General features: G+C 62.8%; 44 protein-coding genes and 1 tRNA gene. 27 read left to right on the top strand and 18 right to left on the bottom strand.

Going from position 1 to position 47,048, the window contains the following annotated elements:
• Window positions 1-346 (bottom strand): inorganic diphosphatase (locus tag AC5E6W_RS10530; RefSeq protein WP_491752250.1); only part of this gene is annotated, 346 nt, incomplete at its 3' end.
• A gap of 235 nt (window positions 347-581) precedes the next feature.
• Here AC5E6W_RS10530 and AC5E6W_RS10525 point away from each other — a divergent pair.
• Both AC5E6W_RS10525 and hemE read left to right on the top strand, forming a co-directional pair.
• Entirely contained in the window at window positions 582-1,232 is a 651-nt protein-coding gene (locus tag AC5E6W_RS10525) for an outer membrane beta-barrel protein (protein WP_491752249.1), read from the top strand.
• 93 nt (window positions 1,233-1,325) lie between these two features.
• Entirely contained in the window at window positions 1,326-2,432 is a 1,107-nt protein-coding gene (gene hemE, locus AC5E6W_RS10520; protein WP_491752248.1) for a uroporphyrinogen decarboxylase, read from the top strand.
• A 134-nt stretch (window positions 2,433-2,566) separates the two neighbouring features.
• Here the strand turns inward: hemE and AC5E6W_RS10515 are convergent, their stop codons facing one another.
• Entirely contained in the window at window positions 2,567-2,941 is a 375-nt protein-coding gene (locus tag AC5E6W_RS10515; RefSeq protein ID WP_491752247.1) for a cupin domain-containing protein, read from the bottom strand.
• Window positions 2,942-3,040: 99 nt separating this feature from the next.
• Here AC5E6W_RS10515 and AC5E6W_RS10510 point away from each other — a divergent pair, with 99 nt between their 5' ends.
• The 6 genes from AC5E6W_RS10510 to mqnC all read left to right on the top strand — a co-directional run bounded on the left by AC5E6W_RS10510 (window position 3,041) and on the right by mqnC (window position 9,008).
• On the top strand, window positions 3,041-3,610 hold the full coding sequence (locus tag AC5E6W_RS10510) for an RNA polymerase sigma factor (protein ID WP_491752246.1): 570 nt from the start codon (window positions 3,041-3,043) through the stop codon (window positions 3,608-3,610).
• The gene (locus AC5E6W_RS10505; RefSeq protein WP_491752245.1) at window positions 3,607-4,320 is read left to right on the top strand and encodes a hypothetical protein; all 714 of its coding nucleotides are present in this window, start codon (window positions 3,607-3,609) and stop codon (window positions 4,318-4,320) included. The genes AC5E6W_RS10510 and AC5E6W_RS10505 overlap by 4 nt, the downstream gene beginning before the upstream one ends.
• On the top strand, window positions 4,317-5,120 hold the full coding sequence (locus AC5E6W_RS10500; RefSeq protein ID WP_491752244.1) for a secretin N-terminal domain-containing protein: 804 nt from the start codon (window positions 4,317-4,319) through the stop codon (window positions 5,118-5,120). The genes AC5E6W_RS10505 and AC5E6W_RS10500 overlap by 4 nt, the downstream gene beginning before the upstream one ends.
• A gap of 178 nt (window positions 5,121-5,298) precedes the next feature.
• Window positions 5,299-6,327, top strand: a complete 1,029-nt coding sequence (locus tag AC5E6W_RS10495; protein ID WP_491752243.1) for a ferrochelatase — start codon at window positions 5,299-5,301, stop codon at window positions 6,325-6,327.
• Between the two features lie 116 nt (window positions 6,328-6,443).
• Complete coding sequence (gene hemG / locus AC5E6W_RS10490; protein WP_491752242.1) at window positions 6,444-7,952, top strand: protoporphyrinogen oxidase; 1,509 nt, start codon at window positions 6,444-6,446, stop codon at window positions 7,950-7,952.
• 9 nt (window positions 7,953-7,961) lie between these two features.
• Window positions 7,962-9,008 (top strand): cyclic dehypoxanthinyl futalosine synthase, encoded by a 1,047-nt coding sequence (gene mqnC / locus AC5E6W_RS10485; protein ID WP_491752241.1) that lies wholly within the window; start codon window positions 7,962-7,964, stop codon window positions 9,006-9,008.
• Here mqnC and AC5E6W_RS10480 read toward each other — a convergent pair.
• From AC5E6W_RS10480 to AC5E6W_RS10470, 3 genes are all read right to left on the bottom strand, one after another.
• A complete protein-coding gene (locus AC5E6W_RS10480; RefSeq protein WP_491752240.1) occupies window positions 9,005-9,298 on the bottom strand; it encodes a hypothetical protein in 294 nt (97 codons plus the stop codon). The genes mqnC and AC5E6W_RS10480 overlap by 4 nt on opposite strands.
• 142 nt (window positions 9,299-9,440) lie before the next feature.
• Window positions 9,441-9,737 (bottom strand): hypothetical protein, encoded by a 297-nt coding sequence (locus AC5E6W_RS10475; protein WP_491752239.1) that lies wholly within the window; start codon window positions 9,735-9,737, stop codon window positions 9,441-9,443.
• Window positions 9,724-10,026 carry a BrnT family toxin gene (locus tag AC5E6W_RS10470; RefSeq protein WP_491752238.1) on the bottom strand — a complete coding sequence of 101 codons (303 nt, stop codon included), beginning with the start codon at window positions 10,024-10,026 and terminating at the stop codon, window positions 9,724-9,726. Before AC5E6W_RS10470 ends, AC5E6W_RS10475 begins: the two co-directional genes overlap by 14 nt.
• Before the next feature lie 343 nt (window positions 10,027-10,369).
• Here AC5E6W_RS10470 and AC5E6W_RS10465 point away from each other — a divergent pair, with 343 nt between their 5' ends.
• Together AC5E6W_RS10465 and AC5E6W_RS10460 are read left to right on the top strand one after the other, a co-directional pair.
• The gene (locus tag AC5E6W_RS10465; RefSeq protein ID WP_491752237.1) at window positions 10,370-11,452 is read left to right on the top strand and encodes a PAS domain S-box protein; all 1,083 of its coding nucleotides are present in this window, start codon (window positions 10,370-10,372) and stop codon (window positions 11,450-11,452) included.
• Window positions 11,453-11,789: 337 nt separating this feature from the next.
• Complete coding sequence (locus tag AC5E6W_RS10460) at window positions 11,790-15,053, top strand: TonB-dependent receptor (RefSeq protein WP_491752236.1); 3,264 nt, start codon at window positions 11,790-11,792, stop codon at window positions 15,051-15,053.
• 97 nt (window positions 15,054-15,150) lie between these two features.
• On the opposite strand, the gene AC5E6W_RS10455 is transcribed toward AC5E6W_RS10460, so the two are convergent.
• Window positions 15,151-16,896 (bottom strand): DUF885 domain-containing protein, encoded by a 1,746-nt coding sequence (locus AC5E6W_RS10455; RefSeq protein ID WP_491752235.1) that lies wholly within the window; start codon window positions 16,894-16,896, stop codon window positions 15,151-15,153.
• A 317-nt stretch (window positions 16,897-17,213) separates the two neighbouring features.
• Between AC5E6W_RS10455 and AC5E6W_RS10450 the strand changes: the two genes are divergently transcribed.
• A complete protein-coding gene (locus AC5E6W_RS10450) occupies window positions 17,214-18,731 on the top strand; it encodes a cellulose synthase family protein (protein ID WP_491752252.1) in 1,518 nt (505 codons plus the stop codon).
• 2 nt (window positions 18,732-18,733) lie between these two features.
• On the top strand, window positions 18,734-19,231 hold the full coding sequence (locus AC5E6W_RS10445) for a DUF7684 family protein (protein ID WP_491752234.1): 498 nt from the start codon (window positions 18,734-18,736) through the stop codon (window positions 19,229-19,231).
• A 74-nt stretch (window positions 19,232-19,305) separates the two neighbouring features.
• Here AC5E6W_RS10445 and AC5E6W_RS10440 read toward each other — a convergent pair whose 3' ends face one another.
• Window positions 19,306-20,352 carry a hypothetical protein gene (locus AC5E6W_RS10440; RefSeq protein ID WP_491752233.1) on the bottom strand — a complete coding sequence of 349 codons (1,047 nt, stop codon included), beginning with the start codon at window positions 20,350-20,352 and terminating at the stop codon, window positions 19,306-19,308.
• Window positions 20,353-20,603: 251 nt separating this feature from the next.
• Between AC5E6W_RS10440 and AC5E6W_RS10435 the strand changes: the two genes are divergently transcribed.
• Entirely contained in the window at window positions 20,604-21,401 is a 798-nt protein-coding gene (locus AC5E6W_RS10435; protein ID WP_491752232.1) for a YggS family pyridoxal phosphate-dependent enzyme, read from the top strand.
• A 121-nt stretch (window positions 21,402-21,522) separates the two neighbouring features.
• On the opposite strand, the gene AC5E6W_RS10430 is transcribed toward AC5E6W_RS10435, so the two are convergent.
• Window positions 21,523-23,214, bottom strand: a complete 1,692-nt coding sequence (locus tag AC5E6W_RS10430; protein WP_491752231.1) for a lipase maturation factor family protein — start codon at window positions 23,212-23,214, stop codon at window positions 21,523-21,525.
• A 125-nt stretch (window positions 23,215-23,339) separates the two neighbouring features.
• On the opposite strand from AC5E6W_RS10430, the gene AC5E6W_RS10425 reads away from it, so the two are divergent.
• Both AC5E6W_RS10425 and AC5E6W_RS10420 read left to right on the top strand, forming a co-directional pair.
• Complete coding sequence (locus AC5E6W_RS10425) at window positions 23,340-24,530, top strand: diflavin oxidoreductase (RefSeq protein WP_491752230.1); 1,191 nt, start codon at window positions 23,340-23,342, stop codon at window positions 24,528-24,530.
• 113 nt (window positions 24,531-24,643) lie between these two features.
• On the top strand, window positions 24,644-24,979 hold the full coding sequence (locus AC5E6W_RS10420) for an ASCH domain-containing protein (protein WP_491752229.1): 336 nt from the start codon (window positions 24,644-24,646) through the stop codon (window positions 24,977-24,979).
• A 75-nt stretch (window positions 24,980-25,054) separates the two neighbouring features.
• On the opposite strand, the gene AC5E6W_RS10415 is transcribed toward AC5E6W_RS10420, so the two are convergent.
• Window positions 25,055-25,492, bottom strand: coding sequence for a DUF6526 family protein (locus AC5E6W_RS10415; protein ID WP_491752228.1), 438 nt, complete (start codon window positions 25,490-25,492; stop codon window positions 25,055-25,057).
• A gap of 97 nt (window positions 25,493-25,589) precedes the next feature.
• Between AC5E6W_RS10415 and AC5E6W_RS10410 the strand changes: the two genes are divergently transcribed.
• The gene (locus tag AC5E6W_RS10410) at window positions 25,590-26,450 is read left to right on the top strand and encodes a deoxyribonuclease IV (RefSeq protein WP_491752227.1); all 861 of its coding nucleotides are present in this window, start codon (window positions 25,590-25,592) and stop codon (window positions 26,448-26,450) included.
• A 175-nt stretch (window positions 26,451-26,625) separates the two neighbouring features.
• Here AC5E6W_RS10410 and AC5E6W_RS10405 read toward each other — a convergent pair whose 3' ends face one another.
• Window positions 26,626-27,570, bottom strand: a complete 945-nt coding sequence (locus AC5E6W_RS10405; RefSeq protein ID WP_491752226.1) for an ornithine cyclodeaminase family protein — start codon at window positions 27,568-27,570, stop codon at window positions 26,626-26,628.
• A gap of 304 nt (window positions 27,571-27,874) precedes the next feature.
• Between AC5E6W_RS10405 and AC5E6W_RS10400 the strand changes: the two genes are divergently transcribed.
• From AC5E6W_RS10400 to AC5E6W_RS10390, 3 genes are all read left to right on the top strand, one after another.
• Entirely contained in the window at window positions 27,875-28,264 is a 390-nt protein-coding gene (locus AC5E6W_RS10400; protein WP_491752225.1) for a VOC family protein, read from the top strand.
• A gap of 195 nt (window positions 28,265-28,459) precedes the next feature.
• Window positions 28,460-29,251 (top strand): hypothetical protein, encoded by a 792-nt coding sequence (locus tag AC5E6W_RS10395; protein WP_491752224.1) that lies wholly within the window; start codon window positions 28,460-28,462, stop codon window positions 29,249-29,251.
• Between the two features lie 78 nt (window positions 29,252-29,329).
• On the top strand, window positions 29,330-30,145 hold the full coding sequence (locus AC5E6W_RS10390) for a histidine kinase dimerization/phospho-acceptor domain-containing protein (RefSeq protein ID WP_491752223.1): 816 nt from the start codon (window positions 29,330-29,332) through the stop codon (window positions 30,143-30,145).
• 12 nt (window positions 30,146-30,157) lie between these two features.
• Here AC5E6W_RS10390 and AC5E6W_RS10385 read toward each other — a convergent pair whose 3' ends face one another.
• Complete coding sequence (locus AC5E6W_RS10385; RefSeq protein WP_491752222.1) at window positions 30,158-31,897, bottom strand: FAD-dependent oxidoreductase; 1,740 nt, start codon at window positions 31,895-31,897, stop codon at window positions 30,158-30,160.
• Between the two features lie 129 nt (window positions 31,898-32,026).
• Between AC5E6W_RS10385 and leuS the strand changes: the two genes are divergently transcribed.
• From leuS to AC5E6W_RS10370, 3 genes are all read left to right on the top strand, one after another.
• On the top strand, window positions 32,027-34,759 hold the full coding sequence (gene leuS, locus AC5E6W_RS10380) for a leucine--tRNA ligase (RefSeq protein WP_491752221.1): 2,733 nt from the start codon (window positions 32,027-32,029) through the stop codon (window positions 34,757-34,759).
• A gap of 266 nt (window positions 34,760-35,025) precedes the next feature.
• On the top strand, window positions 35,026-35,967 hold the full coding sequence (locus AC5E6W_RS10375; protein WP_491752220.1) for a hypothetical protein: 942 nt from the start codon (window positions 35,026-35,028) through the stop codon (window positions 35,965-35,967).
• Between the two features lie 39 nt (window positions 35,968-36,006).
• Complete coding sequence (locus tag AC5E6W_RS10370; RefSeq protein WP_491752219.1) at window positions 36,007-36,177, top strand: hypothetical protein; 171 nt, start codon at window positions 36,007-36,009, stop codon at window positions 36,175-36,177.
• A gap of 27 nt (window positions 36,178-36,204) precedes the next feature.
• Here the strand turns inward: AC5E6W_RS10370 and AC5E6W_RS10365 are convergent, their stop codons facing one another.
• Window positions 36,205-36,864: a hypothetical protein gene (locus tag AC5E6W_RS10365; protein ID WP_491752218.1), complete on the bottom strand. Its 660-nt coding sequence runs from the start codon at window positions 36,862-36,864 to the stop codon at window positions 36,205-36,207.
• 308 nt (window positions 36,865-37,172) lie between these two features.
• On the opposite strand from AC5E6W_RS10365, the gene guaA reads away from it, so the two are divergent.
• On the top strand, window positions 37,173-38,753 hold the full coding sequence (gene guaA, locus AC5E6W_RS10360) for a glutamine-hydrolyzing GMP synthase (protein WP_491752217.1): 1,581 nt from the start codon (window positions 37,173-37,175) through the stop codon (window positions 38,751-38,753).
• A 13-nt stretch (window positions 38,754-38,766) separates the two neighbouring features.
• Here guaA and AC5E6W_RS10355 read toward each other — a convergent pair whose 3' ends face one another.
• Window positions 38,767-40,104, bottom strand: coding sequence for a POTRA domain-containing protein (locus AC5E6W_RS10355; RefSeq protein WP_491752216.1), 1,338 nt, complete (start codon window positions 40,102-40,104; stop codon window positions 38,767-38,769).
• 136 nt (window positions 40,105-40,240) lie between these two features.
• Between AC5E6W_RS10355 and AC5E6W_RS10350 the strand changes: the two genes are divergently transcribed.
• On the top strand, window positions 40,241-41,488 hold the full coding sequence (locus tag AC5E6W_RS10350) for a glycoside hydrolase family 28 protein (RefSeq protein WP_491752215.1): 1,248 nt from the start codon (window positions 40,241-40,243) through the stop codon (window positions 41,486-41,488).
• A 117-nt stretch (window positions 41,489-41,605) separates the two neighbouring features.
• On the top strand, window positions 41,606-41,818 hold the full coding sequence (locus AC5E6W_RS10345) for a hypothetical protein (RefSeq protein WP_491752214.1): 213 nt from the start codon (window positions 41,606-41,608) through the stop codon (window positions 41,816-41,818).
• Between the two features lie 52 nt (window positions 41,819-41,870).
• Here AC5E6W_RS10345 and AC5E6W_RS10340 read toward each other — a convergent pair whose 3' ends face one another.
• The 3 genes from AC5E6W_RS10340 to AC5E6W_RS10330 form a co-directional block, all read right to left on the bottom strand.
• On the bottom strand, window positions 41,871-42,650 hold the full coding sequence (locus AC5E6W_RS10340) for a DUF3106 domain-containing protein (RefSeq protein ID WP_491752213.1): 780 nt from the start codon (window positions 42,648-42,650) through the stop codon (window positions 41,871-41,873).
• 346 nt (window positions 42,651-42,996) lie between these two features.
• On the bottom strand, window positions 42,997-43,530 hold the full coding sequence (locus AC5E6W_RS10335; RefSeq protein ID WP_491752212.1) for a hypothetical protein: 534 nt from the start codon (window positions 43,528-43,530) through the stop codon (window positions 42,997-42,999).
• A 117-nt stretch (window positions 43,531-43,647) separates the two neighbouring features.
• Entirely contained in the window at window positions 43,648-44,445 is a 798-nt protein-coding gene (locus AC5E6W_RS10330; protein ID WP_491752211.1) for an RNA polymerase sigma factor, read from the bottom strand.
• A gap of 249 nt (window positions 44,446-44,694) precedes the next feature.
• Between AC5E6W_RS10330 and AC5E6W_RS10325 the strand changes: the two genes are divergently transcribed.
• Window positions 44,695-44,769: transfer RNA gene (locus AC5E6W_RS10325), tRNA-Val, on the top strand.
• A 94-nt stretch (window positions 44,770-44,863) separates the two neighbouring features.
• Here AC5E6W_RS10325 and AC5E6W_RS10320 read toward each other — a convergent pair.
• Entirely contained in the window at window positions 44,864-46,036 is a 1,173-nt protein-coding gene (locus AC5E6W_RS10320) for a tyrosine-type recombinase/integrase (RefSeq protein WP_491752210.1), read from the bottom strand.
• Window positions 46,033-46,386, bottom strand: a complete 354-nt coding sequence (locus AC5E6W_RS10315) for a helix-turn-helix domain-containing protein (RefSeq protein ID WP_491752251.1) — start codon at window positions 46,384-46,386, stop codon at window positions 46,033-46,035. The genes AC5E6W_RS10320 and AC5E6W_RS10315 overlap by 4 nt, the downstream gene beginning before the upstream one ends.
• Window positions 46,387-46,713: 327 nt before the next feature.
• Here AC5E6W_RS10315 and AC5E6W_RS10310 point away from each other — a divergent pair, with 327 nt between their 5' ends.
• On the top strand, window positions 46,714-46,986 hold the full coding sequence (locus AC5E6W_RS10310; protein WP_491752209.1) for a LysR family transcriptional regulator: 273 nt from the start codon (window positions 46,714-46,716) through the stop codon (window positions 46,984-46,986).
• Window positions 46,987-47,048: the final 62 nt, after the last annotated feature.

The following is a 47,048-nucleotide window of genomic DNA, read 5'->3' as shown; positions in this document are numbered from 1 at the left end:
AGCGCGGGTTTCCTTCGCCTACGCAGAGAATCTTTTCATCGCCCTGGCCCTGATCGATCATATCCAGCACGCCGATGGGGCGGACTTCCTGGATGCAGCCGGGGAAGCTGGGCGTATCGACCAGCACCAGCACATCCAGCGGATCGCCGTCGTGACCCAACGTGCTCGGGATGAAGCCGTAATCCCCGGGGTAGTGCACCGGCGAAAACAGGTTGCGATCCAGGCGGAAGACGTGCAGTTCCTTGTCGTATTCGTACTTGCTGATGCCCTCGAGGGGGATCTCGATCACCGCGTTGACGAGGTTAGGCGCCTTCGCGCCAATGGGAAGTTCCAGATAGTTCGGCATAGATTTTGGGTCGTCTCTTGTGGGACTGGGGATCGGAGGGCTCTTCGGCCGCCTGCTTTCAGTACGTTGCAGGGACGCGAAAAGGCCAACTCTTGGAGTGTATCGTCTTCGGCCCACGCAGGCTAACTCCGCGCCCCTGCGGGACATCCATCAAGAGGCGGGATCACCGCGACCGGATGGGGCACGGCACAGTGCAGTGCGTTCGGTCATATCCCCGCGCCCGAGGGAAGCAAGCATGAGCAACGCTATGTTACAGATACGACATAAATTACGTGCCAAACTGTACACCTGCGGAACGGCTTCGGCCGCCGCTCTTGCCGCCGCTCTTCTGGCGGCGGCCACCTTTGCGCCTGCAGCTGGCGCTCAGGCAGTCAACACCGCCTCCAAGACAATGGACATCTCGATCTTCGGCGGCTATGACTACCTGAAACCCGACTACGGCCCGTCCCACAACAACGGCGTCACCGTGGGAGCCAACTTCACCCGTTACTTCCGCTTCCCCATCAAGCCCAGCCTCGAGACGCGCTTCTCCTTTAACAACGGATCGACAGTCAACGAGAACACCTACCTCGCCGGCGTACGTGGACAGATGGAGTTCGGACGCTTCCATCCCTATGCCGACTTTCTCCTCGGCGATGGAACCATCCACTACAACTTCGTAGTCAATCTCGGAAACCCCACCGCCTACCGCAACGACAACAGCCTGGTGAAGTCGCCTGGCGTCGGTATCGACGTCGACCTCCTCCGCAACTTCCAGGTCAAGGCCGACTACCAGTACCAGTTCTGGTATCTCGGCAAGAACGACTCCCTCAGCCCGAGTGCAATTACCGTGGGCGTCGCCTATCGCATCCCCTTCAAGCCCCGCTACGAGCACGCCGTGCACTAGAACGGGACATCCCATCTCGTCCAGAGGCGTGAGGTTCGTCACTCGCACCCCGAGGTGGCGATGCTAGGCTTTGGTGCAGGAGTAGACCGCCTCTTGTCCGAAACCGCCACTAGCATCGTCACCCCCGCCCCCATTGCCTCCGGCTCCAGCCGATTCGTGCGCGCCTGCCTTCGCCAGCCCGTCGACCGCACGCCCGTGTGGTTCCTCCGCCAGGCCGGCCGCTACATGCCGGAGTACATGGCTGTGCGTAAAAATCACTCGCTGCTCGAGATCTGCCGCACGCCGCAGGTCGCCGCCGAGGTGACCATCACTGCCGCCGAGCGACTCGGCGTTGACGCCGCCATCATCTTCGCCGACCTCCTGCTGCCCTTCACGCCCATGGGTCTCGACTTCGAGTTCGTCAACGGCGAAGGCCCCGTGGTGCACCAGCCCGTCCGCTCCCTCGCGCACGTCGAGGCCCTCCGCACCGACCGCGCCGAAGAGCTCAGCTACGTCGCCAGCGCCATTGAGATCGTCGCCAAGCACTTCGCCCCGCCACGCGCGGACGGCGACACACTCGGCATCATCGGCTTCTGTGGCGCGCCCTTCACCCTCGCCAGCTACATGATCGAGGGCGGAAGCTCGCGCAACTACATCGACACCAAGAAGCTGATGTACGCCAGCTCGCTCCCCGGCTCGCCCGACGCCAAAGCCTGGCCATTGCTGATGGAGAAGCTCATCAGCGTGCTCACCGAGTATGCCCAGCAGCAGGTCAACGCCGGCGCCGACGTCATCCAGGTCTTCGACAGCTGGGCTGGCGCGCTCTCCGTCTCCGACTATCGCGACTACTGCCTCGCACCCACCACCGAGCTCATCAAACGCATCCGCGCCATGGGCGTCCCCGTCATCTACTTCGGCGTCGACACCGCCTCGCTGCTGCCCACCTTCAGCGAGACCGGGGCCGACGTCCTCGGCCTCGACTGGCGCGTGCCACTGGACGAAGGCTGGAAGCTCGCCGGCTCAGGCGTAGCCGTCCAGGGCAATCTCGACCCCATCACGCTCTTCGCGCCGGAGCCCGTGCTCGAAGCCCGCGTGAAGGAGATCCTCGCTCTCGCGAACCAGCGCCCAGGACACATCTTCAACCTCGGCCACGGCATCGTCCCCGGAACCCCCGTGGACAACGTGATCAAGGTCGTGGAGCTTATCAAGCAGCACGGCTAGTGTTCTTCTGCGAAACCGCGCGATGAGGGAGCACAACGACGGGTATCCCGTAGCCGTCCTTCCTCATCGCTCAAACCTGAAGACCTCATAGCTCTACAGATCATTGCCGTTATCAAAGCCACGGTCGCACCGGGCTACACCCACACATCATTCGCAGCCGTGCGCTCCAGCGTCTCGCCGTCGCCCGTGTTCACCACACCACGCGGCTCGATGAGCATCACCCGCGCCTCCACCGCGGCAAACGGTTTATGCTCTACGCCCCGCGGGACGACGTACATCTCTCCCGGCCCCAGCGTCACCGCGCCGTCGCGGAAGTCGATCCTCAGCTCGCCCTCGACGACGAGAAACGCCTCGTCCGTCTCCGCATGCGAGTGCCACACGAAGTCTCCCTCCAGCCGCACCAGCTTGAACTGGTAGTCGTTCATCTCCGCGATCACTCGCGGGCTCCACAGTTCGGGAATCTTCGCAAACTTCTCTTCCAGGCGAATAGGCTCGTAAGGCTTGCTCATGAGCCGCACTCTACCATCCCGAGACGCGTTCGCCCTCGCCGCGCTGCTCTGCGAAAAATTTCCCGAGCGCTTTCTGCACTCGCCCGTCTGTGGGATTAGATGAGCACTGCACTGGAGGGCCTGGGGATGGCGCTGCCGCGCGCGACGGCAGCGGGCGGGTCCGCGCACGCCGAAACCGATCTCGCTCCCCTGGTGCAGGCGCATGCCGCCACACTCTTCGGCGTCGCCTACTCCATCGTGCGCAACCCCGCCGAGGCTGAAGACGTCGTGCAGGACACCTTCGTGCGCGTGCTCGAACATCGCAAGCGCCTGCCCGAAGTCCGCGACCTCCGCGTCTGGCTCATCCGCATCGCGTGGAACCTCGCGCTCGACCGGCGCAGACGTCCTGCGCAGGAGACCGCGGACGATGTCCTGCTTGCTCGCCTGGTAGCGCACGAGCAACCCGCTGACGCCGCGCTCGCAGACACGCGCCGCCTGCGAGCCGTCCTCGCCGCCATGGACGGCTTGCCGAAGTTGGAACGCCAGGCGCTCCTGCTCGCCGGCGTCGAAGAATTCTCGACCGCGGAGATCGCGGCCGTGCTGGAACGAAGTGATTCCGCAGTGCGAGCGCTGCTCTTCCGCGCCCGCACCCGGCTCAAAGAACGGCTGAAGAAAGGAGGCTACGCATGAACGCAGAGAATCTCAACGACCACTTCCATCTCGACCGCCAGCTCGACCACGACGTGGACCGCGTGCTGCGCGGATTCGCGCAAGCCACGCCGCCCGCCCACATGGAGCAGCGCGTCCTCGCCCACATCGAACGGCGCGAGCAGCAGCCCACCGCTACGCATCCCTCGTGCTCTTCCCTGCTGGCGCTGCGTCCGCGATGGGCCTTCGCCACTGCCACGCTCGCGCTCGGCCTCACCACCATCGCGCTCATCACGCATAGCCATCACGCTCCCCACACCATCGCGAGCAACACTCCCACCGCGCCTCATGCTCCTGTGATCGCAGACAGCTCCGCAATCTCCACCATACCTCGCTCCATCGGATCGTCACCTAGGCGCGCGATCCAGCAACACCCGCCCAGGAGCACAACACTCGTTCCAGCAGGAAACAAACCCGAGCCACTCGACGCCGCCACCTGCCACTGCGATCCCATCGCCCTCGCCGAAGCCAGCGCGCCCAGCCACCCCGCGCCGCCCATCCCCATCACTGGAGAAGAGCGGCGCATCCTGCGCCTCATGCGCGCCGGCCAGTATGAACAGCTCGCCCAACTCGACCCCAGAAACCTTGAGCGCGAGATGGCCCGCGAGCGCGACGACTTCAACGCCTACTTCCAACCATCCGAACCTCTGCCACAGCCCGACCCGCCTCAAGAAGGAACCCCACAGCCATGACTCGACTCCCTCTCTCCCGCACGGCGACGATCGCCGCGCGCAGCCTCCTCGCGCTCGCCTTCGCCACCACGCTCGCCTCCGCAGCCCTGGCCCAGGGCGACGACAAACCCGCCGACAAGAAGCCGGAGGCGGCCCATCGTCCCAGCTGCAGCCTGACCAACGAATGCACGATGCGCACCTTCCAGCTGGCCAACATCGCGCAGCAGAACGATGCCAACGAGATCCTCGTCGCCTTGCGCAACATGCTCGATCCCTACGTGAAGATCTATCTCGTCGCCTCGGAAAACGCGATCGTGATCGATGCTGCGCCCGATCAGCTCGCGCTCGCCGAGCGCCTCATCCACGAGCTCGACAAGCCCAAAAAGACCTACAAGCTCACCTACACCGTCACCGACGTCGACAACGGCAGGACCGTCGGCACGCAGCACTACTCCATGATCATCGTCGGCGGCCAGCACACCACGCTCAAGCAGGGCTCCAAGATCCCCGTCGCCACCGGCTCCTACTCCACCGACCACAATGCGTCGCAGACCCAGTTCACCTATCTCGACGTGGGAATGAACTTCGACGCCTCGCTGATCGAGATGGGCGATGGCGGCCTGCTGAAGAGCAAGGTGGAAGAGTCGAACCTGGGTGAGCCCAGCACCATCGCCGGCGTCACCGAACCCGTCGTCCGCCAGACCGTGCTCGAAGGCACCGCCAGTCTCACGCTGAACAAGCCGCAGACCCTGGGCTCGGTCGACATCACCGGCACCACGCACCGGCTCGACATCGTCGTGACCATGCAGATCGCCCCCTAAACCACCGAGAGAGCGCTCGGGGCTGAATCCAGACCTCAGCGAAATCGAATTCCTCCCGGGGCGCGGCTCTCCTCAACCGCGCCCCGTTTTCTTGTGGTCATCGTTTGAGCCGCACTTGTCCACCCTGTGCGGTTCATCACGGCACCGGAACCGCCGCTTCGATACCATGGTTCCAGCGATGTCCAGCACCGACCAACCCGCCATCCTCCTCCTCGCGCACGGCACCCCCGATGTCCTCAGCGAGATGTCCGCTTACCTCGCCAACGTCACCGGTGGCCGCCCCATGCCGCAGCACGTCGTCGAAGAGCTGCAGCATCGCTACGCCGAGATTGGCCTCCGCGACGAGCCGCTCCCCGAGGGCCCGCCACTCACTCGCTGGACTCTCATGCAGGGCCGCCTGCTCAGCGAGCTGCTAGGCCGCAAAGTCTACGTCGGCATGCGCAACTGGAAGCCCTACATCGCCGACGCAGTCGCCGAGATGAAGGCCGATGGCGTCCAGCACGCGAAGGTGCTGTGCCTCGCTCCGCAGAAGTCCCGCACCTCCACCGGCCTCTACAAGCGTGCGCTCGACAAGGCCGACGAAGGCGCCTTCACCTACGACTTCATTCCCGGCTGGGCGCACGAGCCGCTGCTCTCCAAGGCGTTCGCCGAGCGCATGCGCGTGGCTCTCGACGCCGCCCGCGCCAAGGATCCCAACGCGATCGTGCTCTTCACCGCGCACTCGGTACCATGCCGTACCATCCGCCCCGCCAACCACGAAGAAGCCGCGATCGGCTCCGCCCACGCTCCCGGAGCCCCCGTCCCCGCCGACGGCCTCCAGAACTACGGCACCCACGACGAAGGCGATCCCTACCCCGTCGAGTGCAAGCAGACCGCGCGCGAGATCGCCGCGGAGCTCGGCCTCCGCGATGACGAGTGGGTCTTCAGCTTCCAGAGCCAGGGCATCGCAGGCGCTCCATGGCTCGGCCCCAGCGTGGAGGACACACTCACCGCGCTAGCCCAGCAAGGCATCAAGTCCGTAGTGATGCAACCCGTCGGCTTCCTCTGCGACCACGTCGAGATCCTCTACGACATCGACGTCGCCTTCAGCACCTTCGCGAAGCCGTTAGGCATCGAAGTCACCCGCGCCCAGAGCCTCAACGACTCGCCAACACTGATCCAGGCGATCGCCAAGGTGATTCATGGGGAGGAAGCTGTTAGCTCTTAGCTTCTAGCCTCTAGCTCTTCGTTCTTCTTTCTTCGTTGATGGTCGCTTCTAAGCGGAATTGTCATCCTGAGCGCAGAGAAGCTCCTCGCATCTCGCATCTCGTATCTACTCTTCTTATGAAACGAATCGCCATCCTCGGCGGAGGGATCTCCGGCCTCACCGCGGCGTATGAACTCGAGAAGCGACGCCGCGCCGGCGAGGCGCTGGACTGGCACCTCTACGAAGCCAGCGACCGCCTCGGCGGCATCCTAGAAACCGCACGCATCGGCGCGCCCGAAGGCGACTACCTTCTCGAAGGCGGCCCCGACGGCTGGGTGAGCGAGAAGCCGTGGCTGCGTGAGCTAGCCATCGAGCTGGGCCTCGAGAGCGAACTCATCTACTCCAACGACGAGACCCGCAAGACCTGGATCCTCGTCAACGGTGTCCTGCAAGCCATCCCCGACGGCATGCGCATGATGGTTCCCACCGACCTCAACGCACTCGAAGACTCACCCCTGTTCTCCGAGAGCGCCAAGCGTGCCTATGCCCGCGAAATCCTCCTTGCGGAAGATCTAAAGCGCGACGCTCCCGATGCGGACGAATCCGTGGCCAGCTTCACGACGCGCCACTTCGGCGAAGAAGTCACCCGCACCCTCGCAGCCCCTCTGCTCTCCGGAGTCTTCGGCGGCGACGTTACGAAGCTCAGCGTCCGCGCCGTGATGCCGCAGTTCGTCGCCATGGAACGCGAGTACGGCTCGCTGATCGTCGCGCTGCAGCAAAAGACCGCACAGCGCGGCGACCGCAAGCAGCAACCCATCTTCACCTCGCTAAAGCGAGGCATGGGCTCTCTCGTTGACGCGCTCATCGACCGGATTCCGCAAGACCGCATTCACCTGCAGCACCGTTCCGTCGGCCTCTTCCGTGTCGACGACGCGGGCGGCAGCGAGTGGAGCATCGACTTCACCGTCGGCAAAAAACGCCAAACGATCGAGACCTTCTCCGAGCTCATCGTTGCCACGTCACTTGATGCCGCCCGTGCTCTGCTGGCGCCCATCGATGCCATCGACATGACTCATGTCCCTGTCGGTGGCTTTCTCTCCCTCACCCCCATCGACGCCAGCTCTGCCATCCTCGCCGCCTTCGCCTGGCCCGCCAATCTCGCGCAGCAGTTCACCATCCCCGAAGGCTTCGGCTTCCTGGTCCCAACAGCGTCCGACGCGTCGCCCTCTGGACCCTTGACCCTGGACCCTGGACCCTGTCTCCTCGCTTGCACCTTCGTCGATCAGAAATTCCCCCATCGCGCTCCCGCGGGTGCCCGCGTGATCCGCGCCTTCTTCGGCGGCTCCTCCGCCGACGCGCTCACGAACGCTTCCGACGACCAGATCGCCGCCGCTGCGCTGCGACAGCTCCGCACCATCCTGCAGCTCGAGAGTCCCATCCCCACCCCGGCGCACACCGCCGTCCGCCGCTGGCCCCGTTCCCTGCCGCAGTACGAGGTCGGTCACCTCGACCGCATGAGCCAGCTCGACGAGCTTGTCGCCCGCATCCCCGGCCTCCACCTGCTCGGCAACAGCTACCGCGGCGTCGGCATGCCCGACCTCGTCCACGAAGCTCGGCAGACCGCGGACGCCATCGCCCGGGCGTAAAATGTCCTCATGGGCATCACACGCCAGCAGGCTCTTGATTGTTTCGCGTCCGACGATCTGATCGGCATCGGCATGGAAGCCGATGCCCTTCGCCGCAAGCTGCACCCTGAGGGTGTCGTCAGCTACATCATCGACCGCAACATCAACTACACCAACTTCTGCACCGAGTACTGCACGTTTTGTGCTTTTTATCGTCCACTGAAGGGGAAACTCGCCGCCGAAGGCTACATCCTCGACTTCGACACCATCTACGACAAGATCCGCGAGACGGTGGAGATGGGTGGCACCGGAGTGCTCATGCAGGGCGGCATCCATCCCGACCTCAAGATCGACTGGTTCGAGAGCCTCTTCACCGGCATCAAGCAGCGCTATCCGCAGATCTGGCTGCACTGCCTTTCGGCCTCGGAGATCCTGGCCATTGCCGAGTACTCCGAGCTCGATCTGCGCACCACCATCGCCCGCCTGCGCGACGCCGGTCTCGACTCCATTCCCGGCGGCGGAGCCGAGATCCTCGATGACGAAGTGCGCGCCCGCATCGCCCGCCTCAAGTGCCGGACGGAAGACTGGCTCAGCGTCCATCGCACCGCCCACGCTCTCGGCATGCGCACCACCGCGACGATGATGTTCGGCGTCGGCGAGACCATGGAGCACCGCGTCAACCACTTCGAGGTCGTCCGCCAGCTGCAGGAAGAGACCGGCGGCTTCACCGCCTTCATCCCTTGGAGCTTCCAGCCACACAACACCGCGCTCGGCGGCCGCGGCTGGGATGAGGCCACCTCGGTCGAGTACCTCAAGACCCTCGCCATCAGCCGCATGTACCTCGACAACATCGAGAACGTGCAGGCCAGCTGGGTGACCCAGGGCCTCAAGGTCCTGCAGATGGGCCTTCGCTTCGGTGGCAACGATGTCGGCAGCGTCATGCTCGAGGAAAACGTCGTGAAGGCCGCAGGCACGTCCAACTGCACGACGGAGGAAGAGCTCCGTCGCATCATCCGCGACGCCGGCTTCAAGCCGGTGCAGCGAGATACGCTCTATACGACGATGTTCCTGAATTAGTGGTCGATCTTGTTCACGTAACTCAGCCACGCCTCACTCAGCGGCTCATTCAGAAACTCCTCCCATTGGTCGTCTGACATCGAAGATCCTACATATTCAAAAGGTACCCAAAAGCGTTGATACTTCTCGTTCGTTCCAACGAGCACTGCTCCGTTGTCCATTTGCACGCAGCTCGATAGCCCATCAGGAGCCAGTGGTTTAGGCGATGCGCGAAAGCCCTTCGGCAAGGTACCCAACATTCGGGTATTGATCACGTGAGCAGCGCGAATTGCGTTTGTGTCATCGGTCATAAAGCCTCCCTAAAAGCGAACAGCCCACGGATTTCCCGTGGGCTGAGTTCGGCAGCCCAGTTTCCTGGAGCCGATCTCATCTGCCTTGCTTGCAAAATAATCGAAGATCCCTAAGTCCGCCACACAAAAATCGTGCTGCAGTTCAAGCCCGCTTCAAACCGGCCTCTTTAATCGCAGCAGCAATATCTTCATCCTTCACGCCCCGCTTGCGCAGGCTCTCGGTGAGAACTGCGACGTTCGCTCCCTCAAGCTTCTCGAGGTCCTTGCGCAGCCCCAGGCTGATGTAAGCCTTGATCAAACTCTGATAGCCGGAGAAGCCCAGCATCGGTGCGATCTCTTTGAGTTCCTCGATGACACGTTCGGGGATGCGCAGGCTGATGGACGTCATCACCCGCGGTGTCTCCATCCTCTCGAACATCCGTTCCTTAGCCGTCTTCATAGAGTTCCTCCTCTTTCCGGGTCGCTCTGCGTGCCGAGATGATCCGAATCACCTCTTGCCCCTGCACGAGGTGGACAACGTAAACGATCTTCCCCTCGTCCGTGATACCGATCAAAGCACTGCGAGGTTCATCGTCGGCAGTTGCATCCACATACACGGAGGCTTCGTCGAAGAAGGCCTCGCAAACCTCCTCGAAACTGACGCCATGTTTGGAGCGATTCTCGATCGCCTTCGCTGCGTTCCAGAGGAATGTTTGGCTCCGATGGCGGTAAAGAACATCCACGCCCATTGTATATACTTTCGATATACACGGGAGCAAGTAGATTGGGCGACATCGTGCATCCGCGATGCCGGCTTCAAGCCCGTCCAGCGCGACACCCTGTACACCACGACGTTCCTGAACTAGGCTCTCTGCAGTCCGCATTCTGGAAAACTCGTCCCAAATAGGCTAAAACCACGCCATTGTGGTAGCGGCTCTTCCCCAAAAGGTGCATGACGCCAAGGCCTTACGTCCTTCCCTAATAGATTTCTATCGTGTTCGATGGAAGTGGAGCGACTCCACTCCTCAACCGATGCAGGACCCAACCAAACCTTCTGGCAAAACGCTGCCTCGCACATTCGCGAGCTCGTCCTTGTCGTCGCTCACATCCAAGGGTGTGGTCCCGGTATCGCTCACGCTTCCCCGGCCGAACAGCGAGACCTACAGCTCGCTCCTCGAGGCCATCGTCCGGTCCACCGACGATGCCATCATCACGAAGAACCTCTCCAGCATCGTCACCAGCTGGAACCCTGCCGCGACCAGCATCTTCGGCTGGGAAGCGCACGAGATGATCGGCCACTCCCTGCTGCGGCTCATCCCACCCCGCCTGCACCATGAGGAGATGGAGGTCATCCGCCGCCTCCGCAGCGGTGAGCGTATCGCTCACTACGAGACCGTACGAACCACCCGCGAGGGCCGCGAGATTGAGGTCTCGCTCACCATCTCGCCTCTCACCAACTCCCGCGGCGAGATCATCGGCGCCACCAAGGTCGCCCGCAACATCAGCGACACTCGTGCCGCCGAACGCGCCCGCCTGCAGCTCGCCGCCATCGTCGAGTGCTCCGTCGACGCCATCATCGCCTATGACCTCGACGGCCGCATCACCAGCTGGAACGCCGCCGCCGAACGCCTGCTTGGCTACTCTGCGAAACAGGTACTCGGCGAGCCCATGACGATCCTGGTCCCTGATAGCCTCCGCGAAGAAGAAGACCGCATCGCCGAACAGCTCCTCGCCGGACAGTCCGTGGAGGCCTTCGACGCCCTGCGCCGGCATCGCGATGGCAGCGCCGTGGAGGTATCCGTCTCGGTCTCGCCACTGCTGGACAGCGACGGCAACGTCATCGGTGCGTCCCAGTTTCTCCACGACATCTCCCAGCGCAAAGATCTCGAACGTTCCCTGATGCAGGCCGAAAAGCTGGCCTCCGCCACGCGCATGGCTGCCGAGTTGGCCCATCACGTCAGAAACCCGCTCGAGGCGCTCACCAACCTTCTGTACCTCGCGAAGGAAGAGTCGAACAATCCGGCACAGGTACGAGCCATGCTCGAAATCGCCGAAGACGAGCTCGAACGCGTAGCCCAGTTCACGCAACGCTCGCTGAACGCCAGCCGCCGCAGCGCAGAGGATGCCGAGTACAACTTCGCTCATCTCAGCGAGACGCTGAGCGCGGCAGACTAAGCTTCTCTTTTTACTCTCCCCATTCGTCCCACAACACCTGAACGGCCCCGTGATATATGTCGGGGTCTTTTTGCATGCCCTGATATACCACTTACTCCGGGATAACTATTTTCGTTTTTCCCTATTGCCAAACGAGGGCCGCGACATATAATCGCTGAAATTTTCCAAAATGTAACGCGGCCGCGTTCCCAACCCTACAGAGTCACGAGACGAGTTTTACCTCTAGCAGGACTGGCAGTAATGTGCGGCCCATCCGTGGCCAGCACACGGCAGTGATCTCTTGCACCTGCGCTTTTGCGCGGGCAAGTAACTTCTCGACTTAAAATTCGGAGGCCTCATGGAGACACCCCTTATGCGCCGAAGCTGGCTTCTGGCGCTCGCAGTGTTCCTTACCTTGATTCCAGCGGCAGTGGCCCAAACCTATCGTGGCAGTATCAATGGAACGGTCGTTGACCATACCGGCGGGATCATCGTCAAAGCAACCGTCGTCGCCACCAATGTAGGGACCGGCGTCGCCACCACCAGCGTCACGTCCTCCGGTGGGGACTTCCTCTTCAGCGATCTTCCGCTCGGCTCATACTCCGTCACCGTCACGGCATCCGGCTTCTCCACTGCCAAGATTGACGGCATCCCGGTCTCGGCCGGCGTGGTCTATACGCTGCCTGTAACGCTCTCCGTCTCGAGCACTGCGCAGACCATCGAGGTCGACGCTGCAGCCCTCGTGCTTGATACCACCACGAGCACGCAAACTACCGTACTCGACTCCAAGACCGTCGCGGACATTCCCCTCAATGGGCGCGACTTCACGCAGCTCATCTCGCTCACGCCGGGCTATGCCGGCTACTCCGGAGGCGGTTACGGCTCGCTCAACGGAACCCGCGCCAACCAGATGAACTGGCAGATCGACGGCGTGGATAACAACGATCTGTGGCATAACATCCCCGCCGTCAACCAGGGTGGCGTCAGCGGTATCGCCGGCATCGTCCTTCCCATCGACGCCGTCGACCAGTTCTCCGCCCAAACCCAGTCCGGCCCCGAAGGCGGCCGCAATCCTGGCGGCACCGTCAACCTCACCCTCAAATCCGGAACCAACCAGCTCCACGGCACTATCTATTACTTCAACCGCAACGAGGCTTACGGCGCCAAAAGTCCTTTCTCCCCCACCAAGCAGAAGGTCCGCAACTACAACACCGGTTTCTCCGTCGGCGGTCCATTGCTCAAGGACAAGCTGTTTGGTTTCCTCACCTTCGAGCATCAGCGCTTCGTCATTGGTGAATCCGGCACCGCCACCGAACCCTCCGTCGGCTGGCAGACCAAAGCCAAGGCTCTTCTCGCCCAATACAACGTCCCCGTCGACCCCGTGATGCAGGGCGTCCTGAACACCCTCTGGGGAAGCAGCGTTCTCGCCCAGGACACCGTCGGAACCGTCAATAACTTCCACTCCAACGACCCCGAATACGGCTACAGCTGGAACGGCCTCGGCAAGGTGGACTATCACCTCTCCTCCAAGGACAACCTCAGCGCGCGGTGGTTCGTCGGCCAGGGCAACCAAGTCGCTCCCGTGGGCTCGCAGCTGCTGTCCTTCTACGAGGTCGCTCCTCTCCACGTGCAGAACATCGCCCTCGTCTACAACCGCGTCATCTCGAACTCGATCTCCAACGAGCTCCTCGCTGGCGTCAACTACTTCAATCAATTCTTCGGCGATTTCAATACCAACTACAACGTGCAGAGCCTCGGCTTCGTTACCGGCGCGCCGTATACGAACGCTCCCAACATCGTCATTGGCAATGCCAACGCCACCGGTGGCGGCACCAGCTCCGCCAGCGGCGCCTTCGATCCGGTCGGTCTTACCCCTCCCGAGGGCCGCAGCGATATGACCGGGCACCTCACCGATCAGCTCTCCTGGGTCAAGGGCAAGCATCAGATGCGCTTCGGCGGAGAGTACCGCAACGCCCGTCTCGACGAGTTCTACAAGCGGCATGCCGTCGGCGCGTTTACCTTTGATGGAACCCGCGTTGGTGCAGAAATCCAGGCCAAAAATCCGAGCTACAACCCCGATTCCTACATCGCTCCCCTCGCGGACTTCCTCTCCGGCCAGGTCTCCGCGGCTTCCATCGCCATCGGTAATCCGGAGCGATTCGTTTACGTCAACACCTGGTTCCTCAACGCCGGAGACACCTGGCAGATCACGCCGAAGATCAGCTTCAACTACGGCATCCGCTACGACTACGAAGGTCCCTTCCACAATGGCAGCCAGAACATGTCGGTCTTCCGGCCCGCTCTGACCGCCACCAATGGCCTCGCCTTCCAGGGTCAGCAGATCGCCAACATCTACCCCCGTTACTTCAAGAACTTCAGCCCGCGTGTCGGCTTCACGTATTCGCCGGATACCAAGACCGTCTTCCGCGCCGGCTACGGCTTCTATGCTGACACTCCGAACCTCAACCCCTTCCTCGACAATCGACCCGGCAACCAGGCGCCCAACGGCGTCGAAGGCAATCCCGGAGGTCCCAACCCTGTCTATACCGTCGGCGCTACCCCCCAGGCTCAGACGGAGATCCTTGCCAACACTCCTATCTTCCCTTCTGCTCTCAACGGTTCGCCCTGCGCCGCAACCTCACCCTGCGGCGTCTTCTCCATAGACCCGAACTTCCGCCCGTCCTATAACGAAAACTTCAACGTCAACGTGGAGCGCACTCTGACCACCAACGTGATCGCCCAGCTCGGCTACGTCGGCTCACAAGCTCGCCACCAGCTCAGTCTGATCGACATCAACCAGGCCAAGCCGGGCGTCTATGCCACCGATACCCAGCGCCAGACCACGCGTCCCTACTTCAGCCAGTATCCGCAGTATGGAAACATCAACCAGGTCGAAAGCATCGGAACCTCGAACTACAACTCCCTGCAGGCCACGCTGCGCATCAGCAACTGGCACCGTCTCTCTTCCTCGACAACCTACACCTGGTCGCACGCTCTCGATGAGGTCACCGCCTATCGCGGCGCCCTCCCGCAGAACAACCTGAACTTCAAGGGCGACTATGGTAACTCGGACTTCGACACCCGCAATACTTTCGTCAGCTTCGTCAGCTACTCCATCCCGGGGACTGCCCACTTCCGAGCACTCACCAACGGCTGGCAGCTCAACAGCCTGTTGACCTTCCACGGCGGCCAGCCCTTCACTGTCCACGCCTCAGGCGACATCAGTGGAACGAATGAAGGTAACGACCGCGCTGTCCAGATCGGACCCGCACACGTCGGTTACCAGGGCCAGAGCACCACCGCAAACTGGATCGATCTAACCGCCTTCGCCAACCCTGCCCCCGGCACCTTCGGGACAACACGCCGCAACGCCTTCTATGCTCCTGGCTACAGCGACGTGGACTTCTCGGTCTTCAAGGACACGAAGCTCGGGGAACGCGTAACCCTGCAGCTTCGCGCCGAGATGTTCAACCTCTTCAACCGCGTCAATTATGCTCCTCCGTCACCTTCCGTCGGTGGCAGCTCGACGCTCTACGACACCATCGGCGACTACAACGGCGCTCCAGGCATCGGCGCAGGCGAAGCCTTCAACACCCAGCTCGTCGCGAAGATCATCTTCTAACCGGCCCCAACCCTTCAACAGAAAGGCCCGGTCCGCATCTGCGGATCGGGCCTTTCTCCATGCTGCTAACTACACCACACGAGTTACCGCGACGAACTTACTTCGCCGCCTTCTGCACCTTGATCCACGCTGTCACCCGCTCCTGCAGCAGGTCCAGCGGCAGCGCTCCGCCGCCCAGGATCTCATCATGGAATGCCTTGAGCGAGAACTTCGGCCCTAATTCCTGCTGCGCCTGCGTGCGCAGCTTCAGGATCGTCAGCTGCCCCATCTTGTACGCCAGCGCCTGCGCCGGCCACGAGATATAGCGGTCCGTCTCCTGCTGCGCCTGCACATCGTTCACATCGTTCTGGTGCATGTAATCGATGACCTGCTGACGCGTCCAGCCCTTGTCATGGATGCCCGTATCGACCACCAGCCGCACCGCGCGAAACAGCTCCGAGTTCAGCCGCCCATAGTCGCTCACCGGGTCCTGGTAGAAGCCGACTTCCTTGCCCAGCTCCTCCGCATACAGCGCCCAGCCCTCGGTGTAGGCCGAGCCACCGGCCCGCTGCCGAAACTTCGGAATGCCCGTCAGGTTCTGCGCCACAGAAATCTGCAGATGATGCCCCGGAACGCCCTCGTGATACGCCACCGCCTCATCATCCACCAGCGACCGATGCGTGGGATCAGCCACCGCCACCGACACGCGCCCCGGCCGGCGTCCATCCGGCGTGCCGCCCGAGTAGTGCGTCGCCTGCCCAGCGTTGTAGTCCGGAATCGCCTCCACCGTCACCGGCTGCTTGGGCAGCAGACCGAACAGCTCCGGCAGCTTCGGCTGCATCTGGTCGATGTACTTCTTGAAGTCGGCGACGATCTGCTCCTCGCTCTTCGGCTGCCACTTCGGGTCCTTGTTGATCGCCTCGCGCCATTCGTTCAGCGTCTTATAGCCCTGCTGGTGCGCCAGCTTCTCCATCTCGGCCGTGATGCGCGCAACTTCCTTCAGCCCCAGCGCATGAATCTCCGACGGAGTCATATCGGTGGTGGTCATCACCTTCACCGCCAGTGCGTAGCGCGCCTTGCCCTGCGGCAGGCTCTCGATCGAGAGCTGCATGCGCCCCTTCGGAGCGTAATCCTCGCGCAGGAAGCTCGCGAACTTGAGGTAAGCCGGCATCACCTCGTGCTGCACCGCGTCGTCGATCTCCGCAGTCAGCCGCTGCTTGTCCGCATCCGAGAAGCTCGTCGGAAACTTCTTCTCCGGCAGCAGGAATGGATCGGCCTTAATCACGCCTTCCGCCTGCAGCGGGAACTTCTCCGCGATGAACTTCACCGGCACCAGCCCATCCTTCTCACCCGCCTCCAGGATCTCCGTCGTCTGGTCCAGCGCCCGCGGAATCTGCCTCAGCCGCGAGATGTAATCTTCGTAGTGCTTCACCGTGTCCAGTGGCACCATCTGCGGCAGCTCCGCCAGCGAGGTATGCACGCCGCCCTGCATGTTCAAAGGCATCTCGTACTCTTTGAGCGCGAAGGTCTCATCCGCCCGCTCCAGCCCACGCTCGAAGAGCTTGTGATTGAGCAGGTCGTCGTCGCCCATGCCCTCGGTGGAGATCGCCCGGATGCGCACCAGGTACTCGTCGCTCTCCTTATGCTCCGCAACGATATGCGCCAGCGAGAAATCCCCCAGCTGGTCGTTCTGGCTGTAATCGCCCAGGCTCGTCGCCATCATCGGGTTGCTCTTCAGCCGGTTCTTGTACGCCTCATCGAAGAGCGCGTTCTGCGCCTTCACCCGCTCAGCCACCGGGCTCTGCTGGGCCGCGGCCCCGAGCACAGCAGCAGACGCCACTGCCAACACCAAAAGATTTCGCATGGCGAAAGCGTATCAGACCATACCATCGTGGAGCGGCCCCGGCGCCTTTGCCGGCCCCGGGGAGCTGCGCTCGAAACCCACCGCCGGGCCCGTTTCCCTCTACCCCGGTCGCGTAAAATCGTTTGCATCCCCCGGGGTCTTACCCGAGTCGCGTGGAGTCTTCCCTGATCAATTCGCTTCAAGCGCTCGCCCTGTTCCTCGCCTCCCAACGAGGTTTGAGTCACTACTGGAAGACCCACTACGCGGACCACACCTTCCGCAATGTCTACCGTTGGAATGCCTTCGACATCTCCCTGCTCATCCCGTACTTCATCGTGATGATCATCCTCGCGTTCTACGGCATCCACCGCTATCAGCTGGTGTGGCTCTACTACCGCAACCGCCGCAACGCCGCGAAGTCCGCCGAGCCCGCCGCCACCTTCGCCGAAGATCAGCTCCCCTTCGTCACCATCCAGTTGCCCATCTACAACGAGCAGTTCGTCATCGACCGCCTCATCGACGCCTGCTGCCGCATCGACTATCCGCGCGACCGCTTCGAGATCCAGCTGCTGGACGATTCGACTGACGAGACCACTGAGGTCGCCGCAGCCATCGTGCAGCGCTACGCCACCGGCGGCGTGATGACCGAAGACCACCCCGAGCCGCTCGCCCCGCAGCCGGTCCTCTACCTGCACCGCACCAACCGCCACGGCTTCAAGGCTGGGGCCCTCGAAGAAGGCCTCAAGTCCTCGCGTGGCGAGCTCGTCGCCATCTTCGACGCCGACTTCGTTCCTCCCGTCGACTGGCTGCAGAAGGTCGTCCACCACTTCGCCGAACCTGGCGTCGGCATGGTGCAGACCCGTTGGACGCACCTCAACCGCAACTACAGCTTCCTCACCCAGGTTGAAGCCATCCTCCTCGACGGCCACTTCGTGCTGGAGCACGGCGGTCGCTCGCGCGCCGGCGTCTTCTTCAACTTCAACGGCACCGCAGGCATGTGGCGTCGTCAGGCCATCGACGAAGCCGGCGGCTGGGAACACGACACCCTCACCGAGGACACCGACCTCAGCTATCGCGCGCAGCTCAAAGGGTGGAAGTTCAAATACCTCCAGGACGTCGAGTGCCCAGCCGAGCTTCCCATCGAGATGACCGCCTTCAAGACCCAGCAGGCGCGCTGGGCCAAGGGCCTCATCCAGGTCGCGAAGAAATCGCTGCCCACCATCCTGCATTCCGACATCGGCTGGCACCAGAAGCTCGAGGCCTGGTACCACCTCACGGCCAACATCAGCTATCCGCTGATGATCATCCTCAGCGTGCTCCTCATGCCTGCCATGATCATCCGCAGCTGGCAAGGCCCCATCCAGATGCTGCTGATCGACCTTCCGCTCTTCCTCGCGTCGACTGCCTCGGTCTCCACCTTCTACCTCGTCAGCCAGAAAGAGCTCTTCCCACGCACCTGGTGGAAGACCTTTCTCTACGTCCCGTTCCTCATGTCCCTCGGCGTAGGCCTCACCATCACCAACACCAAGGCCGTCATGGAAGCCCTCTTCGGCGTCAAGACTGCCTTCGCGCGCACGCCCAAGTACGCCGTGCAGAAGAAGGGCGAACGGTCGCACGCGAAGAAGTATCGCAAACGCCTCGGCATCATCCCCTGGATCGAGCTGGCCATCGGCTGCTACTTCGCGCTCACCGTCTGGTACGCCATCTCCACCGAGAACTACTTCACCGTGCCCTTCCTCTTTCTGTTCGTGCTGGGCTACTGGTACACCGGCCTGCTCAGCATCTTCCAGGGCCTCTTCGAGAAACGCGAAGGCCGCGGCGAGCTGCACGAGAAGCCCTACCCCGTCGGAATCTAACCATGGAGCTGTTGTTCGACGACGCCGCTCCTGGAGCGGCGCAACTCCGGCTGCTCGAAGATGACGACCGCGAGACCCCCGCGCGCTTCCTGCTCCACCCAATCGCCGACTTCCGCGACCTGGAGCATCTGCCCGAGGTCTCGCGACCCTTCGCTCTCACCATCGCGCTCGACTGCGCCCACGTCGCCGAGGCCGAAGCTCTGCGCATCGCCTCGCTCCTGCTCACCCGCGGACTCGCCTACACCTGCTGCTGGGGCTCCGCCTGCAAGACGATCCACGATGCCTTCGAGCTCGCGTGGCGCGGCCCCGGCGTCCCCGAGCTTCCACCCGACGCCGACGCTCCCCGCACCACTTGGCACGCCCAGCGTCCGCTCGAGAAGGCACTCTACTACTTCCACTACTGCGCCAACCCCGCGCCCAGCTTCCGGGCTGGCTGCCGCGACTACATCATCGCAACCACCGCCCGCTACGCCCCACGCGTCAGGCACTACTTCAGTTGAGTCTGACGACGCCCCAATGCACAAAAGCCCGCCAGATGGCGGGCCTTCGCGTTTCGTGCAGCTGTGAGTGAGGGTTAGAAGCGGATACCGAAGTTCACCGGCAGATACCCGGTCTTGTTGCTGTTCTGCGGAAAGTCGTTGTAGACATTCGCATTCGCTGGGGTAGCTGTGGCAAGCGTCACGCCAGGGCGCGCCTGGTTGAATAGGTACACATAGCGGACCTCGGCATACAGGCGCTGGCTGGAGAAGCGCGAGAACTTGTACGTCAAGCCGAAACCGCCATTGATGCCCAGCGCGTTCGACGTGTAGTGGTCGATCACCGTGTTGGCCTGGTACTCATAGCAACCGTAATAGTAGTCGCAGTACTCGCCGATCTCAGGTGTCGTGAAGTTCGCCACCTTGTGATAGAAGCCCGCACCGCCGGTAACGTAAGCACCGACGCCCGCGCCTGAGCGGATGTTGTAGACCGGCTGCAGGCTGAAATCCCACACATGGTTGTTGCCATCCAGGCTGCTGAACGAGGAAACCTGGTTGGCAGGTGTCTGTGTCGCGTTATAGAGACCGATCTCGTAGTTGTAGAGGTTCAGCTGATTGGTGATCGTCTGACCGGTCATGCCGAACTCGTTGTAGGCGAACTCGAGGTTCACGCCGAAGTGCGAGTTGAACATGCGACCGCCGCCGCCCTGCAGACCCCAGCTGGTGGTCATGTAGTTCGTGTTGGTTCCATCTGCCGGAACCCCCAGACCACCGCCCACGTAGAAGTCATACTTCGGCGAGCCATCGGCATTCGTGTTCGAGCCGCGATAGCGCGGACGGCCATAGCTCTGGCGTCCGCCATACTGCATCGCGTTGCCAAACAGGTTCAGGTGCAGCGCGTTGGAAGCCAGCTGCGATCCCCCATTGGGTGCGGTTGCGGAGGAACTCGCATCGGGTGCGGTCGTTGCGGCATCATCCGAGCTCAAGCTCGACGAGTACTGCGGCGTTGCAACCACCACCGAGTCAGTCACCGCGGGCGTCTGCGTTGCGGTCTGGGCCCCCATGACGGCGACACTCGCGCCCAGCACGGCGGTCAGCGCCACCGAGCGGCGCACAAATTCGGAAAGGACAATGTTCTTTGACATCTTTCAACGACTCCTTGACGGGTTGAGCACTGGCGTTCGGCGGTGGGAACACCCCCTGTGCCGATTTGTTGCGGTCCGCCCACCAGCCTCTAGCGCAGGAACCACAACGTGCTCGCACCGTATGTCTGTAGGACGTGAAAATCGGCCGGACGGATGCAAATCCCAATCCAAGGATAGGGCCCTCCTCTATCTTGCGACGCCCCGCCCCCTTCCGCGAGCCAACTCCACGCCCCGTACACTGGAAGTGACCTATGCCCACCGACGCCGCTCCCGCGCTGCCCACCCCGCCGACCCCGGAGCCGGCCCTCACCGCCGCCATCGCCGCCAACCTGGCCGCCCTGCGCAAACGCATCGCCGAGGTCTGCGACCGCGCCCGCCGCTGCCCCTCCACGGTGGAGCTCATGGCCGTCAGCAAGGTCCATCCCGCCGAGGCCCTCGTCGCCGCCTTCCACGCCGGGCAGCGCCTCTTCGGCGAGAATCGCGTCCAGGAGTTCGCCGCCAAGCGTGAGCTCCTCTCCGCCTTCTACACCGGTCCCGCGATCGACGCGGACGGCAAGCCCGCCCGCCCCACCATGCACCTCATCGGCCCGCTCCAGAACAACAAGACCAACAAAGCCGCCGAACTTTTTGATGCCGTGGATTCCCTCGACTCCCTCAAGACCGCGCAGCGCCTCAACACCGCCGTGGCCGCGCTCAACAAGGTCATGCCCGTTCTCATCGAGGTCAAGCTCTCCCACGAGGACACCAAGCACGGCCTCGCACCCGAGGAACTCCCTGCCCTCCTCGCCGCCCTCGCCCCGCTGGAAAACCTCCGCGTCACCGGCCTCATGACCGTCCCTCCGCTCGACGAAACCCCCGAAGCCGCCCGCCCCTACTTCCGCCAGCTCCGCGAACTTCGCGACGAACATCGCAAGCAATATCCATCACTTACGGAGCTCTCTATGGGCATGTCCGGCGACTTCGAGGTGGCCATCGAAGAGGGCTCGACCTGCGTTCGCATCGGCACCGCGATCTTCGGCAAGCGCGCACCGCAGGCCGATCCCGCCTAGGGGAGCCTCGCCTCTGCCCAGACCACCCGCTTTGTCAGGGCGGGACTTCAATCCCGCCATAAGGCGATCATCGCAACGCGGCTTCAGCGGCTGAGGCAATGCTGGGACCGCCAGACCGTCTCTAGTTGTGCGGAGACAGCTCCGGCGGATCGTCCACCGCCCGAAAGTGACCGTCCCCAGCCTTCGCAATCGTAGGCGAGTACTGTCCCAGCAGCTGCCGCCGCCACCAGTTCCCCGTCGCGCGCTTCTCCTCCACCGACGTGAACCAGTACTGCCATAGCACCGCGCGCACGTACGTCGGAGGAACCCCCGGAAACGGGTTCGACCGGAACAACCCCAGCACAGCCGGCGAGCCCTCCAGCAGCCGCTCTTGTGTGAGCGGCACGATATCGTTTTGCCGCCACTCCCCCAGCGACGCGAACCACAGGTTCCAGTCGAACCTCGGCTGGTACGGCGCATAGATTCGAGGCCGCTCATTCAGCGCCTGCGGCTTGTACCGGAACACATACGGCCTCCACGTCTCGCCATCGTTCGAGCCCTGAAACTCAATCTCATAGCGGCCATTCGTCATGCTCGCGAACAGCCCATACTGGTTCGCCACGCGGAACGAATCGATCGCCCGCGCCGGCGCCATGACCAGCGACGGCAACGGCAACACCATACCCACCAGCTCCACTGTCGTCGCATAGCCAATCCACCCCAGCACCACCGCCGGCACAGCCAGAGCAAGCCACCGCGAGAGCTTCTTCGCCGACGACATCTGCGGCAATATGATCACCTGCTTCGAAGCCTCCACATTACTCCGAAAAATGGAGAGGAATTCGCCCGATGCAAGCGCAGCCTGCTCTTCGCCGCTAACTTCCTGTATCTTCCCAATCTCCGGCAACCACCGCCGCAACCAGGAACCTGCAGGGACAAAGCTCTCGATCTGCCAGTCATCCAGCAGCAGCACACCCAGCGACAGCACAAGATAGTTCAGGAACGCATAGTTCGCCGTCGCGATCACTCCTATCTCCCACGGCGTGACGATCCAGAAGCAGATCAGCCTCGCCCTCCGCCCGAAGAAGATCATGCACACCACCACGAACTCCAGCACCAGTGTTCCCAGAGCCGACCCCATGTGAAACCAGCGCGGCAGATGGCTCGCGTACCATCCAATCCACGTAGGCAGCGGCCCATTCTGGTAATACCCAATCATCGCCGTCAGGCTGCGCCACTGCGGGTCGCCGGATAGCAGCTTCACCATGCCTGACTCGAAGTAAATCCGAAACCACTCCCACTGCAGCAGCCACAAACTCGCCCGTGACGGCGGGCACGCCGCGCCCCAACCTGGCCTCACGCCACGCGGCGCGCAGAACACCGCAATCAGCCCTGCCTCCAGCAGCATGCCATCCGACTGATACCCCGAGAAGTCTCCCGCCGCCGCCACGAACGAGAGGAAGCACAGCCAGCACACGAACAGGCTCAACCTCGGCCACAGGTTGAACAGCGCTGCTATCGCCGCAATCATCCCCACCCATACCGTCGCGTTGAGAAATCCCGCACTCGACGAAATCCAGAACAGCGTCGGCACTTCCCACACATGCCGCAGCACGCCCGGCCCCAGCGCCTCGGCCATCGCAGCCAGCGTCTGGCCTGCGGGTAGAATGCCCAGCGGCCCGTTCAGCCCTTGGATCTGGAAGATAAGCGCAACGAATGCCGACACATAGATCGCCGCCAGCGCCCGCAGGAACAACCATCGCGCCAGCAGATGCCCGCGCGGAGCCCCCTCAACATCGAACAACCGATGGCCGATAAAGAGGACGCGGTCCATTCGTGGTGAGAGTCCTCGAGCCGCCGCGGCGTTGTGCGCCGCATGCGTTTCACAGCGAGTCAACGTGCTCCGTGACACGAATCACCGCGAACTACGCGGGTCCCGCGTTTTACAATGGAGACACGATGAGCGAATCCGCTGCTGCAACCCTTACTCCCCCCGCCACGGCCCAAGGCCACGCCAGCAAGTACACCCGCAACGCGCCGTACACCTCGCGCGTGCTGGTCAACCAGCGTCTGACCGGCCCCGAGAGCGAGAAGGAAACCATCCACATCGAGATGGAACTCGAGGATGGCATGCACTACACGCCAGGCGACGCCGTCGGCATCGTCCCCACCAACCGCGTCGAAGCCGTCGAAGGCGTCCTCAAGGCGCTCGGCTTCACCGGCTCCGAGCGCGTGCTCGACCACTACAAGAACGAGATCTCCTTCGAGACCGCCCTCAGCCGCCACCTTGCCATCGGCAAGCTCGCCCGCGGAGCCGTCAATCAGTACGCCAAGCTCGCCGGTGAGAACGTCCCCGCCGGCCTCAAGGATCTGCTCGGCGCGGACAACAAGGCCAAGGCCGAAGAGTACGTCTGGGGCCGCGAGTTCGTCGATCTCGCCACTGAGTTTCCCGGCATCGTCACCGCCCCGCAGCAGCTCTTCAACGTGCTGCAGCGCCTCACGCCGCGCATGTACTCCATCGCGTCCAGCATCGCGATGCACCCCAACCAGGTGCACACCGTCATCCGCGTCATCCGTTATAACTCGCACGGGGCGGATCGCCAGGGCGTCTGCTCCGGCAACATGGCTGAGCGCGCTCCGGTCGGCGGCACCATGCCCGTCTTCCTGCACGAGAACAACGCCTTCCGCCTGCCCGAAGACACCAATGCCCCGGTCATCATGATCGGCCCCGGCACCGGCATCGCTCCCTTCCGCTCGTTCCTCGAAGAGCGCGCTGTTACCGGCCAGAAGGGCAAGAACTGGGTCATCTTCGGCGAGCAGCGCTCCGTCTCCGACTTCCTCTATAAGGATGAGTTCGAAGCCTGGCAGGCCAGCGGTGTGCTCAACAACTTCCACACCGCTTTCTCGCGCGACCAGCAGAAGAAGGTCTACGTGCAGGACCGCATGACCGAGAACGCCGCCGAGCTCTACAAGTGGCTCGAAGAGGGCGCCTACTTCTACGTCTGCGGCGACGCCAGCCGCATGGCCAAGGACGTCGAGACCGCTCTGCTCGATGCCATCGCCAAGGGCCAGGACAGCACCCCCGAAGCCGCACAGGAATACCTCACCGCCATGAAGAAGGCCAAGCGCTACCAGCGCGACGTCTACTAGAAGTAGTGAATAGTGAGTAGTGAAGAAAGGCGGGGCCATTGGCTCTGCCTTTCTTTTGCGTCTGAGGGTTCTTCTCTACTTACTTCTCGTCTACTCTCTACTCACTGGCTCCTATGACCTTCGACAAGCGCCTTCGCGATGGCGTACGCAACGGCGACATCACCCTCAGCGTGCGCTTCTGGATCAGCCCCCGCGTGAAGGTCGGCAATCGCTATCGCATGGAAGAAGGCGAGATCGAGGTCGACTCCATCGATCCCATCGGCCTGCCCGACATCACACCCCAACTCGCCCGCGCCTCCGGTTTCCTCGGCGTCCTCGACCTGCTCAAGATCGCCAAACACGGCAAAGGCGAAAACATCTACCTCGTCCACTTCCACTACGTCCCGCCGAAGAAAGCAGGACGGAAGCCCGCGAAGTCTGCCAGTGCGAGACACCTGCGTAAAGGCTGATTAATGCAGAAAGGCAGAGCCCCAGGGCTCTGCCTTTGCCTTTATTCACTACTCACTACTCACTACTCACTAAAATCACACCCGATACTCATCCGCACGCCAGGACACAATCGCCTGCTTGATCTGCTTGCGGTCCAGCTTCTCGCGCACCGCCACCCGCGCCAGGCCCGGCAGCTCGGCGTTCGACGCGAAGCGCAGTCCGATGTACTGGTCGATCGTCAGCGACTCCAGCTCTACCAGCTCCGCCGGAGACGCCAACGTCGCCAGCCGCATCTTCTCTTCCACGCGGATCACGCGGTCCTGCACCTTCAGCGCATACACCCGCATCCTGTGCGCGAGCAGCAGCAGCAGAATCGAGACGGCGATCCACCAGATGCCGACCCAGCCGTACTCCGTGAAGTGGCGGCCAAAGAACATCGCCGTGACGATGATGTTCAAAAGAAGGCCAAGGACAACAAGAAGAAAGATCGGATCGCTGCTCCCGTGATTCTTGAAAGACTGCGGTTCAGCCATGAAAGACGCCTCGATGCGTTACTTGAATTGTGTTCAGAACCCGCAGTCAGCATACGCCAAGCCTTCACAGCGCCACGTGCGTTAGCCTGAGTATCGAATGGCTACCAAGCGAATCGGTGTACATGTGGGAACGGCAGGCGGTGTATGGACGGCGGTGCAGCGCGCCGTCGATGCAGGCGCGAACACGTTCCAGATCTTCTCCTCCAGCCCGCGCATGTGGAAGGCCCCGGCCGTCAAGCCCGCCGACGCCGACAAGCTCCGCGCCCTCCGCGTAGAGAACGACGTCAACCCGATGGTCATCCACGCCAGCTATCTCATCAACCTCTGCTCGCAGACCGAGAGCGTACGCGAGAACTCCATCATCGGCTTTCGCGGCGAGGTCGAACGAGCCCTCGCACTCGGTGCGGAGTTCCTCGTCCTGCACCCCGGCAGCTGGAAGGGCCTCACCCGCGACGAAGGCCTTCGCCTCGCAACCCAGTCCATCGAGCGCGCCATGGAAGGCCAGGCCTTCGAGGGCCACAACTTTCAGCTCCTCATCGAGAACTCCGCCGGCGCCGAGTTCTCCCTCGGCGGCAGCTTCGAGCAGGTCGCCGAACTCGTCGAGCAGCTCAAGCCCTGCATGCCCGTCGCCGTATGCCTCGACACCTGCCACTGCCACGTCGCGGGCTATGACCTCGTCAGCGACGAAGGCTATGCCGAGACCATGAAGAACATCGCCGACACCATCGGCTTCGACACGGTGCGCGTGTGGCACTGCAACGACGCCAAGGCCCCCATGGGATCGAAGCTCGATCGCCACGAGCACATCGGCGAAGGCACCATGGGCGCAGCCACCTTCCGCCGCCTGCTGCACGATCCCCGCTTCGAACACGCCGCCTTCATCGCCGAAACTCCCGTCGATGAGCCCGGCGACGAGATGCGCAACGTCATGGCCTTGCGCGCGCTCTCGGCCGGCTAGGTTGCCGACGAATCCTGGCCTTCGATGACGCGCCGTGTCGGCAAAGCAGTGTGTCATCCCAACCATAGGATGTGTCATTTCGACCGAAGCTGGACGGCTTCATCGTCCTGCGTAGTGGAGAAACCTGCTGTTCGGCGACTCCAACGCGCTGGGTCGCATCGCACGACCTGCAGCATTACTCCGCCCCTGCATACAGCGCCCACGCACTCGCCAAATCCTGCACCACGTGCCCCAGCGACTTGTACACCGTGATCTCCTCAGCGCTGCGCCGGCCAACCACCTCACCCGCCAGCACCTGCCCAATCTCCGCCACGATGTGCTCATCGCCAATGAGCCCAGCAGCCTTCGCGTGCAGAAACTCCGCGCCCTGCGCCAGCACTCCCTCGCGGCTGTCCACGATGAACCGCGACCGCACCACAAGGGCATCGTCCACCTCAACCGGCCCCGCGTGGCTCGAGCCAACGAGGTTAATGTGAGTCCCCGCACGAACCCACTCGCCCATCAAAATCGGCTCGCTCGCTGACGTTACCGTGCAGACAATGTCAGCCTCAGCCACCGCCTCCTGCACCGAACCAGCCACGCTCACCGGCACATTCACCCCGGCTTGCAGCTTCTCCACAAAGCTCTGCGCACGCTCTGCCGACCGCCCCCACACCACCATCGACTCCAGCGCCCGCACCTTGCCGATCGCCAGCGCGTGGCTCATCGCCTGCTCGCCATAGCCCAGGATCGCCAGCCGCCGAGCATCCTTCCGAGCCAGCGCATCCGTAGCCACGGCACTCGCCGCCGCCGTGCGAATCGCCGTCACCTCACCCGCATGCACCACGCACACCGGCGCTCCACTCTCCGGCTCGAAGAGCAAAATCAGCCCTTGGTGCGACTGTATCCCCTTGTCAAAGTTGTCGCGAAAGACGCTGATCAGCTTTGCGCCAAACGGTCCATGCGACCCCATCGCTCCCGGCATGATGCCGAACAGCCGCCCGTCCGACAGCGGGATGATCGACCGCAGCTGCTGCTTCGTCTGCCCCGTCGAGAACACAATCATCGCCTCGCGCACAATCGGGATGCAGCGCTCATACGTCAGCCGCCGCGCGACCTCGTCACGATCAATAAATCGCATCAAACTTAACCTCTGCTCCATTCTCCACCGCCACCAAAGGCACGGAAAAATCTGCAACCGGCAAGAATTCCGCTCATCCTATAGCTGCCGAAAATGGCTGAGCCGGATTGGTAAGCACGGCTCGCTGCGGAACCCATCCGATTCCGGATTCCCGACTCCGCAGTTCAGTCAGCCCTGGTTCACTCCAGGGCCTCGACCCACGGCGACAGTGGCAGGGCTACGGCTCTGCTGCCCGTCGCGTGGTGCGTTCCGGCCCAGCCACAACACCCATGCGACGGCAATTTTCATCTCCAGGGAGATCGCAATGGGAACCATCAATCACACCAATCTCACGACCTATGACGTGCCGGCGCTGACGGACTTCTTCTGCTCCGTCTTCAGCTTCCATCCGTTGGACCAGCGCGGCAGCAAGCTCGCGGTCCTCAAGAATCCCGACGGCTTCCTCCTGACCCTCATGTTCGACAAGAACATGACGCCGGAGCACGGCTATCCGGGCCTCTTCCACGTCGGCTTCCTGCAACCCGCACCGCGCGATGTCGACAACCTCCACGGCGTTCTCAACGCCCGCAGCTACGACGCGCCCGAGCCCACGATACTGCAGCGCGGCGGCCCACCCACCTACGGCTTCTACTGCAACGCTCCCGGCGGTGTCATGGTCGAGATCAGCACCATGAACCTCGTCGATACCCTATGAGCTGCGCGACCGCGGCGGGTGAGGCTCACTCCTCACCCGCTGCAGCGCCTCAGGGCTCATTCAGCCCTTGTCCTGACGTCCGAACAAAGACATACTGATTTCGCTATCTCTGAGCTGGTCGTTGCGTCTATACCGCACCGGCCCCGAATCGCTCCACCCCGTGGAGCGCCCCATCGAGCATTGCGGAGGTTTCCGATGCGCCTGGCACTTGGCTTCTGCTCCATCCTTCTCAGCTCAGCTCTACTGGTAGCTCCAGCACCCGCAGCCGCACAAACCGCGGGCGTCACCGGGGACGGCTCTACCACCCCAAAATCACGGCCGGCTAGGCCCGCCTACACCCTCGTCGAACAGGTGCACCGTCAGCAGATGCTGGCCGACGGCACCACGATCACCACGGACGGCGAGGAAACTCACTACTTCGATAGCCAGGGCCGTAACCGCATGGAATTTCCGAACACGGAGCTCCTTTCCGGCAGAGGATTCCGTCAGATCACCATCAATGATCCGGTCGCCGGCGTATACATCCAGATGGATCCGGACTTGAAGATCGCGCGCATCAGCCACGTCCAGCGTCACCCTGTGCCACAGGATGATCAGCAATTCTTCCAGGCCGAGGCAGAGGCCCGGCAAGCCCTTGAGAAGGGACGGCCAAAGCCGACGTTCGAAAACCTCGGCGAATCGACATTCCTCGGCTATTCCGTCCACGGAACCCGCCGCACCGTCGAAACGCCGATCGGCGCTATCGGAAACGACCGCCCCATCCGCATGGTGCAGGAGACGTGGACCTACTTCCTGCCCACCAGTCCTCACGGCGGCCAGGGCATCACCATGCGCTCCATCATCGACGATCCACGCAACGGCCACACCGAGCGCACCGTAACGAAGCTGGAGGTCGGTGAACCTGATCCCTCCGTCTTCCAGGTCCCCGACGGCTACAAGATCTTTGAGAACAAACCTGCCGTCGAAACGGCCCAGGCTCCCCAATAGCTGGCGCCCGCGCCCAAAGGTCGTCGCCCTCCGATCTTCCATGGACGCACCTCCGCCAAAGGTCAATAATGACCACACATGGTGATCTCTCCTGAAGCAACGGGCCTGAACGTGCTGGATCTGCGTACCGACACCGCGTTCGCCGCGCGCAGGCTCCACTCCAGGGACATGCACGTGCAGATGACCGGGCTCCAGCGGCTATGCCGCGCCATGGTGGAGAGCCCCAACACCATCCTGCAGGAGCTCGTGAACGCTGCCGTCGATCTCTGCGGCGCCGACAGCGCCGGCATCAGCATCGAGCGCGAGGATGGCAACGACCTCGAGTTCTACCACTGGATCGCCACCGCCGGCGACTACTCCGGCTTCCTGAACGCCATCCTCCCGCGCGAGCCCAGCGCCTGCGGTCTCACCCTCCAGCGCGGTCACCCGCAGCACTTCACCGTCTCCAAGAAGTTCTTCGACATCCTCGGCGTCGAAGCTCCGCTCGTCACCGACGGCATCCTTCTGCCCTGGAAGACTGAAGACACCCGCGGCACCATCTTCGTCATGGCGCACGGCCGCACGGAAGCCTTCGACGAGAACGATGCCGGCCTCATGACGATGCTCGCCGACTTCGCCGCCATGGGCTATCGCCAGCAGAAACAGCAGGCCCGCCTCATCGCACACGAGCGCGCCGCCGCTGCCGCGCAGATGGCCAACCACCTCGCCCACCAGATCAACAATCCCCTGCAGAGCATGACCAACGTCGCTTTCCTGCTCGCAGAAGGCCGCCCCGGCTGCGACACCGCTGCCCTGAGCCAGGAGATGTCCCGCAGCGTCGTTCGCCTCTCCGGGCTCGTCGGCGAGCTGCTTTCGCTGCCCCTCGACGGCGTGAGGGCCAGCAAGCTGCACTAAGGCGACCTACGCCTACGCATGCTCCTGCGGGACCGCCGCAGCGTTCGCCGACCGCTGTGCCGCCAGCGCCGAGTTCGGCTCCGCCGGGAAGCTGTTGCGATGGTCCGCCAGGTACCGGTGCACGTCCGAGATCACCACCGAGCCTTCGCCCACCGCGGACGCTACCCGTTTCACCGAGTTCGCCCGCACATCGCCCACCGCAAACATCCCCGGAACGCTCGTCGCATACGGCGTCGCCTGGAAGCCTGTCTCGCCTCCCGTAAGAATGAAGCCCTTCCGGTCGAGCTTGACCGTGCCGTACAGCCAGCCCGAGTTCGGCTCGGCTCCAATCATCACGAAGACGCTCCCGATCTCCCTCTCGGTCCGCTCGCCCGTCCTGCGATTGCGCCACGTCACCCGCTCCAGCGACGTCGCCCCTTCCAGCCTCTCAATCTCGGAGTCCGTATGCAGCGTGATGTGCGACGAGTTCTCGATCCGCGAGATCAAATACTGCGACATCGTAGCCGCCAGCGACTTGCCTCGCACAAGATGATGCACGTGCTTCGCGATCCCCGACAGAAACACCGCAGCCTGCCCCGCCGAGTTCCCTCCGCCCACCACGATCACCTCGTTGTCGCGGCATAGCAGGGACTCCATCGCAGTCGCCGCGTAGTAGATCCCACGGCTCTCGTACTGGCTGTAGTTCTCCACCGCGAGCTTGCGATACTGCGCCCCCGTCGCAACCACCACCGAACGCGAGCACACCGGAATGCCGCCCGCCAACTTCAGCTTGTGAATCCCATCCACCTGCTCCGCCGTCACCACGTCGCGCGAGATCGCGAACCGCACCCCAAACTTCAGCGCCTGCAGCTGCGCCCGGCTCGCCAGCCGCTGACCGGAGATGCCCGTCGGGAAGCCCAGGTAGTTCTCGATCTTGGAACTGGTACCCGCCTGTCCTCCCGGAGCGGTGCCCTCCACAACAATCGTGCACAGTCCCTCCGAAGCCGCATACACCGCCGCCGCCAGCCCCGAGGGCCCCGCACCCACGACGACGACGTCGTAGACCATCGTCGAGTCCGGAAGCTCCGTAATTCCCAATTCATCCGCCAGCTGCGCAATCGTTGGCCGACGCAGCACACGCCCATCGGTGAGGGTCACACTCGGCAGATCCGTTTCATGCTCGGTGAGGAGATCCTCCACCGGCTTCCCCGCCTCCGCCGTCACCTCGATGATCCGGTGCGGGTAGCTGTTGCGCAGCAGGAACCGCTGCAGCTGCGTGGCCTCCGCATCGTTGGCATGGCCCGTCAGCACCACTCCGCCGGTCTCTTCGCCGATGATCCCGATCCGGCGCCATACCGTCGCCTGCGCGATCAGGTTCGCGATATCGCCCTCGGCCCGCATCACCCGCTGCAGCTGATCCCGCGATATGCGCAGCACGCGGCTCTCGGTGAGCGTTCGCGCCTCCACCAGCGACCCCTGCGAGTTCAGCAGATTCAGCTCGCCCGAGAAGTCGAACCGTCGATGCGTCGCGATGATCTTCCGCTCCCCGCCGCCGGAAGGAATACAGATTTCAATCTCTCCCTCCAGCACGACCAGCATGTCCACCTGCCGCTGCCCTTGCGAGAACAGCAACACATCTGCGGGAATCAACTCCTCGCGCCCATACGGCGTCAACCGCTCGACCATGTCCTCCGTGAGCTTGGGGAACGCGAGGTCAGGGCGAAACTCCGGCACATTCCATGCACTGGCGCTGCTCTTGGCGTTGTCGGTCATACCTGGTCCAATCTCCTCACTGCTGCCTGACCCCATTCTAGAGTCGAGCCCCTTCAGCCACGCGCCCCTCAAAAGCATTGCTTGATCTCACCAACGCCCCCTTGACCGCTTCTTTACAATCAATCTTGTATGCCCGAGATCCACAAACTCCACAAGCTCGAAACCCCCGCCGCGCCCGAGCGCCGCTCCAACGACGAACCGGCCCGCTACACCCCCGCCGACATCGAGCCCCGCTGGCAGTCCCGCTGGGACGCCGACCCCACGCTCTATCGCGCTGAAGACCACTCCGGCGGCAAGCCCAAGTTCTTCTGCGTCGAGATGCTTCCCTATCCCTCGGGCGCGCTGCACATCGGCCACGTCCGCAACTACACCATCGGCGACGCCCTCGCGCGCTTCATGCGCATGCGCGGCTTCAACGTCCTGCACCCCATGGGCTGGGACGCCTTCGGCCTGCCCGCCGAAAACGCCGCCCTCAAGAACGGCCGCGCCCCCCGCGAGTGGACCCTCTCCAACATCGCCGCCATGAAGGTCCAGATGCGCCGCATGGGCCTCAGCTACGACTGGGACTCCACCGAAATCGCCAGCTGCCTGCCTGAGTACTACCGCTGGAACCAGTGGTTCTTCCTGCGCATGCTCGAGCGCGGCCTCGCCTACCGCAGGTCCAGCAAGGTCAACTGGTGCAACCAGTGCGCCACCGTGCTCGCCAACGAGCAGGTCGTTGGCGGCTGCTGCTGGCGGCACGAAGACACCCCCGTCGAGCAGCGCGAGCTCGAGCAGTGGTTCTTCCGCATCACCCAGTACGCCGACGAGCTCCTCGACGGCCTCGACACCATGCCCGGCTGGCCCGACAAGGTCCGCACCATGCAGCGCAACTGGATCGGCCGCAGCTACGGCACCGACGTAACCTTCGCCGTCGCCGACAGTGCCACCTCTGCTGTGTCATCCCGAGCGGACCCTGAGCGAAGCGAAGGGGAAGTCGAGGGACCTGCTTCTGCTCCTGCCCATGCTGAGGGCCAACCCAGCATCACCGTCTTCACCACCCGCGTCGACACCATCTTCGGCGCCACCTCCATCCAGCTCGCCCCCGAGCACGCCCTCGTCAAGGAGTGGGCAAAGACAGACACCGCTCTCGCAGCCGACGTCGACAAGATGGTCGCCGAGCAAGCCGCGGCCAAGCAGACCGGCGACTTCGGCGCCATCGAGAAGCACGGCGTCAGCACCGGCAAGCACGCCATCAATCCCTTCACCGGCGAGACCCTGCCCATCTGGATCGCCAACTACATCCTCGCCGACTACGGCACCGGCGCCATCATGAGCGTGCCCGCCCACGACGAGCGCGACTACGAGTTCGCCACCAAGTACGGCCTGCCCATCAAGCGCGTCATCGCGCCGGCCGTCTCCGGCGGCAAGGACGACGACAGCGGCGACCTCGACCTCCCCTACATCGCCGAAGACGAAGCCGTCCTCATCAACTCCGGCGAGTGGACCGGCGAAGCTTCGCTCGAAGCCCAGGAAAAGATGGGGCGTTTCGCCGAAGACAAGGGCTTCGGCAAGCGCACCAAGACCTTCCGCCTCAAGGACTGGGGCGTCAGCCGCCAGCGTTACTGGGGCACCCCTATCCCCGTCGTCTACTGCGTCAACGGGCATGACAGCCCTGAGCCAGGAAAACCAGCCCTGCCACCGAAGGGCATGGTTCCGTTGCCCGACTCGCAGCTCCCCGTCCTGCTGCCCGACAACGTCGCCATCACGCAGGAGAACGGCTCGCCCCTCGGCCGCGTGCCGGAGTTCGTCAACACTACCTGCCCCGTCTGCGGCGGCCCCGCGCGTCGCGAGACCGACACGATGGACACCTTCGTCGACTCCAGCTGGTACTTCTACCGCTATACGGATGCCCATAACGCGCAGAAGCCGTTCTCCAGCGAGAAGGCCAACTACTGGTTCCCCATCGACCAGTACATCGGCGGCGTCGAGCACGCCATCCTGCACCTCATCTACTCGCGCTACTGGACCAAGGTCATGCGCGACATCGGCCTGATCAAAAACGACGAGCCCGCCACACGCCTCTTCACCCAGGGCATGGTCATCAAAGACGGCGCGAAGATGTCCAAGTCCAAGGGCAACGTCGTCTCGCCCGATGAGATGATCGGCAAGTTCGGCGCCGACGCCACGCGCACCTACGCGCTCTTCGCGGCCCCGCCCGACCGTGACCTCGACTGGCAGGAGGATGGCGTCGCCGGCGTGTCGCGCTTCCTTGCCCGCGTCTACCGCCTCACGATGAAGTACGCTCCCATCGTCAAGTCGGTCGAGCACACGAAGGGCGATGAGATCGCACCCGGATCGTTCGCCAGCCAGACACCCGCCGGCGCAAAGCTGCTCCGCACCCTGCATCAGACCATCGCCAAGATCACCGAAGACTTCAGCGGCCGCTGGCACTTCAACACCTCCATCGCCGCTGTCATGATCCTCGTCAACGAGATCGCCTCGTCGGAAGCCGCGATGGACAGCGGCGAGATCCCGCCAGCCACCATCGCCGAGCTCTTCCGCTCGCTCACCCTGCTGCTCGCGCCCTTCGCTCCCTTCCTCACCGCCGAGCTCTGGGAGCAGATGGGGCACACCACCGCGATCAATCACGCGGCCTGGCCCGTCGCAGACGCAACCCTCGCCAAGGAAGACGAGATCGAGATCCCCGTGCAGGTCAACGGCAAGCTCGCCAACGTCATCAAGGTCTCCGCCGACGCCGACGAAGAGACCATCAAGTCCACCGCCCTCGCCGACGAAAAGGTCCAACAGCGCCTCACCGGCAAGACCGTAGTCAAGACCATCTACGTCAAAGGCAAGCTCCTCAACATGGTCGTGAAGTAAAGCAAAATCCGGCTGGAATCTGGCGAACTGAAATCTGGAGAACTGAAATCGCATGCCGCATCTGGAATGATCAACGCGATCACGCAAACCGCAGGCACGATCCCCAGCATCGCCGATCCCGCAAGGGCCGAAGGCCCGACGATATACCAGCCTGGGGCGAAGCCCCAGGTAGAATCGCCCCGAGTCTCTGAGCGCTGTAAGCGCGAAACATCGACACTCGCAACTCCCGAACACCTGGGCTATCCCCGAAACCCGAAGGAACTCGATTGACCCACGCCCCCATCCGCGGCACCCAATCCTTCGTAGGTGTCATGAGCGAGGTCTGGCATCGCCCCCTCCTCACCGCGATCGAAGCCGTCTCGCGCTGGATCGCCTGGCTGCCTGCGCTATGGTGCCTAAGCTGGATGCTGGGGACGCACGGCATCGGCGTGCAGCTCAGCACGCAATGGCTCGCAACCTTCGTCGCGGAAGTTCAGGTGTGGTTCCTCGAGGTGATCCATGGCTCGCTGAAGCTGAGCTTCGATTCCAGTGTGCTCTCCTCGTCGTTCTTCCTTGCCATCACTGCTGCCGCCCTCTGGGGCGTCCTCTCCGGCCACGGACGCTCGATCCTCCTGCGCCGCATCGACGCCCAACTCATTCCTCGCCGCCTTACGCTCTGCCTCCTGGCGGCCGTCCGCGTCGCGCTCTTCATTACGCTCATCGCCCTTTGGCTCGCCGCACTCACCCTCGCCTGGATCCACTTCGTGCAGGGCCCGCAGTCGCTCGGCCAATACCCGGACTACGTCCCCGGCTTCGCTCTCCTTATCGTCCTCACCCTCGCGATGTTTGTTCTCTGGGCGTCAACGAGCTGGATCTTCCGTCTCGCTTCTGTCCTCGCCATGGCGCATCGTCTCAACTTCACCGCCGCCCTCCGGGCCGCATGGAACGCCGGCCCCCTGCGCGCCAAGCTCGTCGAGATCAACCTCGTCATGGGAGTCGTCAAGGTTGGGCTCATCGTCTGGTCCCTGGCCCTCAGCTCCTGCCCACTCCCCTTCGCCAACAACGAAACCCAGGACTTCCTCAACTGGTGGTGGTTCGGGACATTCGTGATGTGGGTCTTCGCCTCGGACTACTTTCATGTCGTACGCCAGGCATCCTATCTCCGCTTGGCACAGGCCTACGATTTTGTCCCCCGCGAGACGCCCGCCAGCCTCGAATCGGCATCGTAATCTTTGACGCGCACCGGTTCGCCGGTCCCGGAGGTTCCCATGTCGTTTGGACTGTACCTGGTAGGCACTATCATCCTCATCGTGGGCGTGCTCTACGTCTGCAACCTCGCGCACGTGCCCACCCACTGGATCGGCGCCATCGCCATCGTTCTCCTCGGCGCAGGTGTCATGGGAGCCGTCGCGTCCACCCGCAGCAAAGATCCCAACTAGCACCGGGCAGGCGTTCCGATGCCAGATCTACTGACTGAAGTGGACGGTGCTCATGATGCGCCAGAGATTGCGTTCGACCTGCTCGAGATCGTACTGTCCCGAGGGATGATTGACCGGGTCCTCATCGTCGTCTCTGACACCATTGAACGATGAGATGGACTGCTCGAAGACGTAGCAGACACCATGCTTCCAGGTCGCGAGCAAAGGTCCACCGGTGTACTGGTTCATTCCACCTTCACCCGACTCCCAGCGGAAGTAGGTGATTCCTTTGACGATCATTGCGCGAGGGGGCCGATCGTCGTTCGCGAGATCGGACGCGAGCTTTCGGCATGCAGCATTGGTGGGCGTCTCGTGCGCCTCATAGCTGAAGCCGACGCCTTCGAGATTCGAATTCGCGTAGGGTCCCGCTGGGTCGGTCTGTTGGTCGGTCTCGAAGCCGAAGCCCACCCTGGGGTCGCCTCCATCCTCGATAAACAAACCGGGCGGGTGCATTCCCCAACCAGTCCCTTTCGACCAGACGGACGGGTACCGAAAGGACACGCCGTGCTTCTTATCGACATAGGTCGAGTCGAGAGTCCAGAAAGCCTTCACGGTAAGTCCGCTGCGGTGAGGCGGCGCAGCTGCACACGCAGTGGCGATGCCGACCAGCACGGCGAAGAGACAACCTAGCCGACAAACGCGGAGCATCCGGATTCTCCTGCGGCAACGATACACTTAGGTTTGAGCGCCCCCTGATCTCCCGACCATCGTCATCTTCGACTTCGACGCGCATTACGGCGAAAACAGAGAACTGAAGGCCCAATCCATCTGGCAGAGTTCCTCTCGCAAATCGCTAGAATGGAGTCAGTGCGTCTTCCATGTCGCGTATGAGCCGGCTGCCTGGATTTTTTCAAGGTCCGGACCCAACTTCCCCCGAATGAAGACTTTGACGTTTTAGGGGGGAGGGGGGGTACCCCTCCACAGGCTGGGTTTCCCCGCACCGTTACACTTAAGGTGTGAGCGCCCCTGACCTCTCCACCATCGTCATCCTCGACTTCGGCTCGCAGTACACCCAGCTGATCGCGCGCCGCATCCGCGAGTTCAACGTCTTCTCCGTGGTGCTTCCTTGCACCACGCCGCTGGAGAAGGTGCTCGCGCTGAACCCGAAGGGCATCATCCTCTCCGGCGGCCCGTCCAGCGTCTACGACGACGACGCCCCCAAGGCCGACGCCAACGTGCTGGCTACCGGCCTCCCTGTGCTCGGCATCTGCTACGGTCTGCACTTCATGACGCATCACCTCGGCGGGCGCGTGGTTCCGGCCGCGTCGCACGAGTATGGTCATGCGGAGGTAACCGTCTTCGAGGAGACGCCACTCTTCCACGGCCTACCTTCGACGCTGGAGGTCTGGATGTCCCACGGCGACCACGCCGAGACGTTGCCGGAAGGCTTCCGCATCGTGGCGCGGACCGACAACGCCGTTGCCGCCATCGCCGACGAGTCACGCAAGATGTGGGCCGTACAGTTCCACCCCGAAGTCGCCCACACCCGCCAGGGTATGGAGCTGCTCAAGAATTTCGTCGTCGACATCTGCGGCGCCACGCAGGACTGGACGCCCGCGCACTTCATCGAGACCACGGTCGCGAAGATCAAGCAGCAGGTCGGGGCTGATGGAAAACTCGGCCACGCGATCTGCGGGCTGTCTGGCGGCGTGGATTCCTCCGTCGCCGCGGTGCTCGTCGCCAAGGCCATCGGCGACCGGCTCACGTGCATCTTCGTGAACAACGGCGTGCTGCGGAAGGATGAGTTCGCCAAGGTCCAGAAGACCATGCGCGAAGACCTGCACCTCAATGTCGTCGCGGTCGATGCGAGCGAGCGTTTCCTGGCGAAGCTCGCCGGCGTCACCGATCCCGAGAAGAAGCGCAAAGCCATCGGCAACGAGTTCATCGCGGTCTTCGACGACGAAGCCAAGAAGATCTTCGACGCGAACAACAGCGGTGGCGAAGAGGTCGCCTGGCTGGTGCAGGGCACGCTCTATCCCGACGTGATCGAATCCGCCAGTGTTCACGGGCCTTCGCACGTCATCAAGAGCCACCACAACGTCGGCGGCCTGCCCGAGGACATGAAGCTCAAGCTCATCGAGCCGCTGCGCGACCTCTTCAAGGATGAGGTCCGCCGCATCGGCCGCGACCTCGGCATGCCCGAAGAGATCCTCGAACGCCAGCCCTTCCCCGGCCCCGGCCTCGCCGTCCGCATCCTCGGCGAAGTCACCCCGGAGCGCGTGGCCATCCTGCAGGAAGCGGACGCCATCTGCGTCGACGAAATCAAGAAGGCCGGCCTCTATCGCAAAGTCTGGCAGAGCTTCGCTGTTCTCCTGCCTGTCAAATCTGTGGGAGTGATGGGAGATCAGCGCACCTACGCCTACACCTGCGCCATCCGCGCCGTGGAGAGCGAAGACGGCATGACCGCCGACTGGGCCGCCCTGCCTTACGACGTCCTACGCACGATCTCTTCCCGCATCGTGAGCGAAGTCCGCGGCATCAACCGCGTGGTCTACGACATCACCTCAAAGCCACCGGGAACGATCGAGTGGGAGTAGCTTCGATTGACTCTTAGTGCACCGTGATCGTCGGTCCGGCGAAGAACTTCAGCACCAGCTCCACCGTGTGCTTGTTGGGATCCGCGTAGGCTTTGAAGGTTCCGGTGTACGTGGCCAGACTCTTGAGCGCGGTGTTGCTCTTGATGAACGTGGCCACGTAGGTCGCGTCGTAGATGTCGCCGGTCTTGAGCTTGAAGTACTTCTCGAAGTCGGCCTGGGCTGTGGGATCGAGGCCTTCGGCTGTCACCTTGGCGAGGCGGTACTGCTCGCCCGGCGTCACGGTAACCGTGTAAGCCACCGTGTGGGCGGCAGCATCCTCTTTCGGGTCGGCCTTGATGATGACATCCATATAACCCTGCTTGCGGTAGGCCGTGTCGAGCGGCGCGAGTGTGAGGAGTAACTGCATGCGCGAGGCTGTGTCGCCCGGGTGAAGCTTCGCGCCGGCGTTGAAAGCGTCGGCGGTCATCAGCGGCGATCCCGCAAAGGTGATCGACGAGAGGTGATAGACGTCGCCCGCGGACAGTTTTGCATTCACCACCACCGGCTCCAAGCCCAGGCTCTTATCCAGCGCTCCAGCCTCGAGGGTCACAGAGCCGAGCGCCGCATCGATGTAGCCTGCATCCAGCAGCGGAGCGAGGATGCTTTCGGCGGTGAGGCGACCGGAAAGGCCTGCGTTGTAGGGCGTATGCGCCGTCGTGTTGACGGAGGACTGCAGCAGCGGGACCAGGTCAGGCGTCGCACCTGCAAGCTTGATGTTGGCCACCACCGGGCGCGGTGAGACGACGCGGAACTCCATCGCGCGGAGCGGGTGCTCGAGCGTGGGCTCGATGGTCTCATGCTCCACCTTGGCAACGACTCCCTTGGCCGCGAGGGCCTGCACGAGCGCCGCGTTGACCTGATCGACCTGCACAGTGTTCTCCTGCAGAGCGCCAAAGTAGAGCGGCATGCCGGCGTGGATCGTCGCATCGATCTCCTGCGGCGTGAGCCAGACGAAGTTCTCATAGCCGACTGCGATCATCGCGGCGCGAGGGGTGGGCTTGAGCTGGAAGGCCGCGATAAGGTGCGCCGTGGTGCCACGGATCTCCGCGCCAATATCGTCGAAGAAGCCACTATCGGAGAGCTTCTGCGCGCCGGTCTGCAGAGTGGCGGCCGTAGCTGGGTCCCCGGGCTTCACGCCGCTCACCGCAGCCAGCTGCTCCTGCGAGAACGGGCCAGGATTCTCGTAGACGACCTGGGCAATCTTGTACTGCTGGGCTGAGGCCGTCGCAGCGAAAAGCGCGACCGAACAGAAGGACGCAGCGATAGAAACACCAAGGGCCACGAGGGATCGAACGGCTGAATTGCTCTGCATGAGGCCATCGTAAGGGCAAGGGCGCGGGCAGACAAGTTGGACCACCGATGCGCGGCGCGGCCTCGCGCGTGTAAGATTTTCTCCGAGCTTGTCAGACAGGTCCAGGCAGATACAAAGCGGCAAGCAGGAGAGACGCATGCGGTTCGGAGTAGTGGTAACGATGGCGGCGCTGGTGAGTGCGATTCCCGCGCTGGCGGCAAAGACCTGCGATGTGCGCAAGTACGGCGCGAAGGGCGATGGCGTGACCAAGGACACCGCCGCCATCCTCAAAGCGGTCACCGACTGCAAGGGCGGAACCGTGAAGCTCGCCGGCGGCACGTTCGTGTCGGGCCCGATCCTGCTGCTCAGTGGGACCACGCTGGATATCGAAACCGGAGCGACGCTGCTGGGCTCGCCCGACCGCGAGGATTATCCGCACTGGACCTTCGCGCGCAAGGACACTGTGCAGCCGCTCGTGGGTACGCGCGACGCGGAGCATGTCACCATCACTGGCGGCGGCACCATCGACGGCAACGGCCATGTGTGGTGGGAGTATGTGAAGGGCGTGAAGGATTCGGGCGTGCTCGGCACGGATCATCCACGACCGATGGGCATGGTCTTCGATCACTCGAAGCACATCCGCGTGGAGAACATCACGATGCAGAATGCGGGCTTCTGGCAGATCGTTCCGTACTACGCCGATGACCTGATCTTCCGCAACATGAAGATCCTCGCGCCCCACTCGCCGAACACCGATGCGATCGACCCCTTCAGCTCGGGGCACATTCTCATCGACCATGTGTTCAGCTCTGTGGGCGACGACAACATCGCGATCAAGTCAGGCGCCATCAATTCGCCCGGGCCGGATGATCCGAGCCATGACATCACCATCACCGATTGCACCTTCGAGAACGGGCATGGCCTCTCAATCGGCAGTGAGCTTGCGGGCGGCGCGCAGCATATCCATGCCTCGCGCATCCACTTCAAGGGCACGGACCAGGGCATCCGCATCAAGGCCAACCGCGACCGCGGCCACGATGTCTCGGACATCACCTTCGACGACATCGACATGGTCGATGTGAAAACCGCGATCCTGATCAGCGAGTACTACCCCAAGGTCTATCCCGAAGGTGAGGTGGCGGCCGAGCCGGTGCAGCGCCTGACGCCGCACTTCCACGACATCCACATCACCAACGTGAAGGCTACGGGAAGTGAGACCGCAGCGATCATCGTGGGCCTGCCGGAGTCTCCGGTCGAGAACCTTACGCTGAAGAACGTAACGATCAGCGCGAGGCATGGAGCGAAGATCGCCTACACCAAAGCCGACTTCGAGAACGTGCATGTGACGGCCGAAGAAGGGGACGGCATGACGATCTCGCCAACGGCCACGATCACGCAGCACTAACAACTGGTATTGGAACAAGTGCATCCCCGGACCTCATGCTTCTGCGGCCGACGATTTGCCTGCAGAGGTGTGAGGTCTCCAGGTTTAGAGCAAGGAGCGAGGACGTACGCTAGACCTATGCGCATCGCTGTTCGAGCCCTCATCGTGCTGGCTGTCTTCGTTGGAGTGGGTGTGCTGATGGCACACCTGGTCCTGGAGCACCACGCCGATGCGGGCTCCTACCAGCCGCAGGTGAGGTTGGCGGCAGACATGGCCGGGCTGTTTGGTGGAGGAGCCGCTGCGCTGATTACGCTGATCGTTGTGGTGCGCTGGAACAGGCGCAAGGACTGATCGCCACACGCGCATCACGATGACCTAGTGCACCGGAAACCGGCGGCGCTGTTTATTGGTCGGGCGGAAGCATCGGCTCGACGCGCATCAAGCTGTCGAGCGCCTGGCGCTGCTGGGCGTTGAAGGGTGCAGTGTAGCGCCCGGAGGCGAGCGCTGCGGCGCGCTGATCAGGGGGCAGCTGGCGCAGGGCGCGGAAGCTGCGGCCGACCGCGAACTTCTGGTCCGGAGGAAGCGAAGCCCACTGCTGGGTGGCATTGCGAACCTCGGTGCGTTGCGCCGGATTCAGCCGCTCCATCGCTTCGTTGCGCTGGATCAGCCGCTGACGCTGCTCGGGGGGCATGGCATTGAGCTGTGAGAGCCGGCCCATGAGCCGCTGCTGCGTGGGGCCGGGCAGGTCGCGGAAGCCGGGCTCACTCTGCAGGGCCCGCTGCTGCTCGGAGAGCGGCATGTTGCTGTGATGCTGCATCCACTCCGCCAGGTGCTCACCGTTGGCCCCGGCGGCAGGGCCGACCTCGTGACGCTGGATAGGAGCCAGCTGGGAGGGCTGTTGCGTTGGCTGCGGGTTTGGCGCTCGGCGCTCGACCGGCGCCATAGGCTGGCCGGATGGCTGCGGGGCGCGCTGCGGCTGCTGGCTCTGGAAATTGTGCGAGGACTGCGGCCCACCATAGTTCCGCGGTGGCTGTTGTTGCGGCCGAGGCTGCTGACGCGGAGCGGAGTAGTGCGGCATCGTGACGCGCTGCGGAGCGGGCGCACCTTGGCGATGCTGAGCATGGAGCCCAGAGGCCGCCAGCAGCGTGGCTGTGATCGCCACCGCGCATCGCATTGTTCCCATCCGCTTCATCCTGCACCTTGCTCGCAACCCGGGCTTGTCGCTACTCCCGGAGCCTGCATCACTCTATGACGGAACCGAAGACTGCCAAGCCTCGCTGGCCGATATCTTCTGAAATGCTTCGACCGACCCCCGAATGAAACCTAACCTTGAGGCCCACCCACAACGAAGGCCGGCTGTATTGCGCCGGCCCTACCCTGCTCGATGGTGGAAGTCCCGGCTTCCAGGAGGCTTGCTCATCCTGAACACCTCAGCTGCACTTCCCCATGGGACTTCCTCATCTTAGCCACAACTAATCGAGATCGCGCCGCAAAATTTACGTGGAGGACACGGCCAGCCCCAGCAACCGCTACGTCGTCGGGGTGTCGGGAGAGCTATCGGGCGAGTTGTCGTCCAGCAGCTGATTGAGCTGCTGCTCAGCCTGCGCGTTGTTGTCCATGATCTTCAGGTCGTCGACCGTCGCCGAAGGGGCTGCCACATGGTTCCACGGCGTGTAGATTCCCGCCAGCGTTCCCGCACCGCCCAGCAGCAGCACACAGCCCAGGGCTCCGGCTACGATGGGGCGGAACTGCCGCCCGGTGCTGAAGAGCACGAAGGAGCGAAGGCGCTCCCACAGCCCCTCGGGCTGGGCGTCCATCTCCTCGCGCAGGCGGGCGTGCAGCCGGGTGTCAAAGTAGGCGGAAGGCTCAGGAGCCGTCCAATCGTCCATCAGGGCAAACGTAGCGCGCAGGCCTTCGTACTCGGAGCGGCATTCTGCGCAGGACTTCAGGTGTATCGCCGCACTGTGGTGCTGCGATGCGGCCTGGGGATCCAGAAGCAGATCCGGCAGTAGTTCCCTGCACTCGTTACAGCCGATATTTGTCTTCGTCGTCATCATGTTCATCTTCGGCCTCCTCTCGGGAAGCGTCCTCATCTTCTATCGGTCTGCCAGGCTGCCTTGTCTCGCATATCGCAGTCTCGAGCTCGCCGTGGTTCCTGTTCGCCGCCCTTTCGGAACGGCCTAAACAAACTCCTTCAAACGCTCTCGCAACGTCTGGTAGGCGCGGAAGAGCAGGCTCTTGGTCGCAGACTCGGACAACTTCAATACCTCGCCGATCTGCTTGTAGTCCAGGCCTTCGTACTTGTGCATCAACACCGCGGTTCGCTGCCGCTCGGGCAGGGCCATCACGTGCTGCCGGATCGCCTTCATGCGCTCGTTGCGGAGCATATCCGCCTCGATCGTCGGCGTGGAGTCGGCCACATCCGGCGTGGTGCCCGTCTCGGAGTCGGGCTCATCCAAATAGACGGTGGAAGCCGACCGTTCGTGGCGCGTATCGCGCGCATGGTTAACACCCAGATTGGTGGCGATACGGTACAGCCACGTGCTGAACCTCGCCTCCGCCCGGTAGGTCTCACGCGAGCGGTAGACGCGGAGGAAAACCTCCTGCGCCAGCTCCTCCGCCACGGCCTGGTTGTGCACCATGCGGAACATGAAGTGCACGATTGGCTTCCGGTACTTGTTCAGCAGGATGTCGAAGGCCTGCATGTGACCGGCCTTGAGCTCGAGCATCACCTCGGCGTCGGTCATCCCGGAGAAGTCGCCGCGGGCGACCGCAGCGTCGCGGGACTCCTGCTCGGCCGGAGTCAGATCGCGAACCGGCTTCTCCGCAGCGTGGCTTGGGTTGGTGCCAATCATGCCGGGATGGAGCGCCAGCGTTCCCATATCTTCAGGAACCCCATCCTCGTCCGCAGGTTGCGCAGGACCGACCCTTTTTGGGCGAATCTCGTCCAGCGGCTCGGGCTTGTGCGGCGTCTGCATGCTCTGGGGATTGTACCTTCCGGCCCTCGCGTTCCCATGGCGCTCGGTGCTTGTGTTCCATGGGGTTAGACGCCAGTTGCGTGCCATCCGCCCAGTCCTTGCCTGCTACGGGCTTCGTCTCTCTCCATTACGCGCTAGGAGAGCTTCGGTTGGCGCGGGACGCTGCGGGTGGTATGCTTTTTCAAGGCAGCGGGTAGCGCTTAGGGCGCACCGGCGGCATCGATCCGAAGGCCAGATCAGGGCCCGGACGGGCGCATAACTCAGCGGTAGAGTGCCACCTTCACACGGTGGAAGTCGTAGGTTCGAATCCTGCTGTGCCCACCATCAAATCAAGAAGTTAGAGCCAATGATGCCTTCCTAAGGGGCGCAAAATGGGCACAGAGAGGGCACCAAACCCAAATCTGGCTGTTGTTGGGTCTCATCCGTGCGCCATCTTCCTTTCCCGCCCAAACAGAACATCCACGACCTTGCTCTGCGCCTGTCGCTTCTTCTCCATTCGGGCATGGGTGTAGATCTCCATGGTCGTGTTGATCTTGGCGTGGCGCATGAGCTCCTGAACCACCTTCACATCGTCTCCGTACTCCGACAGCATGGAACTGTAGGTGTGGCGGAAGGTGTGCCAGCCGATGTGTTTGGTAATGCCGGCCCGCCTGGCGACCGGCTGCAAGACCTTCTGCAGGGATGAAACCGCCCAGATCGGCATCTTGCCGAAGGCGTGCCCGCTGGAAAACACCCAGTCCGCGTCGGACGCATACATGGTGATCGTCCGCCAGATCTGAAGCTCCGCCAACACCAGATCGTCGAGAGGAACCGGCGGCTGCGATACTTCCGTTTTGCAACGTCCGACGGCTCCATCGACCACAGAACGGACCACGTTAGCCTTGCCCGTCTGGAAATCGATGTCACCCCACTTGAGCCCCAGGGTCTCGCTGATGCGGAGCCCTGTGGTCGCGCAGACGATCCCCATGGCGCGCTCCCGGTCTGGGAGCCTTCCGAAGAGGCTTAGAAACTCCTCCACCGTGAGTGTCTCAGGAGTACGCAGCCGTTTCGAGCTGACCCGTACCATCGCGATGGGATTCTCATGCTGCCCAAGCCAATTCCACCGAATGCCATGGCGAAAGACCGTGCTCATGACATTTCGGAGTTTTGCCCTCGAGCTGGGAGCCAGGCTGACTCGGTCCAGCCACTCCTCGACATCCACGCTGCGGATGTCGCGTAGTTGGGAGGAACCCCATCTTGGAAGGATATGGTTCTTCAAGTTGCCCTCGTAGTTCTTCTTTGTCTTACGAGTCTTCCGCTTGTGATTCTCTTCGGGGAGTTCTTTCGAACGATAATGCTCGACCAGATCCGAGAAGGTTTTGGGGCCGGCCAATCTTTGAAAGCCTTGCTGGTTAATAGTCAGCTTGAGCGTTTCGATCGCTGACGAAGCAAGTGCTTTCGTCGGATATTGCTTGACCGTACCGATGACTTGCTTCCGCAACTGCCGCTCACCGTGCTCATTGGTTTCGCGCCAGCGGTAGATCCAGACAGAGGCGCTACTCTTGCGGGATACAAGTTTCAAACTGCCATTCTGATAACGAGGTCTGCTCAAGAGATTCTCCTTGAATAAGGCCCCGGCCGCTGGCTTAAGTTTACTGTGGCTGCCATCCAGTGATCGAGTTCAGAAATACGAAACTTCCACATCCGCCGTTGCCCGGATCCCACGGGGTGGCCCGACAGCTTGCCCCGCCGAGCGAGTTCCAGAAGCGTCTTTCGACGCATGGAGAGAAAGTCCGCAGCGCGTTCTGCATCGACAAACGGTTCCTGAATCAAAGTGTTGGGTGGAATAGATGCCAGCCAGCTATTGCGGGATACCGTTCTCCTTGCGTCGGGTTGACTCTTGGCCTCAGGATTCGTCGCCAAGGTATCTCTGGTTCCGGTTCGTTCGACGCTCGCAGCCATAGCCATACAGCATCTCCAACACGTGGAATGACGGCATCGGAAGATGCCTGGAAATGTGGCTAGCGTCTCTCTACGAAAATCCTCTGTCTAATACTTGTTATTTATCGGGTGATAGGTGGCAATTATCGGTCCCGGCCAGGTGGCGTGCAGAACCAACAGCAGCAAAGGCTTATGCGGCCCGCAGGAAAGTGAACGACTCGGAGATCCGGAAAGAGTATCTTTGGCCACTGCACCACTTCTGCGGCACCTCCCCGCCTCCAAGCGTGCAGATCCTCTTGGGGGCAAGCCAAGTGAGCCCCGCACATCTCTGTCTGTTGGGGCTTACCGGTGAACGATTGGGCGGAGTTTCGACATCTATTGTACCTCGTCACGATTCTGGAGAAGGGCGGGCTGCGACCCGCTGCTGAATTTCTGCATACCTCCCAACCGAATCTCAGTGTGCAGGCACGCCAATTTCAGGAATATGCGTCCGTTAGCCTCTATCGCTGTGTGGTTCTAGAATTTGCGACGGGATCGCGACAAAGTCGCGGAAGGGAGGAGCTTCTAAACGACTACCGGCTGAAAGCCGGTAGGTTGGGGTTGCGACTGGAAGTCGCCTGAGTGCGGCTGAAGCCGCCTGCAAGGCTTCCGGCTGAGAGCCGGCTTAAGGCTCGGTGGGCGCG

This window comes from Bryocella sp. (assembly GCF_058498515.1).
Note: the sequence above shows the minus strand (reverse complement) of the source record. Positions and strands in the feature narration are given on the sequence as shown.

Bases quoted from the DNA above. Each gene is read 5' to 3' on its own strand.
- hemG (WP_491752242.1), top strand. From the start codon at position 6,444: ATGAAACGAATCGCCATCCTCGGCGGAGGGATCTCCGGCCTCACCGCG.
- AC5E6W_RS10460 (WP_491752236.1), top strand. From the start codon at position 11,790: ATGGAGACACCCCTTATGCGCCGAAGCTGGCTTCTGGCGCTCGCAGTG.
- AC5E6W_RS10335 (WP_491752212.1), bottom strand. From the start codon at position 43,530: ATGAACATGATGACGACGAAGACAAATATCGGCTGTAACGAGTGCAGG.
- AC5E6W_RS10365 (WP_491752218.1), bottom strand. From the start codon at position 36,864: ATGCTCCGCGTTTGTCGGCTAGGTTGTCTCTTCGCCGTGCTGGTCGGC.
- AC5E6W_RS10450 (WP_491752252.1), top strand. From the start codon at position 17,214: ATGATCATCCTCGCGTTCTACGGCATCCACCGCTATCAGCTGGTGTGG.
- AC5E6W_RS10315 (WP_491752251.1), bottom strand. From the start codon at position 46,386: ATGGCTGCGAGCGTCGAACGAACCGGAACCAGAGATACCTTGGCGACG.
- mqnC (WP_491752241.1), top strand. From the start codon at position 7,962: ATGGGCATCACACGCCAGCAGGCTCTTGATTGTTTCGCGTCCGACGAT.
- AC5E6W_RS10340 (WP_491752213.1), bottom strand. From the start codon at position 42,650: ATGGGAACAATGCGATGCGCGGTGGCGATCACAGCCACGCTGCTGGCG.
- AC5E6W_RS10500 (WP_491752244.1), top strand. From the start codon at position 4,317: ATGACTCGACTCCCTCTCTCCCGCACGGCGACGATCGCCGCGCGCAGC.
- AC5E6W_RS10400 (WP_491752225.1), top strand. From the start codon at position 27,875: ATGGGAACCATCAATCACACCAATCTCACGACCTATGACGTGCCGGCG.
- AC5E6W_RS10410 (WP_491752227.1), top strand. From the start codon at position 25,590: ATGGCTACCAAGCGAATCGGTGTACATGTGGGAACGGCAGGCGGTGTA.
- AC5E6W_RS10435 (WP_491752232.1), top strand. From the start codon at position 20,604: ATGCCCACCGACGCCGCTCCCGCGCTGCCCACCCCGCCGACCCCGGAG.
- AC5E6W_RS10395 (WP_491752224.1), top strand. From the start codon at position 28,460: ATGCGCCTGGCACTTGGCTTCTGCTCCATCCTTCTCAGCTCAGCTCTA.
- AC5E6W_RS10385 (WP_491752222.1), bottom strand. From the start codon at position 31,897: ATGACCGACAACGCCAAGAGCAGCGCCAGTGCATGGAATGTGCCGGAG.
- AC5E6W_RS10430 (WP_491752231.1), bottom strand. From the start codon at position 23,214: ATGGACCGCGTCCTCTTTATCGGCCATCGGTTGTTCGATGTTGAGGGG.
- AC5E6W_RS10445 (WP_491752234.1), top strand. From the start codon at position 18,734: ATGGAGCTGTTGTTCGACGACGCCGCTCCTGGAGCGGCGCAACTCCGG.
- AC5E6W_RS10405 (WP_491752226.1), bottom strand. From the start codon at position 27,570: ATGCGATTTATTGATCGTGACGAGGTCGCGCGGCGGCTGACGTATGAG.
- AC5E6W_RS10390 (WP_491752223.1), top strand. From the start codon at position 29,330: ATGGTGATCTCTCCTGAAGCAACGGGCCTGAACGTGCTGGATCTGCGT.
- leuS (WP_491752221.1), top strand. From the start codon at position 32,027: ATGCCCGAGATCCACAAACTCCACAAGCTCGAAACCCCCGCCGCGCCC.
- AC5E6W_RS10415 (WP_491752228.1), bottom strand. From the start codon at position 25,492: ATGGCTGAACCGCAGTCTTTCAAGAATCACGGGAGCAGCGATCCGATC.
- AC5E6W_RS10505 (WP_491752245.1), top strand. From the start codon at position 3,607: ATGAACGCAGAGAATCTCAACGACCACTTCCATCTCGACCGCCAGCTC.
- AC5E6W_RS10355 (WP_491752216.1), bottom strand. From the start codon at position 40,104: ATGCAGAGCAATTCAGCCGTTCGATCCCTCGTGGCCCTTGGTGTTTCT.
- AC5E6W_RS10370 (WP_491752219.1), top strand. From the start codon at position 36,007: ATGTCGTTTGGACTGTACCTGGTAGGCACTATCATCCTCATCGTGGGC.
- AC5E6W_RS10330 (WP_491752211.1), bottom strand. From the start codon at position 44,445: ATGCAGACGCCGCACAAGCCCGAGCCGCTGGACGAGATTCGCCCAAAA.
- AC5E6W_RS10515 (WP_491752247.1), bottom strand. From the start codon at position 2,941: ATGAGCAAGCCTTACGAGCCTATTCGCCTGGAAGAGAAGTTTGCGAAG.
- AC5E6W_RS10510 (WP_491752246.1), top strand. From the start codon at position 3,041: ATGAGCACTGCACTGGAGGGCCTGGGGATGGCGCTGCCGCGCGCGACG.
- AC5E6W_RS10480 (WP_491752240.1), bottom strand. From the start codon at position 9,298: ATGACCGATGACACAAACGCAATTCGCGCTGCTCACGTGATCAATACC.
- AC5E6W_RS10350 (WP_491752215.1), top strand. From the start codon at position 40,241: ATGCGGTTCGGAGTAGTGGTAACGATGGCGGCGCTGGTGAGTGCGATT.
- AC5E6W_RS10455 (WP_491752235.1), bottom strand. From the start codon at position 16,896: ATGCGAAATCTTTTGGTGTTGGCAGTGGCGTCTGCTGCTGTGCTCGGG.
- AC5E6W_RS10345 (WP_491752214.1), top strand. From the start codon at position 41,606: ATGCGCATCGCTGTTCGAGCCCTCATCGTGCTGGCTGTCTTCGTTGGA.
- AC5E6W_RS10525 (WP_491752249.1), top strand. From the start codon at position 582: ATGAGCAACGCTATGTTACAGATACGACATAAATTACGTGCCAAACTG.
- AC5E6W_RS10475 (WP_491752239.1), bottom strand. From the start codon at position 9,737: ATGAAGACGGCTAAGGAACGGATGTTCGAGAGGATGGAGACACCGCGG.
- AC5E6W_RS10440 (WP_491752233.1), bottom strand. From the start codon at position 20,352: ATGTCAAAGAACATTGTCCTTTCCGAATTTGTGCGCCGCTCGGTGGCG.
- AC5E6W_RS10420 (WP_491752229.1), top strand. From the start codon at position 24,644: ATGACCTTCGACAAGCGCCTTCGCGATGGCGTACGCAACGGCGACATC.
- AC5E6W_RS10495 (WP_491752243.1), top strand. From the start codon at position 5,299: ATGTCCAGCACCGACCAACCCGCCATCCTCCTCCTCGCGCACGGCACC.
- AC5E6W_RS10470 (WP_491752238.1), bottom strand. From the start codon at position 10,026: ATGGGCGTGGATGTTCTTTACCGCCATCGGAGCCAAACATTCCTCTGG.
- AC5E6W_RS10425 (WP_491752230.1), top strand. From the start codon at position 23,340: ATGAGCGAATCCGCTGCTGCAACCCTTACTCCCCCCGCCACGGCCCAA.